The sequence below is a fragment of the Pseudomonas sp. 22085 genome (genome assembly GCF_052045815.1).
GTDB classification, from domain to species: Bacteria; Pseudomonadota; Gammaproteobacteria; order Pseudomonadales; family Pseudomonadaceae; genus Aquipseudomonas; species Aquipseudomonas glycinae.
Map to the genome: position 1 here is coordinate 114,281 of NZ_JBQEQA010000004.1, position 57,379 is coordinate 171,659.

The following is a 57,379-nucleotide window of genomic DNA, read 5'->3' on the forward strand; positions in this document are numbered from 1 at the left end:
AAGCAGCTGTTGAACCCTCGCACCTGCCGGCGGTAAATACCTTGCAGGAAGCGCTCACTTACTGTGCAACCGTGGACTACCTGAACGCCAGAGCCAACATTCAACAGCGATTGAACACTCATGGATTAGCTGTGCTCGACACGCCTCCAGAGCATTTGAGTACAAAACTCGCGTCTCGATATCTGGGCTGGAAAAAAGCAGGTTTACTGTAAGCGAGGAGCAATTCTCTTGGTCTTACGCTGTCTGCTTATAGAACATTCAAATCAACCGAGCCCACCTCGGTGTTGCTCTGGTTATACACATAAGCCCAAATCGTTACCGTTCCGGATGTTGTAGCAACCCAGTTCGTCTCCGCCTTCCCCAATGAATTCGTATAGCTCATATCGAACTCTTGATCGTCTACCCTCCAATGCACCTTTCTCCCCTCCAAAGGCTGTTGAGTAAGCACATTTCGTACAGTCGCCGTAATACTGGAAAACTCTCCAATGCGCAGAGTGAGTGGATAGGCAGTCACTCTGTAAACTCTTGCAGGTTGCAATGCCTGGACCACAATTGGCAGAGACTTTGAATCAGGGGAACCGCCCGCCGAGGTAACCACCAAATCGTACGTTCCAACATCCGTTGCTTTGAATGTGAATGACGCGACTCCATTTTCATCGGTAACAGCATCAGGCAAGGATTGTCCCGCATAAGAACACTTGAGTGAAACTCCTGCTACTGCTTGATTACTTGGAAAAGCAAGCACTAAGGTCTGGGCGGTCACATCATATCCGGTATAAGTGACCGGATCATCGCATGTCAATGCGGCGATGGTCAGGCTTTCGATACTCCCTGAAATTATCGGCGAATCAGGCATCCCGACGTAAAGAGGCATTGAGAAGTAAATATGGAACGGTCCAGGATGGGCATGCTCCGTTGAAATTGTCCATGTTACGCTGCTGAAATTGTCTGGATCCCCCACCAGTTCCACCAATTGTATCTCTGGAGGGGAAAACTCGATCCCACTTAAAGCGGTACCCGGTACACAATGCAAAGCAATGGATGATTCGGGATCATCCTCCATATGACTTTCATCATACTCCAAGGTCAACCTGTAACAACTCCCCGCTACCAGGTTCAATACCAGATCATGCCATCTGTATCGCACACCTTCAAAATGCGGCCTAAGGTTCGCCCCCCAGGATGAATACAGTGAATAACTTGACATTAAGCACCTCTTCCTTAACAAACTTCCTGAGATTTTTAAAGCAATACGCCTGCCTCGTCACACTCGTTCACACATAACTTCCGTCGTAATAATTTTTTATGGACAAAGAAACCCAACCACCCTCTCCATCCGTCTTGTGCGCTTCACCATACTTGTCGGTTTTTTCATAATCCACTCCATTGAGCCTCACTTGAACGCCAGCCGCCGGGGTTCCTAAAAAAACAGAAGTCGCACGAATGGAATACGTTTTCGAATCCCAATAATCCGTTTCCCAATGTTTAGCTTCTACCAAGTAATGGCCCAACTTAAAGCACAGCGAATTCGATTCAAAACCCAAATCCATAAACTCCAGTCGAACCTCAATCTCCCCATCTTCAGTACTTCGTAAACAATCAATTGTCCAATTTGCTCCCGCCGCCGACAGCGTTTGAGGCATTGACTCTGCGGGTGAAATTTCCACACCGGCCGGCACAGTCCTCAGCAGTCGAACTCGCTCATTTAGCAGACTTTCACCGACTGGCATTACTTTCAGCAAATGCCTTGCACCATGACAGCCATAAGCTTGCCCCCCGAAAGCAGTCGACATATTGTCGAATTTAACCTCCAACTCTGTTATCAGATTAACAACTCTCCCCGGAACTGGCGGAGAACTCGGCATGCCCTCATAAAAAGGCATCTCAAAATGCAGTTCAAACGGTGCACCGGATGTCTTGCGGGCACAAATATGCCAAGTCAGTTCGATAAGTCCTTCCTTCATTTCCACCAGTTGCCCAAAAGGCGGATCACACACCAGCCCCAACGACTCCGCGTCCGGCTCACAACACAACTTCAAAGGGGACTCCGGATCGCCAATCAAATAGCTGTATTCAAACTCCAGCGTCAGATCGATGCACTCTCCCGTCATCAGAGACAAATACAGGTCGGGCCATCTTACTTTTGTGCCATTCACGTAGGGTCTGAAATTCTGCAACCAGGTCTCAGAAGTAACGGAAACATTAGACATTTGGCACCCCTTTGAACTCGATTTGTTTGACACTCCAACCGGCAATACCACCTTTCACGGTTGCGCGAAGGACCGCTTTGTTGAAGCCTGGTAATCTGAACGACACCTTGGCTTCCCCATTTTCGTCGGTTTTCGTCGGCGGGATGGAAAGGTCGAGGAACGCCCATTCCACTTCGACGCCTTTCAAACTCCTGCCGCTGATGGCTGACACCAAAACGATGAGTGCTGTAACTTTCGTCCCCGGAGTTCCCTCCGTCACGTCGGCTGACAAGACCTCAATCTGGCAAGGTTCATTCATCTCGTAATGGAAATCGACAAACGCCGAGTCAGCGCCCCCCGCGACCGACGTACGCACTGCACCTGGACCAGGAAAACCGGGGACGAAGCTGATCCACGTCATGCCCCGATAATCAGTGGTCGTAAACGTCGCCTCATGTTCCGGCCGTTCCCACTTGACCCGCATGTTTGCCATTGACTTGCTGGTCAACGCACTCGTCAACCTAACTTCGCAAACAACAGATTTCCCCCAATTGACAGTCTGAAACACACCGGCACTCGCATTGATACGCGCAGCAATAGCCTGGGGACCCAAAGACATGGGTTGAGGAGGAGACAGTTCCAGCAAACGGCTGGCGGCCAATCGGACGGACACGCTGCCGTCCTTGATATCGCCGGCACTGAACGAGCAATTCAGCCCCTCGTTCGTCCAGTCTCGGAACTCACCCAATGCCTCAGTGAACTCCAGTCCAAGCTCGCTCGGGCCAGGATGACTCAGGCCGACAGCCAGCCGTTGACTGCGCAAGGGATTGTCGTCATCGGCCTGTAGGTCAAAGCTGAACAGTTCACCGCGCCTCGGGAACAGAGCACGTTGCCCCCAAAGATGATCGGATGAATCGGTGACCAACCGCAGACTTGCCCACGGATCGAACGGCAAGGTCTTGAGTTCAAAATGCTGCTCGGCCTTTGTTTGATCGTACAGATTGAGCACAGTCGCTCCTACCGCACTGATACCCGCGCTCTGCGACTGTGCTTCATGCACTGACCAGCCATCTGAATCTGTCGGTACGTTGACTGGGCCTGCACTCCCCACTCGCCATTCAATCAGTGAAGACTTAACCGGCCGATCAGCAAATGCCGAGTAGAACTGCGCTTGCACTCGCGCTCGCTGTCCCTTGCTCAATATCGGATCAATGGCCGGCCCGAGAGCGGCAACCGATTTGATCTTATTGTGACCCAACCTCAATTGGGTCTGCGCCGTCAGCGGCTCATCACCGACCATGACGGTCTCGGTCAATGTCATCACTGCATTGTCCGAACTATTGGAAAAATTCAGCTCCCTGCGTGCGCCCCCCGCCGTCATGACAAGATCGGTTGACAGCGGGGGATCGATCACCAGACCAGGTGGAATCGGTGAAATGGCGGATTTCACCGTCAGTCCGTGCAACGCACTGACCCCGTTTGGCATAAGTGCGAATTTGTGGATAGCCCAAAGGCAGGGATACAACGTGTCTTTACCCGGTTCAACTGAAACATGATCAAGCATCGCCCGGACCTCACTGGCGAGATCGGCGGCCAGCAGCCGCAAGGGAAACTCACACTTTTCCGGCAAATGGGAACTGCTGAACGCCAATGTCGAGAACCCGCTGAGATCGGTGCCCGAGGTGATGTCCCACTCAAGGCCGGAAATAGTCATGACCCGAGGAACATCGACTTGCGGGTCCAGCTGAAACCCCAGTAAAGGGGGCGTATTTGCATTCCAGTGCAGTGCAATCGACTTGCCGATAAAGCTGCTGTTCGCAACGGGATCAATCCGCAGCTTGTGAGCTCTGCCACGCCGACAGACCACACCCTGAATCAGTCGATCGATCGGTTTCCCGTCCAAAGAAAAGTTGACCTGCCCTTTCCATGCGCTGGTGGGCAAAGCTTTGACGGCGAATGAATGTTCATCCACTGGCGCGTCTTCGTGGCGCTGTACCCGCGCGACGATATTCTGGTCACCGGCATTGGCGGGCAAGTAATCCACGCTTGCCCAGCCATCCACGCCCGTGAGGGATGTGACTGTACCCTTCGGTGTTTCAAACTCGACTTTTACGTTACTGACAGGCTGTCTGTCGCCCTTTTGCACATTCACCATGCAGGTGACGATTTCGCTTTCGTCCACCATCGGCAACTTGTTCGGCCCCCAGGTCTTGCCGATCTCGACTCTGTTGTAAGCCAGCGACATGGCATTGCTACGGGATAAATGCTGCAACCTGGAACAACCGAGAACCCAATCAAACAGGCCGTCGCGCTTGTCCTCGAAGGTCGTTGTCCAGAGGACTGTACCGTCAACTACAGGCGCAGGAGCCCCGAAGTTCGGTTGAGCGGTTGCTCCGACGTCCTCTTGTGAATCACCATTTGCCCAGTTCAGGAAAAACCTGGCGGCGCTCAGAGGATGTTCCGCAGGAATATCCAGATTGACAGGGAATGGCTCACCGCGCTCCGGATAGCGAGTTTTCGCCCCCCAAAGGGCCGGGGGCCCGACATTGAACCGAGCCTGTAAGGTTTTGAACGGATCACTCGCAAACGCTCGAACCTCGAATGTATGCGTCGCTTCGCCATTGTCGGACAAAAGACTGGCCACCGAGGCGACAATCCTGCGTACCCCCTCCTCGGTTGGCGTGTAAACAAACGTCGACCGGCCTTGAGCATCGGTAGGGCCCCGGTGCAAAACCTTCCCCCCCTTGCCGTCTTCCCGCCAGATCACCTCACTCTCCACCGGTGCGTGGGTATAGAAGGATATGACCTGAACCTTCAGCTCCACCGACTGGTTGTACTCGATGACCGGATCCGTCTCGGCCTGTTTGAGCGCCAGCAATTCCAGGAGATGATGCCCCCAGGAAACCAACAGTGAATACGCTGGCGCCGAGTATTTGCTGTAGATCTTTGCTTTCAGTTCATAAGGTTCTTTGCCTGTCAGCTCCGGACAATCCAGCAGCCAGTCCAGATTGATGCTCTGAGATTTCCCCAACTCGGGCTCAGCGGTAATGGCCTCCAGCGGGTTATCGTCCAGCCACAGGCTGGCCTCCAGATTTTTCCAGACGCTCTGCGGCTCAACCACAAAAGAAACCCTGTGACGTTGATTACCGGTAGCACCCAGGCAGACCGGCAGAACACTGTCCTTGCCGAATCGCTTGCCATCATTGATGACTGCCTCCAACGTCAGCGCCGGAAGATTCAGTTTTATTTCTATTCCGGTCAGACGAATTTCCGCAGAGCTGGGGTCACCCGCAGCCCTCGCCGGGCTGCTCATATTGATCTCCAGTTCATCACCTGCTCGCAAACCCAACGCTTCCGGCAGATCCTTCTGAATTTCGGTCAGATCAACCGCCAAAGGGTCGGCATCCCGCAACTCTGCCTTCGCCGGCAATTGGATTTCCAGCTTTTCGTCACTGCCCTTTTTATTGAGCACCACTCGTGCGGCGGATGACAAATAGGTGTTCTCGTAGAGAACACGCAGGCTATAACGAACCTCAGCCTGCTGTCCGATCGGCACGATTATCCTCTGCCGAACCGCCGCGCGATTGGCGAGTGTCATGATCGATACGATTTCGTCTCCCCACTTGTCGGTTCGGATAGCGACATCGCCCGGATTGAGCACATCCTCCCAGGCGGCGTAGCCCTCGGTCATATAGCCGTTCTTCACTAAGTTGTGATCCGTATCGATGCTTCTCTCGCTCATGATTGCGTCCCCTTGGCCGCGACCTTGCGCTCAGCCTCGTTAACCAGCTCCTGCACTTTTTTGGAAAAAGCCAGATCCCCGACCTTGGCGGTGTAAAACACCTTGATCACGATATCGGTCAGCGACAGCAGCATCGGCTCTTGCTTCAGGTGCCAGGGAAATACCATCTGCCAGCGCGATACGGCACCGGTGTTTTCGAACGGCAGCGTCATGCCTTCGTCAGCTCTGAGAGAGACAATGCCCATGTCGTCCAGCCCAGAGGACAGGGAAACCTGCTGCCCGCTGCTCAGGTTGATCAGCACATCGACCGGCGCCACGCCCTCTCCGGAGTGCAGATACTCCAGCGATTCGCTCGACGGTTTTGTGGCGATATAGCTGCCGACCTGTATCAGGTTCGCCACCACATTTTCGAAAGGCCCGGTGAGCACCGGCAAAGTGACTTCAACGCGAAGAATCTGACGACAGTAATGGTCGTGGTAGTCGCGGTCGAACAGCAGCTGGGTAAGCTCGAAATCCAGTGTGCCCGTCGCCAGCAAGTGATCCAGCGCTTCCGTCCAGTTGTCAAAACCCTTCTGCCGGGTCGCAGGATCATCGAACAGCTGTTGCAGTGAAACGGTCTTGACGATCTCCTGGCGTCGCTCATTACGTTGCAGATATTCCGACCGCATTCGCAAAAGACTGGCCTGCAATGTCGCGCCAGCCGTCAAGCCGCGACGCTGGTCGCGCCAGACATCGATGTCCAGTTGATAAGCGTCGAACTCACAGGTTTCCGCTCGCAAGGCTGCCTGAGCGCTCAGGCACAGTGCAACAGCGGCGTCATACGCCTGAAAGTGCAAGGTCTGCACTTGCCCCATCAGCCACTGGTAAAGCTCCTGATTGGTCGCTCGGGTCTGCAGGAACTCGAACAGTTTGAACGCCTGGTCATTCGCGGCAAGGGTGTGTTCCAGATTGATCCTTGCTGCATTGATGGCCCGTTCCTGGCCAGCAATCTGGGCACTGATCGCATCTTTTTCAGTAATCGCCTGATTGCGCAGCAACCGCCATTCCTCTCGGCGACGACGATAGCTTTCGGAGGTGGCTGTCTTATCAGCTTTGGCGCGCTGGACGTCCGCGCCAATCTGGAAGGCAAACCCCACCGCACTTAACAGGTGACCTGGCTCTTGACCGCCATTGGCCGTACCCCAGATTTTGGGGAACGCATGGATAACCGCCGCCCCCATTTGAAAGCCGGTGGCCAGAGAAGCGAGGCCAGAAGCAGCCTCGACATATTCCATGACTTGGGACTCATCAGGTGAAATGTGTTTTTCGTACAGATCGGCGTAATGCAGCTCACGCTCTTCGGCCATGGTTCTGCTGTGCTGCAGCGCCGTAAGGCTCTCGACCTCACGTGCTATGGATTCTTCCTGTGCCCGAAGAGCGAATTCGCCAAGCTCAGTCAAATGGCGTTGCTGCAACGTCTCCTGCTGGACACGATCCTGATGTTCAAGCAGACGCTGCACTTCGTTCCCCAGCTCCTGCAGGTGCTGCACCATCTGCAACGCTGCATCGAACAGTACGTTCCAGCGACAGACCGCCACTCGTAACTGCCCGCCCATCGGTCGCACCGGTCCCGCGTTACCGGCTGCCAGCCGGCTCAGCAACTCCCTTGGATCCATGGCGGTGAATAGAGGGATGGGGGCAAGCTTGCCGTCGATTGTCCGACCATGGCGAATGTTGTCGATACGCTGACCAGGCTGATCATAGAGTCTCAGCAAACGCGAACTGACCGGGAGCTTGAAAGAAGACGTGCCGATTACATTCGGACACCGAGTGCGTGCAGCCCTGACCGGCAACTCCTCCGCCCGCAACCGCAAAGTCTTTTCAAACTCCGCGAGGGCCGGGCGGGTCAACATTTCCTTCACGAGGTCACCGAGCTCTTTGGGTTCCCAGCGATTGACGCTACGTGTATCCGGACTGGCGCCCATCAGCGACTTGGCCCGGACATACTGCAGCTTGGCGGCCGTCAGGCTGTCTCGCGTCATCTGGCGAAAGAGCCAGTCGCCCCAGGCGATGCAGTTGCTCACGTAGTCGAGGAAAACCACGATCTTGTAATGCCAGGGCGATGAATAGGCAATGGCATCCGGATCCCCCGGTGCGAAGGCTTCATGGGCGATGTCGGTTTTTTTCACGTCCAGGGGCCGGCAACCCCAGTATGGTGGTTTTGCCGGGACATCACCCTCCGCCGGTTTCGCAGGCTTCTCAGGATTGAATAGGCAATGCAGCCAGCTCTGGGCCGCTTCAAAACGGTTCTCGTCACGCAGCCGGGCGGCAATCAGGTGGGGCAAGTGAAAAAACAGCTCCCAGAAAAACAGACCATTGGCGCCATCGAACGGACCGTTCGGCTCGATCTGGTTTTCAGGCAGAGGCGGTTCGTTCGGAAACTGCGTCGCCCAGTCAAGCAATGCCCAGATCGATACACTGGAACGCTGCACCAGTTCTTGCCCGATCAACGTATTGAGCCGGACGTATTTCAATTGCAAAACGGTTGCCAGTTGGTTGAAGGCCAGAAACTGGGCGCCCTTCGTATCGGTGTCATCGATATACGGCAGAGGTCCATGCTCACCGAGCGTGGCGGGGACCGTCAGGAAGAGGGTTCGCTCACCGTAGTTTGCGGCACCTGTCAACGTCACGGTGATCGTGATGCTGCTGAACGCCGCCCGCTTGATTTCCAGCCATTTCGTTGCCCATCCGCCGGAGGACGGGTACTTTTCAGTCAATGGCTGAGGGTCGCTACCAGTGGAAAACTTGACGGCCAGCGTGAAATCTATCCCTGTGCCATCGCCATGTGAGACGTGAGCACAATACCCCTGAACCCAGAGCGAGTGTTCGGCAGGGCTGTTACGCACGATATAAGCCTTGATCCCCAGGAACTCCGCCAGCGTGCCGGAGTTGGTGATCCGGCTGTCACCGGCCGGAAACAACTGCGGCCGCATTTTTTGCTGAAGCGTACGGCGCTCGACAAACAAGCGATTGGCCAGGTAATCCATGACCGTCGTTTCGTCCTTCACTTTGCGAAACAGCGAGTCACGGGTTTCATAGATCGCGACAGACTGCACTGACGACGTACCAACTTTGGGCTGGACATTGGTCACATGCACCGCCAGCCGGCCCTTGGGATACTCGGTATCGATCTCATCACGGAGAATCACCGCGACCAACCGGCACCCCTTCGACACGTCCTTGTCAGTCTGCAGCAGATGCAAGCGAATGGGTGGCGACCAGCTGTCGTCCAGCGCGATGAACGCCACCATGACCTCCAGCTCGTGGGGGCGCTGCATCTCACCTGTTTTATCGAAAAGACCCTCACGCCATTGGACCCAGACCATGCATGGCCGGCCCTCCCAAAAGACCATCCGACAGTCCAGCACGGTGTCATCGGTGGGGATGTCGGCAGACTTCCACTCACCCCATGCCGTCGGATTGACCGATGGCGAATCGACAGCGAGGTCGATGTTCGCTTCACGCCAGAACCAGCCAAAAGGCGCAATGCGTTGTCTGCCCACCAGGTAATAACGCGCCTTCCACGGATCGGCACCGTCCAGATAACCGGTCGAGACGTTCATACCGCAGGTTTCTTCAAAGCTGCGCAGGTAACGCTGCACGCCCTTGAGCACCGAATCGTCAGTGATCGAGGTCTGATTCACGTAACTCTCAAGAGCCCTGAACAATCCGGTTTTTCGGATGCGCGCAAAAGGCGTGATGAATTCCTCAGGCATGAACACCAGCTGCGTGCTTGCCGACCACGACCCGTAACTGCGGGCGAGGCCCCACTCTTCCAGAAGGTCAGGATGGAACTCCTGCCCGTCGTACCCCGGTTCGAGTTTCTGGAACACCGCATGAATGTAAGCCTGCAAACAGCTCACGGCCTCCGCCACCCACGAGGTTTCAATCTCGTCGCTGTCCAGCGGGTCGGAACGCAGCCATTCCCAGAGGTCATCCGCCGATTGGGTATTCATCGGAAAGGGATGATTGGCCTTCTCATGCTTTGCGTGAAGACAGAAATCAATCAACGCATTGCGACGCAGGGCTGACAGCTCACCTGAAGTTTTATTGAGCATCACCGTCTCCTGTCACTGTTTGCGTTGTTTGCGGGGCGTCGGTACTCGTCGGCGCGCGGGAAGGGCTGCGACAAACGTCACATCGCGGAACCTAACGGCCGTCGAGTTTTCAGCCGTCGCTGTAACCTTCACGGTAAGCGGCTCGGCACTGGTGAATGTCACCTCGGTACCTCCTTGCCGGTCAGTAACAGTCTTGATCTCAGCCTGAGGCAGCGGATCGAGTGTCCAGGTCACCGATGCGCCTGCGATGGGGTTGTCGTAGTCGTCCAGGACGATGGCGCGGCAGGTCACCGGCGTTCCGATCAGCACGGTGCTGTCGGGGATGGGGGAAGGGTTTCGGGCTATCAAATGGAGTGTGGCCATATCCGGCCCGATCTCGATCCTCGGTGCGGGCGTTTCCTCACCCAGATCCAGCCAGAAAACGGGGGTAACGCTGCCCATCCGACTGCCCGGGAAAAACTTCACCTTCGCCGTGCCGTCGTCGCCGGTGGTGATCATTGAAGGTTCAAACCGGCCCAGCGTGGTGGCGCAATGAACATTGACGCTCAATCGCGCCAGGCCTTCGCGGTTCTCTACCGTTACGGTAAATTCGGCAAATTCGTCCGGTTTGTTGGCGATCAACCTGACGGGATCGGGCTCCGTCGCCCAGCGCACGATCACGTCCAGCTCCCCGGCCATGACGTCGTCAGCATAAGTCGGTTCGGTCGTGGTCGTCAGGCTGGCTCTGACAAGGTCCGCGGCGTGCTCATAGTCGGCATATTTGCTGTCCGGTGGCAGCTTCCCGAGCTCGAGGAGTGTCCTGGCACTCTGACCGGTCTTTTTGGCCAACAAACGAATACGGGTCAGCACATCAAGCTGTTGCAGGGTCACGACCAGACCTTTCGACGGGTTCACATGGGCGGCGCAGATGCGCACTTCATCCACGCTCCAGTTGAACAGCTCGGCGAGCCACTTCGCGGCACGCTCCTGAACCAGCTCAAGACCGTGGTTGCTCAGGTTGGCCGGCAACGCGTTAATGCGGCGCAGATAATCAACCAGTCTCGTTTCCGGCCGATCACTCATGCCCAGGGCACGTTTGTAGACTGTCAGGTAATACAGTGTTGAATGGTCGAATGCGTCGACCGAATTCAGACCGAACCATTCGCGATACCCGGTCGCGATGAAGTGATTCAGAAATTCACTGCTGAGTTCCAGCCTCGCGACCACGGCGCTACGCCTCGAGAACTCGGCCAACACCTGCAGAACAGGATCGCTCGGCGGGTCTTCCCGCCGCAGCACAGTACCGCTGTCCTTGAAAGTTTCCGGCAACGCGAGCACTTGAGCCAATACGAAATGCACATTGGCGCCGGACCAGCCAAGCACCTGCAGAACCATATCCGGCCTCAGGCCGCTATACGCAGCCAACCCTTCCTGCACCATACTGTTCTGACTGGCGCGGCAACGCAGCACGACCGCCAGAATCAGCTCCACCAGAGCTGTATTGAGGCTCCCCGTCTCAAACTCCACGGCCCGCCCCGCCATTTCCCGGGCATGGTCTTCGTAGGTCTGATCCGCTGATTCAACAAAATCACGAATCAGTCCCCGTTCGTCAACCAACGCCCTCAACGCCCGCAACCACTGGCGATTGTTCGACAAGGGCTCGATACCGGCCATTTTCAGTACATCTTCCGTCATCTGAGCCACCGGGGCCTGCCGACGCCACTGATCGAACAGTGTGAGCTGTCTTTCATCGGGCCGGTTCGGTGGCCAGACTGTCGCTTGTTGCACCACCCAATGCACCGGTAACTGCACGCTCTGAGCCCATTGCACGCCATCCATCAAGGCATGGATCACACTCAATACGTCCGGTGTATCAGCTGACTGCAGGTTGTTGATCTGCGGCACGCCGGCCAGCGTGTTCACCCAGACCTGACCTCCCGTCAGGTTCAACAACAGGATTGCCTCGATCGGAGTCATCCCCAGCAAACGGGGCAGCCTGACCATGCGATAAAAACTGGACACGATCGGCAAGTTGCATTTGAGCTCAGTCAGGCCATGAGCGGCGGCAATCAGGTTGGCGAGGTAAAAATAGGTTTCCAGATCAGTGCGCAGACCCGCGCACAATTGCTTGACCGTAAGCAGGTCGGCAGCGGTCACGGGAATCACCGGGAAGGATCGGTCATCAAGTACCAAAGCACGAGAGCTGGCGGCATCACTGTTGAAAATTCGATCGAATTGGGCACGCTCCGTACCGCGCCCGAAAATGGAAAGCAGCCCGATAAAAGCGGCGAAGTCTTCTGCGGTGCATCCGAAGTCCTCCCGCAATTCCTGGAACAAGCCAACAGCTCGCAGAGTATTGGCTGTGATCCAATAGCGAGAGGGGGTCGGCTGGGGCACTTCAGCGAGCATTGCCGCAACGATCAGTTGATCGGTCTCGTGACTGGCCAACCGCAACCAGTCAGTCAGTCGTACCATACGATTGGCACGGTCAACCCGGTCGGGCTCCATATCCTCGAAACGGTTGAGCAGGTCCACGCCGGTATTGAAGACGCTGATGGGGGGGTACTTTGCCTCATTAATGAACGCAGTCCCATGATCCCGGCCTGTTACAGGGTATGGGCCTGCGCTTATCGGCGGCGCATTTTCGGACAGGACGGGAGCAAAACCTTGAATCGAAAGCAATGCCTCAAGCGCCGGCGTATCCAGTTTCATGCGTTCATTGAAAACGGCGACGAGCCTCAGATTACCCACCGAAATATCCTTGAGACCGAGGTATTTCCGATAGAACTCGTCCGCTCCGTCTGGAAAATGCGGCGCCTCGGTCAGGATTGTCCGCTGTGATGGACTCAACCGTGTAGCTTGAACGAGGGCGTCATCCGACTTGTCGCTCCACGGTGCCGAACGAAGAAAGTACGGATACTGCAAATCGCACAGACGCACCACGCTACCCACCGATTCGCCATGCCCCTTCAGTACATGATCCAGCGTGACCCAGGGCCAGTGAAAGGGCAGCTCACGGGGAAAGGCCTTCTGGCTCAACGCCTCGTCAAGGTTTGGAATGGACCCCAGCGTGGCGGTGATGAAGCGCTCCATGATGCGGCTGATCACGTCCACCGACAACACTGCGCCATGAACCGCCTTGACATCGATCAACAGTTTTTCGAGGTCCGTACGCCGGTCAACCAGCGGAAGAGCCGTGCCATCGGTCGCGCCCAGCCGATGCAACGCCCAATGCAACAGGGCTGTCAGATACGCCGCAGGCGAATGAATGGCTTCGATTGCACCCGGCGGGCACAAGTCGTCGAAGTTCGGATTGAACAACAAGGCGTACGTCGGACCGTTATTGAGCCCCTTGCGCGCGACAGGCCTGGAGTCTTTCGCGGTCAACTGGTGCTCGATGAATTCCCGCAATACCGCGGTCGACAGCACATTGAGGCGCTGCTGGAACTCGCCGGCCTGTTGCCGGGTCAGGCCATAGTCGTGCATCAACCCGTCGACGCCTTTCTCCGCCAGCACGACGACAGATCCCCCCTCCTTGAAAAAACGTGTCATTGCCGTCGTGGACGAGCGTTTGGGTTTACCGACCGCTTGCGTGAACATCTTCTGAGCGATCTGAGCGGGAGAGCGGTTCATGTTGATGCTCCTGGGTCCGAAACGGTTTCCAGTGAAGGAACGGCGCATTTTGCATAGTGCCTGCAAAGGATTTGGCGCCATCGCACGGGCGGCGTCTACTGTCATAACTGACAGTAGACGCGACCATTGGTCGGATCATTAGGGGTTCGGATGACGCTGTGGCGGCTCGTCAGATGGCGCTATTTCGAATCGTTTGCTGTCAGCGGGCATGGAGCGTTTTCCACCCACGACCTGCACGGCACGGGCCCATTGCGGGCCGGCAGGCAGATGTCCCTCAGAGGCACCGGCCCAACGTCCGCCAATGGTCACAAGCCCTTTGGCATATATCTCGTCGGAGTTGTGCCAGGCGACCACTTCAACCCGCGATTCCGGCAGAGCAACGCCTGCGAATCCGGGCGTTGTTGGCTCCCAATTGCCCTCCGGCGGTTCGTCAAATGTGGGTGGGGCCGCAAGCCGCTGCACGGACCTGGGCTCAGACCAACCCGAGCGGTACTCACCGTTGCGCTGCTCGGTGACGAGTGAAAGGTCGGTGCCGCCCTCTGGGATTTCGATCCGGCAAAACCACGTCCCGTCCGCCTGAACCTCGGTCCGCCCCAGCTCCATACCATCAGGCAAGGCAACCACGACTTCATCTTTCGCGTATCCGAACCCGCAGATCAGCGCATGCTGTCCGACAGCCTCACCACTGGCCGGTGTTTCAATGAGTGGTTTGTCGGGAACGATCGTGATCTTTACATCCTGGGTAAATGGCGATACCTGATCCTTGAAGTACTGTTTGGCTTTAAGTACGCATGGCCCCAATGGCCGTGTGAAATATTGTTTGAAATATCCATCCCCAAAATGCGGATAAACACGATGGGGAACGTCGTTGAGGTACACATCAACCTCAGGCCGGTCGAATCCTTTCCCCGCTCTGGCATAACCTTCTACCGCGAATGTCCGAGGGACTGATGTTTCTGTTTCGGGAAAGTCGATCGTTGGCGCAAACAACACCACTTTAAAAGTGACCGAAGTGCTGGGTACCGATTGCAAGTCGTCCAGCACCTGTATGGCGAATACAGTGTGGGTCAGGTAGTCGAGTTCCTTGATCGGCACCGACCAAGCATCTCCTGTTGCAAGCGCCTCTCCCAACAGGTCGTGGGTCAAGAAATCGTAAACGCTGATCGTGAAGCCGTCGATCCCGCCAGTGCCGTGCAATACCGGCAAATGATCCGTTTCCCCTCCGGGTGGCGGAGTGATCACCAGTACGCTCACCACTATCTCGAAGGCCATGGACACCTCGTTGGAGGTTTGCCCACCGAAAGTCTGCGTGACCGTGACCGTGTGCCTGCCGGGGCGAAACGCCGTGGGGCGCTGGAAGTCCCATTGCCCGTCCTTGTCCGTATCTGTAACCCGATGGGGGGTGGAATTGTCGTCGAACTTGATCGTCAACTCCGCTCCCGGCCAGCATTGGCCAACGACCGTTGCAAACAAGCCGTTCAGAATCACTTCTTTAATTTCGGCAAGGGGCGCGGGGATGACCACGGAAACAGGCGGCTGAACCCATCCTGATTGCAGTGCTAAAAACTGCATTCTGGCCGTTACCTGATACGTACCAGGAGCCCAGCGTGCAGTTGCCGTGCTGGACCAAGTCGAATCTGCTTCTACTGCAACGATCGGCACGATTGCGGTATATGCGTTGTTCAACCGGACCTCTACTAAGGAGGCCGGAAGATCGGGCCACTTCTTGCCCATACCGAAGAACGTGGGAATGCCGTCCGGAGCGACTCTGCAACTCAATGTCGGGAGAGGAACAGGTATCACGACCCTGGTGCTCGCCGGCGCCCAATCCGAATAGATCGGCTGCCCTGCACTGTCGGGCATACTTTGTCGACCTCCGACCAGCACAGTACCCGGTACCCAATCGGAGAAGTGCACTGCCCAGGGAGAGGTTGTCACGATAAACGAGTGGAAAGGCGTCATTTGGCCCTCGAAGTGAAGATCGAACTTCGCGCCGATATATCCGCCACCTCCCAGGGTCAGGTTGCCTTGGTCATCGACCTGTTCCGTCAGTTTGTTCGGTTGTGGGGGTTTTATTTTGAATGTTCGTAAAGCTCCACGTCCGGAACTCTTGCCTCCGGCAAATTGTTCGACCGCCAATGAAACCAGTCCCGCTCTGCCCGCCACAGGTATGGTCCAGGTACCGTCCGCTCTTACAATGTTTTCACCGACAGCAGTGCCCGTCAGATCGTAATAAGCAACGATCCTGCTTTGAGCCAATCCATTATCGCCACTGAGGTCAAAGTTTGAGTTCTGAAGCGAATCAGCTGTGGGGAGAGTAATTCGCGGGTAACCCAGTACTTTGAAAGCAACCGACCGGGTGTAATCATAGGCGGCAGACACATCTGGATTGTCATAAAAACGAACTTTCACTTCTGCATTTCCGCTGGGCAAAACTCTGATCGATGCGCCTTGCCATACACCAGATGAATTAACCGGGTGTTGATCAGACCAGCTCTCATAAATATTCGTGGAGTTCAATGCGAACATTTTCGAATCTGGCGCACCGATGGCTTGGTAAACAAGGTCCTTCATCGGCACGATCGCCCCAGCTGTTGGGTAAGTCAGCTTTGCTCGATACATGTACTTAAAGGGGGTACGGGGCGAATTCCGACCATTGAATTGCTGATACGCCTGCATTCGCTGAGCGTTAACGTGGTCCGCAACAGTAACCGGCACTGACCATGTTTCGCCAATTGGCTGTAAGCGCGTTGCCAACGTTCCAGCTCCGTCATCAAGTACCATAACAGAGAAGGCTAAACCTCCCGTACCTGTCACATCAAAAGTTGAGGCGGTAAAGTGCTTATTCTGCGCGAATGCAGGCGTGGGCGGCTGGTAAGTTACGGAGATGGATTTCCTAAGCTTGGGATCCGAAGTATTGTTTCTGTCGTAGATATACGTAAAGCTAATCGTGGCATCTTTCGAGTTTCCCGCTACAGTTGCACCCCCGCTGATAGAGTGCCATTCACCGTCCTGTTTGGCAGAACCTGTCAGCTCTGAGATCCAATAGTCACTTGTCGACGAGTAGAACATAAGGATCACGTTACCTTCACGCCGACCATTATCTTTGGCCCTGTATTGCACTGCCGTACAGTTAAAAGAAGTACCGTGACCATTCCATGAATAACGAACCTGGAGTTCTGCCCAATAGCCATCATCCGACGCATGTAACGTCTCCGTGATCGAAAATTCGTTTTCCGATGTTCCCGGATCGATAGGGAAAGAGCTGTCCACAACATTCTCGGCGGCAATATTTTCTTCAACATTTTCAAGGATGCACTTCCCTCCAGACGAGTTGTCGAACGATTTTTTTTTGCCGTCATCGGATATATCCATGATTGACTCCGCAAAGTTTTGGAGAGCGAGACCGCTTGAAGGTTTGTCACGCCATTCAACGCCGGCCCTGTCCACCGATGCACCTGACAGTTCTGACAGTCCCGACAAACGGTAACTCTTCCCACAGCCCGGTCCGGCAGCGTCCTGCAAGTCGTAACAGCGGGCTACGACGCCTTGTGCCATTGCCTACAAATCCCTCAGAATCCGCCGGCTTGTGCGCTTTGGCGTTGGCCCGTAACTTGACTCCCGTCGCTGCCAATCAGCGGCCGGGTTTAGTCGCCCGGGGTCTTTAGTACGTTGCGCATAAGCGTCATCCAGTCGGGTATTCCCTATCCCCGCACTCGATGGTGGCTGTTCGCAGGGCGCCCTAGGGCGCACCGGTACGTACTCCCGGTCGACTAACCTGCTTACAGCCGCCACCCCTTTCTCGTTTAGTCGCGAGCCAGATGGTGGCCTCAATGACGAGTACGCATACATGAAAAAACCAACGCCAAATCCACCGCTGGACATCGATCCAACGGACCCGACCGATCAACCCGATCCGGTCTCTCCCTACGCTTCCGTCGATTCAAAAAAACTCCACGACGCCGCCCACCGGGCCCTCGATTTCTACCTCAACCCCAAAGCTGAAAAGTCACGCAATTCCGTCGATCGCGGCATGCAGATGTTCAAGGTCGACCCGGACATCAACCCCGAGGCGATCGCCATCCAGACCTACGAGACCTTTTCCTCGGTCAGCATCCTGCTGCTCGACCTGGCCGATAGCCTGGACGACAAGCCGCGGCATCTGGCGATGGCGATCTATCAGTTGAGCGAGATGGGGTTACTGCTGGCAGAGAGGACGCTGGATAACGAGCGGGCGATTGCTGTTGCCTAGCCTTTGGTTATGGGTTGTCTGAAATGACGCCATCGCGGGCAAGCCCGCTCCCNGGGTCAGCGCTGTCCTTGTGGGAGCGGGCTTGCCCGCGATGCTTTGGAAGGTTTTGAGTCAGGCCGAGGCCGGCAACGGCTGAAAACTGAAGTACTGCTTCAGCGCCTCGACCAGTTGCCCGTATTCGGGCGGCGTGCGGTACAGACTGAAGCCGGCGTCGTAATGTCGGGGGGTCGCGTCTTCGTGGCACCACAGGCAGCACGCCGTCAGGTCGATGACCTGCTGGCATCCTTCGCCCAGAGGGATCTTCAGGCGCAGGTTGAATTCGGCACCGATCATCATCGGCAACTGGCTGATGAGCATCAAACCGTCTTCGGACACGTTGCCCAGAAAGCCGATGGGTTTGTCGGTGACGCGGTTGAACACTCGCAGAAAATACGGCAGCTGGTGCCGTTCGATTCGACGGTCGGTAAACATACGCAGTTCGCCATGCCAGGCTCCATCACAGAGCCGCACTCGCTTCGGAACGGACCTGTGCGTCAGGTTCGCTCTCCCCGCTCCCGGTGTGGCGCTCGCCACGTCAATCTCATGCCAGTCGCAGGTGTTGCGCCGGTTCAGAAAGCAGGCTTCAAACCGGTGTCTCTGGACTATAGCTCACCTTGTACAGCCAGCCAGATTTTGTATGACAACCGCCATCAGAAGCGGGTTGGACGTACCACGGCGGCAGCGCTGCGCGTCGGGTAATGGCCCAGGCTCTGCAGGGTTTCCAGACGCGCGCGGGCGCGGTAGGCGTATTCGCTGTTGGGGTACGAGGCGATGATGAACTGATAGGTCTGCGCCGCATCGACGAACATTTTCTGCCGCTCGAGGCACTGGCCGCGCATCATCGACACTTCCGGCCACACGTAAGGGCGGGCACGGCTGGCGCGTTCGACCTTGGACAATTCGAGCATCACCTGCTCGCAGTTGCCCCGATCATAGGCGCTGTAGGCGTTGTTCAAATGATGGTTCATCGACCAACGGGTGCAGCCCGTGACGGCGAGGACGCTGAGGGCAAGGGCGGCAATGGGCACGAATCGCATGGGGGGTTCTCCTGTCTTGTGCTCTGTATCGACCCCTGGTCGGAAATCTTCAGGCGCGTTTGTCCCAAAGTTGCCGTGTTCAATAAAGAAACTATTAAGTAGTGCAAACGAACAATGACTACACCCCAAGAGCATAGTAGCCTTCGCTGGCGCTTGAACCTGAGGAGTCTTTGCATGTCCGTCCGTCGTACCAAAATCGTCGCTACCCTTGGCCCGGCCAGTAACTCGCCGGAAGTTCTCGAACAGCTGATTCTGGCTGGCCTGGACGTCGCCCGTCTGAACTTCTCCCACGGCACCCCCGACGAGCACAAGGCTCGCGCGAAGCTGGTGCGTGACCTCGCTGCCAAGCACGGCCGCTTCGTCGCCCTGCTGGGTGACCTGCAAGGCCCGAAAATCCGAATCGCCAAATTCGCCAACAAGCGCATCGAGCTGAAGATCGGTGACCAGTTCACCTTCTCCACCAGCCATCCGCTGACCGAAGGCAACCAGCAAGTGGTCGGCATCGACTACCCGGACCTGGTCAAGGACTGCGGCGTGGGCGACGAGCTGCTGCTCGACGACGGTCGCGTCGTGATGCGCGTTGAAACCGCCACCGCCACCGAACTGAACTGTGTCGTAACCATCGGCGGCCCGCTGTCGGACCACAAAGGCATCAACCGTCGCGGCGGCGGCCTGACCGCGCCGGCCCTGACTGAAAAAGACAAGGCCGACATCAAGCTCGCCGCTGAAATGGAAGTCGACTACCTTGCCGTGTCCTTCCCGCGTGACGCTGCCGACATGAACTACGCCCGTCAACTGCGCGACGAAGCCGGCGGCACCGCCTGGCTGGTGGCGAAGATCGAACGCGCCGAGGCTGTGGCCGACGACGAAACCCTCGACGGTCTGATCAAGGCTTCCGACGCGGTGATGGTTGCCCGTGGTGACCTGGGTGTGGAAATCGGCGACGCCGAACTGGTGGGCATCCAGAAGAAAATCATTCTGCACGCACGCCGCCACAACAAAGCGGTGATCGTGGCGACCCAGATGATGGAGTCGATGATCCAGAACCCGATGCCGACCCGCGCCGAAGTGTCCGACGTGGCCAACGCCGTGCTCGACTACACCGACGCCGTGATGCTGTCGGCCGAATCCGCTGCCGGCGCTTATCCGCTGGAAGCCGTGCAGGCGATGGCGCGCATCTGCGTCGGCGCTGAAAAGCACCCGACCAGCAAGACCTCCAGCCACCGCATCGGCAAGGAATTCGAGCGCTGCGACGAAAGCATCGCGCTGGCGACCATGTACACCGCCAACCACTTCCCGGGCGTGAAAGCGATCATCGCGCTGACCGAAAGCGGCTACACCCCACTGATCATGTCGCGTATCCGTTCGTCGGTGCCGATCTACTGCTTCACCCCGCACCGCGAAGCCCAGGCTCGCGCAGCGATGTTCCGTGGCGTGTACACCGTGCCGTTCGACCCGGCTTCGCTGGCCCCGAACGAAGTCAGCCAGAAAGCCATCGACGAGCTGGTCAAGCGCGGCGTGGTGGAGAAAGGTGACTGGGTCATCCTGACCAAGGGCGACAGCTACCACACCACCGGCGGCACCAATGGCATGAAAATCCTGCACGTGGGCGACCCGCAGGTCTGAGTGACCGGTTGCTGAAAACGAAAAGCCCTGCCGCTTATAACGGCAGGGCTTTTTTATTCCAAAAACTTCTTTATACCTGTCATTTCTGACAGTAGGCGCTCCCCATCAAGTGACATCCAATGGGTCTCGGAAAGCCCACGTACAAACGTCGCACTGATCAAACAGGAGAAGCGCCATGAACGCAATCGCCAGTACCGTATCTTTCGATCCGACTTTTGCCAATAAAGGCGTTCTACGCTTCAACATTCCCAACGCTACTCATGCAACTGCTACTGCGGTGGCCATCGCACCGAGTGGTGCCATCTATGTGGCAGGGGGTGTCTACGATCAAGACTTCGATAAATTCTGGATCACACGTCTCAACGCTGAGGGTACTATCGACCAACGTTTTGGCGAAAATGGCTTCGTTATTGATATTTTCGGCCCGAATGAGGTGTCATATCCCAACAGTCTTAGCATCTTGAGCAATGGCGATATAGTGCTCATTGGCACCACCGGCTTAAAGCACACCGCTTTGGCACGGTACCTGGAATACGGTAGTCCCAACCTGTCTTTCGGTAACAACGGCAAGGTCATCCTTGACACCAGGCCCGACCAGCCTGACACCCCGCGCCGTTTTGCCACAGTGCAGTCAAGGGCGGATCGCAACGCTCCTCATTGCGTGGAGATGGCGGATGGAAAGATTGTCATAACAAGCCTTTACATTTTCAGTTTCCCTTCACATTCAGCCAGCATGATCTACCGCCTCAATCCTAATGGCAGCCCGGATCCAACATTCGCTGGCACAGGCCATGTCGCCGTACAGCATCCCGACTATGAGCAGCAAACAACGAACATTGGTCTCGTGGTGCCCCAGAAGGATGGCAAACTGCTTGCCGCGGGTATTGTCACCGGCGGCCCGAATCCTCGTTGCACCATGTTCGTCCGTTATCTCAGCGATGGCTCCCGTGATATCTCGTTTGGTAACGATGGTTACAAACTGGTTCCTGCGCCGAATTACCTCTTCTATCGGCGACTTCAACGCTCGGATGACGGAGTTGTAGCTGTCGGAACCACCTTACAGGCGCCATTTACTGGATATCTGGAAGCTTGGCGTTCCGACGGTTCTCATGATCCCGAGTTCAATGACGGCAAACCCTTGCTCACTTCTCTGAACGATCAGATGACGCTGTTTACTGACGGTTTTATTGATGATGATGAAAAGTTGATGATTGCCGGTGTCGTGCTCGATTCAAATGAACGGCCAGACATAGTTTTAGCGCGGTTCAATCCAGATGGCACACTGGATAAAACGCTGGACAATAAGGGCTGGGCGCTATTGCCAATCGGAGGTGATTTCAATATGCCCAATGCCCTAATCCCACAAGCGGACGGTAAATTGCTGGTTGCCGGCGAAGAAGGATGGGGAGCATTTATTTCACGGTTAATGGTTGGTTAAGCGTCGACCTTACAAGTCAAATTTCCGGGGTTGAAGAATGCATAGAAGCCCCGCCCCTTTCCCTCCGGGCATCCGACGTTTCGGGAGAGCTGGGCGGTCGGCGCTCCGATGAGGGTAAGCTTTTCAATGCCGTTTGATGAACCCCGTCAACGCCGCCAACGCCTCCGGCGACCTCAGCCGCTGAGTGAACAGCGCGCCCTCCTCCTCGATCACCTTGCGAATCAACTCGCGATCCGGCGCGCGCATCAATTGTTTGCTGATCCGCACCGCCTCGGCCGGCAGCTCGTCAAACCGCAACGCCATCTCCCGCGCCTTGGCCAACGCGGCTTCGCCACTGCCCAGCGCCTCGGTTGCGATGCCCCATTGCGCCGCCTGCTCACCGGTAAACCCCTCACCCAGCAGCAACAACTCCGACGCTTTGGCCTGCCCGAGCAAGCGCGGCAGGATCAGGCTGGAGCCGAATTCCGGGCACAATCCGAGGTTGACGAACGGCATGCGCAGCCGCGCATCCCGCGCCACGTACACCAGATCGCAATGCAGCAACAGCGTCGTGCCGATCCCCACCGCCGCCCCGGCCACCGCGGCGATCACCGGTTTGCGGCACTCCAGCAAATTGAGCATGAAGTGAAACACCGGGCTGTCGAGGTCGCTCGGCGGTTGCTGGATGAAATCGGCGATGTCGTTGCCGGCGGTGAAGCACTCGGCGCTGCCGGTGATCAGTACCGCGTTGATTTCGGGGTCGCGGTCGGCCTGTTTCAGCGCGTCGGCCAATTGGCTGTACATGGCGCGGGTCAGGGCGTTTTTCTTGTCCGGGCGGTTGAGGCGCAGGGTCAGCAAACCGCGTTCGCGGTGCAGCAGGATGGCGTCGGGCATGGCGTGTCTCGCGTCTGAGAATTCAGCGCTCAACCACGGCTCAGGAAGACATCGGCCAGCAGTTGATTGCGCGGCAGTCCGGCCAGGAACAGACGCTTGGCAAACGCGTCGACGCTGGCCGTCGATCCGCAGACTAAGGCCAGGGTTTGTCGGGAGACAAGGCGCAGTTGCGCCAAAGCGCCCGGCAACTCGGCCGCGGTCCACCGTTCGACGCTGAGGTTTTGCCGCTGCGCGGCCAGCGCTTCAAGGGGTTTGGCCAGGTAATGCCCGTCGGCGTCATGAGCCAGGTGAATGACGCGAATGGCGCCCCGATGATCATGACGCAAGGCCTCGCGCAACACGCCGAACAACGGGCCGAGTCCGGTGCCGGCGGCCAGCAGCCACAGCGGCCGGTCGTGCCAGTCCGGGTCGTAATGCAGCGCGCCGCCGCGCAGTTCACCGAGACGGATCGGATCACCGATCTGCAAGCGGCGCGCGGCATCGCTGAATTCGCCGGGCTGGCGGCAATCGAGGTGAAATTCAAGAAAGCGGTCTTCTTCCGGCAGGCTGGCCAGCGAATACGGCCGCGCAATCTGGCCGGCCCACAGCACCAGATGCTGGCCGGCGCTGTAGCGCAGCGGCCGCTGGGGTATCAGGCGCAGGCGCAACACGCTGTCGCCGAGCCAGTCCAGCGCTTCGACCGTGGCCGGGCGCCCATCGGTGACGGGATCGAAGGTGTGCACCTGCAAGTCTTCGATCACCTGGCACTGGCAGGCCAGCCGCCAACCCTGATCACGTTGCTCGGCGCTCAAGGCATCCGGGCGACTGTCGGCAGGCAAGCCCTGCACGCATTGCACCAGACACGCGTGGCAACTGCCGGCGCGACAGCTGTAAGGCACCGCCACACCGTTCCGGTTGAGGGCATCGAGCAGGTTGCTGCCCGCCGCCACCGACCACTGTCGATCACCGACCCGCAGTTCAGGCATCGACGTTCTCCCATGCCGCCGCGCAACGATTGCGTCCGTCACGCTTGGCCCGATAGAGCGCCTGATCGGCACGTTGCAAGGCATCGTCCAGATCATCGCCCAGTTCCAGCAGGGTCATGCCGGCGGACAGGCTCAGGTTTTTCACATTCAGGCCCACCAGTTCAACGTCGGTGAAGGCGATGCGCAGCCGTTCGCAACAGGCGGTCAGGCGCTCGGCGTTGCAATCGGGCAGCAGCACCACGAATTCCTCACCACCATATCGCGCCAGCACATCGCCGTCGCGCAGACAGGCCCCGGCCACGCCGGCGAAAGCCTGCAACACCTGATCGCCAGCGGCGTGGCCGTGAATATCGTTGATGCGTTTGAAGTGGTCGAGGTCGATCAGCGCCAGACCATGCACCACGTCGGGCTCCATCGCATTCAGCTCGCGGGTGGCCAGGCGCAGGAAATGCCGACGGTTGAACAGCCCGGTCAGTTCGTCGGTGGCCACCAGGTCTTCGAGCTGGCGCATCATCCCGCGCAGGGTGTCCTGATGCGCCTGCAAGGCGAACCGGCGCTGACGCATGCGTTGGCGCGAGGTCTGGACGAAGCGCGCATAAATCACCAGCCACGCCAGCACGATCAACAGGATGCAAGCCTGCAACGCGGAAAGCGCCGGATCGTGCAGATGCAAGTGGTAACCGTCCCACAGCGTGATGGCGCAAAAACTGAAGAACACCAGCATCGCGCAGCGTACGAACGCCCGCTGTGACAGATGGAACAGGCCGAACAGCAGGATCAGCACATAGAAGACCAGGAACTCGCCCCGGGCTTCTTCCAGATGCGCGATCAGCCACGTCTGCCAGCCGAGGCCAAGCAGCACTTGTGCTTCGGTCAGGCTCGGGTCGGAAAAGCGCAGATTGCAGCCGGAGAAAAACACCGCGAACAGGATTGCCTGGCTGATGACCACCAGGGCGCTGCCGACGGCGACGCCAGCCAGCGAATCTTCGTAATGTCCGGTGAAATACGCCAGCCACAGCAGCAGCAAAGCCAATCCATAGGTGGCTGCAGCGAGGGCGAAGCGTTTGAGCAAAAGACGTTGAATGGCGTTATGGGTCAATCGTTGACTCACCGTGCGATAAGAGGCTGACCGAGTGTCCTACTCTACAGACCGGCTGCCACTTTAGTGGCGCAGGCGATAAATGACCATTGATTTTCGGGCCGGGTATTTGGCGTCAAAAACCTGCAGCCATGCGACCAACGAATGACTCCCGGCAGATGTGCCCGCCACCGAGGCGCGGTATACTGCCGCGCCTTTTTAGCGTCGCGCCAGCAGCCCCGGCGTGCCTTGAAAGGTGTCTGCGACCGACCGATGCACCCAAGCCGCAGGCACCTTATTGAATGTTCCCGTCTTTTAGAGGAGCGCGACTCATGACCGTGATCAAGCAAGACGACCTGATTCAGAGCGTTGCCGACGCCCTGCAGTTCATTTCCTACTACCACCCCGTGGACTTCATCCAGGCGATGCACGAAGCCTACCTGCGCGAAGAATCGCCAGCGGCCCGTGACTCGATGGCGCAGATCCTGATCAACTCGCGCATGTGCGCCACCGGCCACCGGCCGATCTGCCAGGACACCGGCATCGTGACCGTGTTCGTGCGTGTGGGCATGGACGTGCGTTGGGATGGCGCGACCATGAGCCTGGACGACATGATCAACGAAGGCGTGCGTCGCGCCTACAACCTGCCGGAAAACGTCCTGCGTGCTTCGATCCTGGCCGACCCGGCCGGTGCGCGCAAGAACACCAAGGACAACACCCCGGCGGTCATCCACTACTCCATCGTTCCGGGTAACACCGTGGAAGTGGACGTGGCGGCCAAGGGCGGCGGATCCGAGAACAAGTCGAAAATGGCCATGCTCAACCCGTCCGACTCGATCGTCGACTGGGTGCTCAAGACCGTTCCGACCATGGGCGCCGGCTGGTGCCCGCCGGGCATGCTGGGCATCGGCATCGGCGGCACCGCCGAGAAAGCCGCTGTGATGGCGAAAGAAGTGTTGATGGAATCCATCGACATTCACGAGCTCAAGGCCCGTGGCCCGCAGAACCGCATCGAAGAAATGCGTCTGGAGCTGTTCGAGAAGGTCAACCAGCTGGGCATCGGCGCCCAGGGCCTCGGTGGCCTGACCACCGTCCTCGACGTGAAGATCATGGACTACCCGACCCACGCCGCTTCCTTGCCGGTGTGCATGATCCCGAACTGCGCCGCCACCCGCCATGCGCACTTCGTGCTCGATGGTTCCGGCCCGGCTTCGCTGGAAGCGCCACCGCTGGACGCCTACCCGGAAATCGTCTGGGAAGCAGGCCCGTCGGCCCGTCGCGTCAACCTTGACACCCTGACCCCGGAAGACGTGCAGAGCTGGAAGCCGGGCGAAACCGTCCTGCTCAACGGCAAGATGCTCACCGGTCGCGATGCTGCGCACAAGCGCATGGTCGAGATGCTGAACAAGGGCGAAACACTGCCGGTGGATCTGAAAGGTCGCTTCATCTACTACGTCGGCCCGGTTGATCCGGTCGGTGACGAAGTGGTTGGCCCGGCTGGCCCGACCACCGCCACGCGGATGGACAAGTTCACTCGTCAGATCCTCGAGCAGACCGGCCTGTTGGGCATGATCGGCAAGTCCGAGCGCGGCCCGACCGCCATCGACGCGATCAAGGACAACAAAGCCGTGTACCTGATGGCTGTTGGCGGCGCCGCTTACCTGGTGGCGCAAGCGATCAAGAAGTCCAAGGTTCTGGCGTTTGCCGAGCTGGGCATGGAAGCGATCTACGAGTTCGAGGTCAAGGACATGCCGGTCACCGTAGCGGTGGACAGCAAAGGTGAATCGGTGCACATCACCGGTCCTGCGATCTGGCAACAGAAGATCAGCGAAAGCCTGGCGGTGGAAGTGCAGTAAGCGCTTCTGCTGTTTGAAAAAAACCGGGTGGTCAGCGATGACCGCCCGGTTTTTTTTCGCCTGCCGTCAGTCGGCACCTGTCAGATCTGACAGGTGCCGACCCCCGACGCCCTCTGTTAGCTTGGAATCTCGGCGTTCACAGGTTGCGTTGCCATGGCCCTTGATGCAGATGCGCTCGTCACTCCTCCCTCTATTGCCAAGACAGCGTCCATTGCTACGAACGGGCGCAGTTGGGGAGAGATCGGTGCGACCGGGCAGCGGTCTTACACCTTGCCACTGCCGATCCTGAACGCCCGTACGCTCAATCCTGAGTTGCAGCTGTTTTATGACGGCAATGCGGGCAACGGCAAATGCGGACTTGGCTGGGATCTGTCGGTGGCTTCCATTTCGCGCAAGACCAGCAAGGGCGTGCCGAAATATGCAGCCGACGATGTCATGCAGGCTGACGGAACCGACCTGCGGCCCGAACGGACAACGCGCGGCAGGATCAAGGCAAAAAAGCGTACGCGCGGTAAAGGCAGGAGCGCCAGAACCTATTCAGTGGTGCTCTACATTCCACGTCTGGAAACGACATTCACCCGCTACGAACTCTGGACTCCCACCGATGGCGGTCATCCGTTCTGGGTGGTCTCTGGAGCCGATGGCACTCGATATTGCTATGGCAACACCCTGGATTCCTGCATCCATGACCCGGCAGCCCCGGCGCATATCGCTGTGTGGTTGCTGACGGAAGTCAGGAACCCCATGGGCGAAAACATCTTTTACCAGTACAAGACCGACGACAAAACCACTGACGCCCGTTTTGACTACAGTGCTCAACGCTACCTGCGCCAGGTCTGCTACTGCAACAAGACCGCCAGTGCCGATCTGTACTGTCTTGATCACCCTCAACCCGAATTACTCGACTGGCTGTTCCGAATGATCATTGACTACGGCGAACGCGTCTCCGGGCATGACGATGTTCCACCGTACCCCGCCAATGAAGATGCCTGGACGGTGCGTTCCGATCCGTTTCGTATGCATCGCCATGGCTTTGAAGTCGGCACTCGGCGCCTGTGCCGACAGTTCCTGCTGTTCAATGCCATCGGCCCCGCTCCGGTGCTGGTCAATCGCCTGTTGCTGGAGCACGAATCCACATCGCATCGATACAATCATCTGAAAGCAGCGCACTACATGAGTTACGACGCTACAGGTCACGTCAAACACATGCCACCCCTCGAATATTTTTATGAGGCGCTGATACTCGACACCACCCCCAAACCCTTTCTGCAACTTGATCACATGCCCGGTCTCAACGACGGCCAGCCCTACCATTGCGTCGATCTTTACGGTGAAGCCCTGCCCGGTTTTCTCTGCCAGCGCGACGGGGCCTGGTATTTCCGCGAACCGTTGCGCGGCACGCCCGGCACAGACGAAATCGTCTACGGCCCTTGGACCCTGCTGCCGCTGATTCCGAACGCCGACAGCAGCAAACCGGTGGTGCAGATTCTTACCGACCTCACCGGTGACGGCTGTCTGGACTGGGTCGTCGCGCAGCCCGGTGGCAGCGGGTGTTACACGCTCAAGTCGGATGGCACCTGGTCGCCTTTCAAATCGTTCGATCAGTTTCCCGTGGAGTTTTTCCATCAACTTGCACAACTGGGCGATCTGCGCGGCGATGGCCTGGACTCCATGGCGTTGATCGGCCCGAAAAGCGTGCGGGTGTATGCCAACCTGCGGGAAAAAGGATTTGCTCCCGGCCAGGATGTGCCCCATACCCCGGACAGATTGCCGCTGTTCGGCAATGCCCGCAGCGAACTGGTGTCATTCAGTGGCATGGGCGCCAGCGGCATGGAGCTGTGCCGGATCCGTCACGATGAAATCCGCTGCTGGATCAGCCTGGGTCATGGCCGGTTTGGAGAGGGTTTCAAATTGAGCGACTTGCTGTTCGACTATGGCAAATTCGATGCCGACCGGGTACGCATCGCCGATCTCGACGGCTCCGGCGCCCCGGCCTTCATTTACCTGTCTTCGGATTACTTCGAGATCTGGTTCAACCAGGGTGGCAACGGCCTGGCCCCGACACCCGTGCGTGTCACGTGGCCTGCCGGCATTCGCTACGACAACCTCTGCCAGGTGACCTTCGCCGATCTGCAAGGCATTGGCTGCGCCAGCCTGCTGTTGACCAAACCCCACATGAAACCGCAGCACTGGGTGTATCACTTCGTCAGTAAACGGCCCTACCTGCTCACCGGCTGCAACAACAACATGGGCTACAGCGCCACGCTGCAACATCGCAGCAGTGCACAATTCTGGCTGGACGAAAAACGCCGGGAACTGATGGCTCGCAGGCATCCGGTCAGCCGGTTGCCGTTTCCTCAGATGGTGCTCCACTGGCTGGAACAACTCGATGAAATCACCGGCAACTGCCTGAAGCAGTCATTCGACTATCTGGACGGCTACTACGACGGGAAGGATCGCGAGTTCCGTGGCTTCGGCCGGGTCTGCCAGATCGACAGTGAACTGGAACCTGGCAAGGCCGAAGACGGCCATACGGCGCCGATGAAGGTGACGCACTGGTTTCATACCGGTCAATGCACTGACCCCGTTTTGAAAGGTATCTGCGAACTCGACCCTGAAATCACATCGCTGGGCCCCACGGTCTTTTCAGAGTTCGATGCCAAACGCCGTAAAGAGCGCATTCGCAAGCGGCGCAAAGCCGAGGATGATCGCGAAACCGCCTACGCCCTTGCCGGTCGCCTGCTTCGCACCGAAGTCTGCCAGGCAGACGACCCCGCCCCCGCGCGCCTGTTCTCTCTGAGCGAAACGCGCTATCTGGTGCGAGAGGTGAACATAAATCCCTCCAGTCTGCTGGTGCTGGAACTGGAAAACCGCAGCCATCAATACGAACGCTTCATGGACGATCCACGCGTTGAACATAGGGTCAATCTGGCGTGGGACGAATACGGTCATCTGACACAAGGTTTTACCGTCGCTTGTGCTCGTCGCCGCACCGAGAATGACGAACCGCCCTTCGATCAGGAAGATCAACGACGCGCCTGGCTGGACAGCCACGATGAGCAACAGCAATGCTTTTATCTGACGGAAGCTCTCGCCGAATTCACTCACTTGACCAGTGCCAGTCACTGGCTGCTCGGTTTACCCTGCCGCCAGCGCGGTAATGCGATGAAACTGCCCAAAGGCTCTCTGCCGGACGGTTTGCGCGCAGCGGACATCAGTTTCGAAAATTTCGATCGGCATAAAGACAGCGCCGCATGGAAAGCCGCGCGCGAACTGACCTCGCTTTCGCAGCAGACCTATCTGGAGGCCGCCGGCGAGATGCTTTACCCACCGTTGGCAGGCCCGACGAAACAGGCCGTGTTCGACAAGACAGCACTGGCTGCCTACGACGACGTCCCGATTGACATTCGGGGCGAGCTGATCAAGATCGGCTATGAGCCGATGAATCTGTTTCTCCCCGAAGATTCGGAAGAGGACGAACTGGAAAACCTGTGGTCAGCCCTGAGCGGTTTTTTCACCTACGCCGATGCCAGCCAATTTTTCCACGTCACCGATGTGCAGCAGACCGCCAGCCATGGCGTAACGCACATCGCCTGGGACCCGCTCCATCTGGTGACCAAGACCCTCACCCTGCCGGACGGCTGCGTCACAACCATGACATACGACTGGCACACCCTTCTGCCGTGCAGTGTCAAGGATGCCAACGAGAACATTCAGGAAGTGCTGTACGACGCAGACAGGCAACCCACCGCCCACAGTTTTCATGGCACCGAAAACGGCGCTCAGGCCGGTTTCGCTCCCCTGTCCGCTTACCCGCCACAGCCTGACCTGAGTGTCGAATACGCCCTCGCCAATCCGAAAACCGCCCTGGCATCCGCTGCCAGCGTGGTGCGCACCGACCTGCAAAGCTGGATGCCGGTACTCCCGCTCAAAACGCTGCCCATCAAAAGAAAGGAATGGATCGCCAAGGGGCTGATTCTGCCTGACGGCCACATCCGCGCCTCGGCCCTGCGCTGGCTGAACCAGCTGAAAAAACGCAGCACCAGCGAACAGGCCCTGCTCAAGTTCATCCGAACTACCCTCAAGCAGCCGGTACACAGCCTCAACCTGGCTGCCGACCGCTACCCCACCGACCCGCTGCAACAGATTCAAATGACGATCCGCTACTTCGACGGCTTCGGCCGCGCGCTGCAAAGCAAACAGCTCGCCCCGCAGGGCGATGCCTTTGTCGCCACCCCTGAGGATGACCTCGTGACCGGCGCCGATGGCAAACCGATCGAAATGCCGGCCACCCGGGGCTCGCGCTGGCGGGTGCAGAGTCGCGTGGAATACAACCACAAGGGCGAAACCATCCGGGTCTACCGCCCCTACTTCCTCAATACCCACCGCTGTATCAACGACAGCGCGATGCGCGAGCACGGCTATCACGACCGGATGTTCTACGACGCCTTGGGGCGGCCGATACAGACGATCAATGCGCTGGGCCATCTGGCGTTCGACATCCTGCATGCGTGGTTCACGCTCCGCTATGACTTCAATGACACCGACAACACACCCGCGCCCTCATCTGCGAAACAACCCGCCAGGCCGGCGAAAAAGGTCAAGGCATGAACACCAGCCTGCATTGGCGCACGCCGACAGCCGTTGTCACGGATCCGCGTGGCAACGCCATCAGACAGGTCGGCTACCTGCGCAGGGTGGCAGGGGAGGATGTGCAGGCGCTCATTACCCGACAGCAATATGACGTTGCCGGCCGACTGGTCGCGCTGCGCGATCCGCGTCTGCCCACGCCCAATACCACAACGGTGCACAGGCTGGACGGCGTGGCGATCAGGACGATCAACGTTGACGGTGGCGAAAACACAGTACTGCAGGGTGTCGGTGGCGAGCTTCTTCAGAATTGGGATGCTAACCGCAATCACCGGGAAATGACCTACGACCCGCAACTGCGTCTGCGGGCCGTCACGGAAAACGGTACAGCGAACTTCGAAACCTTCCGCTACCTCGACGCTTCGGCCGACCCGACGCACAATCTGCGCGGACAGATGACGGCGCTGAGCGATCCATCAGGCACGCTCGCCCTCGACAGCTTCGGCATGCACGGACAGACGCTGGAAGAAACCCGCACCTTCAAGGACGGCAAAACCTGCACCAGCCGTCGGGTCTACAGCGCCGTCGGCGCAGTGTTGCAAACCACTGACGCCGGCGGGCACCTGCAACAGTCGACCTACGACATCGCCGGGCAGCTCGTCCAGGTACAACTGCAACTCAACGGACAAGCCTTCCAGCCGGTTTTGAAAGGTGCGGATTACAACGCCGCCGGCCAGATCACCGAACAACGGCTCGGCAACGATGTGACCAACCGCTGGTGCTACCGGGACACCGACGGACGCCTGCTTCGACAGTACGCGCAAAAGGCTTCAGAGCCGGCGATTCTGGATTTCGGGTATGAATACGATTTGGAAGGTAACGTTACGCGCATTGTTGACCACACCTACACACCGACGTTTTTCCGCAACCAGCGGGTCGACGGTGAACGCACATTTGGCTATGACTCGGTGTACCGCCTGACCCGCGCTACCGGTTACAGCGACGCCCCGCCCGCGGATAACTCCGGTCGGCCGCAACCCACCGATCCCGATGACCGACGCAACTATGTCGAGTCTTTCGAATACGACGACGGCAACAACCTGAAAAAACTGACCCACGTACGCGACGGCAACACCTACACCCGCGAGGTGTTCATCGACACTGCCAGCAATCGCGGGGTGCGCTGGAAACAGGGGGATCCGGTGCCTGACTTCGGCGCCCGGTTCGACCCGACCGGCAATCTCAGGCACCTGCAGGCTGGCCAGCCGCTGCACTGGAACAGCCGCAACCAACTGCAATCGCTGACGCTCGTCGAACATGTCGGCGCGCCACCGGATCAGGAGTTGTACCAATACAGCCGGGGCACACGGGTCTACAAACGTCACGAAACCCACACCCGCAAAGTCAGCCATGTCGATGAAGTGCATTACGCGGGGTCCCTGGAAATCCGCAGCAAAAGCTCGGGCGAAGAACTGCATCGGATCACCGTCGCAATCGGCGTCGGCGAAGTGTCCTGCCTGCACTGGGTGGCCGGCAAACCGTCAGGCATCGACGCTGATCAATTGCAGTACTCGCTGAGTGACCACTTGGGCTCAATCACAAAAACACTCGATGCAAGGGCGCTATTGATCAGTGCCGAGGGCTATTTTGCCTTTGGCGGCACCGCCTGGATGGCCGCGCGTTCGCAGATCGAAGCGGACTACAAGTTCATCCGCTATTCGGGCAAGGAAATGGATCGCACCGGGCTTTATTACTATGGCGCCCGGTATTACGTCCCTTGGTTGAGTCGCTGGATCAATGCCGACCCGGCCGGAGATGCGGACGGGCCGAACCGGTATGCGTTTGTCGGCAACAACCCGCTGCGTTACGTCGACTCTGTCGGAGCATACAAAACGGAAAGCACTATCAGACATTATTCGGACTTCATTTCCGTCGTCTTCGGACACTCCGAACATTTGCTCCAGCAGCTTCACAACATCTTTCATAAGAAAAACATCAAAAGAAATTTGATGGCGAACGTCGCAGTCGAGGTGGGCAAAGGTGTTGCTGGCTACGAAGCAGGCGTTTTCGGCGCAGGGCTTGTTGAGTTGGTGCTTCCAAGCCCCCAGTCCTTTATCCCCTACCTGACAACTGGCGGGCTGATTGGTGGAAACATCGGCGGTGACATCGTCGGTGCGATGATTGACCCGTTCACAAACGAAGTCGCCTCCAGAACCGGGATCATGCTCGGCCCGCTGATCCCGCAAACGTCGAAAATGTCAGTCAGTGAAATCAATAAAGGATTAGGGATCACGGATCCCGCGAGGCAAAACAGAACGTGGCGAGAGGCCTCGGATGATCTGGTCCGTCAGATGCCTGCATTTATCATGAACCGAATGATGGCGTCGTGGCTATCGATTATCCCCGCCGCTATCGCCATCATTGCTCGAACAATGGAAGCCGAAGACATAAAAAACGGGCTCGACCCGACGAAGATTATAAAGATCCAGACAATGCTCTCTGACTGGCAAGCGGCCGTCGAAAGTTATTCCGCCGCTGCAGAAGGAGCGTTCGATGCATTAGGCATCGATGTTCTGGACCCAGACGGATTTGCTCCGATCAGCCGCTCAGACCTGCAGCAGCAAACCCACGAGGCGCTAGCCAACATCGGTCGAGCGAAAGCTTCTGTTGCCGCTTACAGGGAGTCGCGGTCCACCGATAACCAGTTTTTACAGCAGCAACTACGTCATACCCCGGAAAAACACTCCAGGCTTTACAACTGGTGGACCAAATCCAACGGCACACATGGTCCCTGACTGCTGATGTCAGTTGAGGTCTGCCAAACCGTCGCCGACGATTCCGTACAAGGACTCGTCGCGCCCTGGATGCCAGACTCAAAAGCGGTCGTGTGACCAATCGGCTTTTATGCAGCCATAGCACTGTAGCCGCACGATGGCGTGCTATCGTGCCCGCCCGACCTGCCATCCGTTTGACCCAGCATGCTGCCGACTTCCCGTACCTTGCGTCTGTCGTTGTACACCCTGCTGATCCTCGCTGGCGCCGCCCTCGCCGCGACGCTTGCGATCCGCCACGCCGAGCGCCAGGCGCTGGAAGAAGACGCTGCGCGGGCCAATCAACAGTTGGCGCTGTACGCCAACTCGCTACATACCCTGATCGACCGCTATCGCGCCTTGCCCGCCGTGCTCGCACTGGACCCGCAATTACGGGCGGCACTCGCCGGTCCCGTGAGCGCCGAACAGCAAACGGCGCTCAATCTGAAGCTGGAAAAAATCAACGGCGCCGCCCAATCCTCGACCCTTGAACTGCTCGACCGCACCGGCCTTGCGGTGGCGGCCAGCAACTGGCGTCTGCCCAGCAGTTACGTCGGCCACAACTATGGCTTTCGCCCCTATTTCAGTCAGACCCGCACCCAGGGCACCGGACGCTTTTACGCGGTCGGCGTGACCAGCGGCATTCCCGGTTACTTCCTGTCCAGCGCGGTGCTCGGCGACAACGGCGAGTTCCTCGGGGCGATGGTGGTCAAGCTCGAATTCCCCGAACTCGAACGCGAATGGAGCCAGGGCAGCGACACCCTGCTGGTCAGCGATGCGCGCGGGATCATCTTCATCGCCAACCAGCCCGGCTGGCGCTATCGTCTGCTGCACCCGCTGAGCCCGGCCGATTACCGCGAGATCAAGGCCACCCGCCAATACGACAAGCAATCACTGGTGCCGCTGACGCATCTGGCGCTGCGCAGCTTCGATGACAACAGTGATCTGCGCCGCGTCGAAGGCCCGCAAGGCACGGCGGATTACCTGTGGGAATCGCTGCCGCTGACTGCCGAAGGCTGGACCTTGCATCTGCTGCGCCGCCCGCAATTGTCCTTTGAAGACCAGCGCAATGCCGGGCTCGCCGCCGCCGGAGTGTGGCTGGCGCTGGTGTTCCTGTTGCTGTTCCTCAACCAGCGCTGGCGTCTGGCGAAGATGCGCCAGCGCAGCCGCGAAGAGCTTGAGCAACTGGTCGAAGAACGCACCCGGGATTTGCGCACGGCCCAGGACGGTCTGGTGCAATCAGCGAAACTGGCGGCACTGGGGCAGATGTCCGCCGCGCTGGCCCACGAAATCAATCAGCCGTTGACCGCACAGCGCATGCAACTGGCGACCCTGCGCCTGCTGCTCGATCATGGCCGGGTCGATGACGCCTGCAAGGCCCTCAAACCGGTGGATGACATGCTCACGCGCATGGCCGCCCTCACCGGCCACCTGAAAACCTTTGCCCGCAAGAGCCCCAGCGGCCTGCGCGAACGGCTGGATCTGGCGACGGTGGTCGATCAGGCCCTGCAATTGCTCGATGCGCGTCTGCGCGATGAACAGGTCAGTCTGGTGCTGCACCTGACCCGTCCGGCCTGGGTGCGTGGCGATGCGATCCGTCTGGAGCAGGTGCTGATCAACCTGCTGCGCAATGCCCTCGATGCCATGCAGGGCAAGTCCTGCAAGCGTCTGGAAATCCGCCTGGAAGCCGACGAGCAACTGTGGCGCCTGAGCGTCATCGACAACGGCGGCGGCATCGCCGAAGAACATCTGGGGCAGGTGTTCGATCCGTTCTTCACCACCAAACCGGTGGGTGACGGACTGGGCCTGGGACTGGCGGTATCCTTCGCCATCGTCCATGAATCCGGCGGGCGCCTGTGCGTCGAAAATGGTGACAATGGCGCAGTGTTCAGCCTGACCTTGCCGATCGATCTGGAGGCGCACATCTGATGCTCAACTCGGTGATGGTGGTCGATGACGAAAGCAGTATTCGCAATGCCGTCGAACAATGGCTGAGCCTGTCCGGGTTCGAGGTCCAGCTGTTCAGCCGCGCCGAGGAATGCCTGGCGGCGCTGCCGAAACACTTTGCCGGGGTGATTCTCAGCGATGTGCGCATGCCCGGGCTCAGCGGTCTTGAGCTGCTGGCCGAAGTGCAGCGCCGGGATGCCGACCTGCCGGTGATTCTGCTGACCGGCCACGGCGATGTGCCGATGGCGGTCGAAGCGATGCGCGACGGCGCCTACGATTTTCTGGAAAAACCGTTCAGTCCCGAGACCCTGCTCGGCAGCCTGCGCCGGGCGCTGGACAAGCGTCGGCTGGTGCTGGAAAACCGTGCCCTGCACGAGCAGGCCGACAACCGCGCCAGACTCGATGCGACGTTGCTCGGTGTGTCCCGTGGCTTGCAGACCTTGCGTCGGCAGGTGCTTGACCTGGCGACGCTGCCGGTCAACGTGCTGATCCGTGGAGAAACCGGCAGCGGCAAGGAGCTGGTCGCCCGCTGCCTGCACGACTTCGGCCCGCGCGCCGGCAAGCCGTTCGTGGCGCTGAACTGCGCGGCGATCCCCGAGCAGTTGTTCGAAGCCGAGTTATTCGGACATGAGAGCGGCGCGTTCACCGGCGCCTCGGGCAAGCGCATCGGCAAGCTGGAATACGCCGATGGCGGCACGCTGTTTCTCGACGAAATCGAAAGCATGCCGCTGGCCCAGCAGGTGAAACTGCTACGGGTGTTACAGGAGCAGAAGCTGGAGCGGCTGGGGTCGAACCAGAGCATTCGCGTGGACTTGCGGATCGTCGCAGCGACCAAACCCGATTTGCTGGATGAAGCGCGGGCCGGACGTTTTCGCGAAGACCTGGCGTATCGCCTGAACGTCGCAGAGCTGCGATTGCCACCGCTGCGTGATCGTCGCGAAGACATTCCGCTGTTGTTCGAATCCTTCGCCCAGAGCGCCGCCCAGCGTTTGGGCCGGACCTTTCCACCGCTCAGTGGCGCGCAGTTGAACCACCTGCTCAGTCACGACTGGCCGGGCAATGTGCGCGAGTTGGCGAACGTGGCCGAGCGGCAGGTACTGGGGCTGGATGAACCGGTGCAGGGTATCGATCCGGGGCAGTCGCTGGCGGCGCAGCAAGAGGCGTTTGAGGCGCAGTGTTTGCGGGCTGCTTTGACCCGGCACAAGGGCGATGTGAAAGCCGTGCTTGAGGAGCTGCAACTGCCGCGTCGCACGTTTAATGAAAAGATGCAGCGGCATGGTTTGACCCGAGAGATGTTCGTACCCGACTGATCGTTTGATGATTGATCGTTCCCACGCTCCGCGTGGGAATGCCTAAATGGACGCTCTGCGTCCGCTTTGGGACGCAGAGCGTCCCCGGCTGCATTCCCACGCAGAGCGTGGGAACGATCACGCTGAATGAGCGGAAATCCGCTCATTCATTCCGGATCATCGGCAAAATCCCGCTCAACCCATCTCACCAACCCCTCTAAACCGGCCCTCCCCCCGTTGGCACAGCTCCTGCTATAGCCCTCGCAGGCTGCGTTCCAACGCGCTCCACAAAAACAATTAAATGAAGGATCCTTCAATGGATAACTCCAACGCCCTGCCTCTTGGGTCGGCTGCCGTGCCGGCCAAAGCACGAACCACCGCCAGTCGCATCAAATCGATCTTCAGCGGTTCCGTCGGCAACATGGTCGAGTGGTACGACTGGTACGTCTACGCCGCCTTCTCGCTGTACTTCGCCAAGACCTTCTTCCCCGCCGGTTCCACTACCGCCCAGTTGATGAACACCGCCGCGATTTTCGCCGTGGGCTTTCTGATGCGTCCGATCGGTGGCTGGCTAATGGGCCTGTACGCCGACAAAGTCGGCCGTAAAAAGGCGCTGATGGCCTCGGTGTACCTGATGTGCTTCGGCTCGCTGCTGATTGCCCTGAGTCCGAACTACGAGACCATCGGCATCGGCGCGCCGATCCTGCTGGTCTTCGCCCGCTTGCTGCAAGGCCTGTCGGTCGGTGGCGAGTACGGTACCTCCGCCACTTACCTGTCGGAGATGGCGACCAAGGAACGTCGCGGCTTCTTCTCCAGCTTCCAGTACGTGACCCTGATCTCCGGCCAGCTCATCGCGTTGGGCGTGTTGATCGTGCTGCAGAACATGCTGACCACCGAACAGCTGTACGCGTGGGGCTGGCGTATTCCGTTCGCCATCGGCGCGCTGTGCGCAATCGTCGCGCTGTACCTGCGTCGTGGCATGGAAGAAACCGAGTCGTTCACCAAGAAGGAAAAGTCCAAGGAAAGCGCCATGCGCACCTTGCTTCGTCATCCGAAGGAACTGCTCACCGTGGTCGGCCTGACCATGGGCGGTACGCTGGCGTTCTACACCTACACCACCTACATGCAGAAATACCTGGTGAACACCGTCGGCATGAGCATCTCCGACTCCACCACCATTTCGGCGGCCACGCTGTTCCTGTTCATGTGCCTGCAACCGATCATCGGCGGCCTGTCCGATAAAATCGGTCGTCGCCCGATCCTGATCGCCTTCGGCGTGCTCGGGACGATCTTCACCGTGCCGATCCTGATGACCCTGCACACCATCCAGACCTGGTGGGGCGCGTTCTTCCTGATCATGGCGGCGCTGATCATCGTCAGCGGCTACACCTCGATCAACGCCGTGGTGAAAGCCGAGCTGTTCCCGACCGAAATCCGTGCGCTGGGTGTCGGCCTGCCGTACGCACTGACCGTGTCGATCTTCGGCGGCACCGCCGAATACATCGCGCTGTGGTTCAAGAGCATCGGCATGGAAACCGGTTACTACTGGTACGTGACCGCGTGCATCGCGGTGTCCCTGCTGGTGTACATCACCATGAAAGACACGCAGAAACATTCGCGCATCGTCACTGACTGACCGGGTTTATTCAGCCACTGCATTGGTGGATGTTCTGGCCCCATCGCGAGCAAGCTCGCTCCCACATTGGATCGGCGTACAACTGACCCTGTGGGAGCGAGCTTGCTCGCGATTGAAGTCACCTCGGTATCAGGACAACTCGGCAACGCCCTGTTTGCTGCCATAACGCTTCTGCGCATACGACGCCCCGACGATCATCACCAGCAGAATCCCCGCCAGCACCGCCGACGAACCGATGGTGCCGAAGTCCAGACCGCCCTTCTCATGGGACTTGGTCATCAAGTCACCCAGGGTTGCGCCAAACGGCCGGGTCAGCACAAACGCCACCCAGAACAGCGCCACCGGCGAAATCTTCGTGAAGTACTTGAGCAGCACGACCACGCCAATCGCCGAACCGATCAACAATGCGCCACCGGCAAAGCCCAGGCCCGAGTCGTCCGCCAGGTAATCGCCGAGCGCGGTGCCCAGGGTGTTGGAGAACAAAATCGCCATCCAGTAGAACATCTCGCCGCGAAAACTCTGCACCTTGGTGACGTTGAGCGAGTCGCCGCTCAGGCGCCATGCCGCGAAGATCGCCAGCAGGATCGCGATCAGGATCATGGAACCGGTGGCGTAACCCAGTTCCAGCGTGCGGTCCATGAAGTCCGACATGGTGGTGCCGGCGGTGCTGGTCGACAGGATCACGATCCAGTACAGCAGCGGCTTGTAGGTCTTGGACATCAGCTGCGCGATCAGGGTCAGGACAAACACGCTGATCAGGATCAGCGAGCTGATGGCGTAACCGACATTGAGGGTCATCGACAGCAAATCCCCCGCGGTTTCCCCCAGGGTCGTCGCGCAGATTTTCATGACCCAGAAGGCCAGGGTGATTTGAGGCAGTTTGTTCATCGCAGGCAACGCTCCAGTGTGTGACGGCCGGTTTTTGGCTTTATGGCCGTGGGCAGACTGGCGTTGCGCGGGTGAAAAACCGGTCGGGAATGTATGAAAAATCTGTCACACAAGCCAAAAACGGCGATTAATCACCGGTTAATGCCCCTGCCGCATCCTGCACCTACCTGATCGATGACCTGCGCGACGCTCGCTCCGACGACGAAAGCGAATTGAATGCGTCGCCCTTAATATCAATTTAATCGATTGTTTTTAGCATTATTTTGCACTTTTCAATCAACTTATTTGGCGTAGCATGAATCCCATGCGAAACACATCGCCAACGAATTTCGAATCTGGAGAACGACCATGAAAACCAAACTGATCCTCGCCCTGACCCTGTCCGTCCTGGCCGCCAACACCTTCGCCGCCGATGGTTCGGACAAAACCAAATCCGCCGACTTCATTTCCGGCGCCAGCGCTGCCATCGAAACCAGCCACACCGGCACCTACGCTGCCGACGGCTTCGACAAGACCAACGTCGGCAAAGCCGTTGCTGCTGATGGTTTCGACAAGACCGGCACTGCCAACGCTATCGCCGCCGACGGTTTCGATAAAACCGGCACCGCCAATGCCATCGCTGCCGACGGTTTCGATAAAACCGGCACTGCCGCAGCCATCAGCTGAATATCCGCACCGCCTTCACAGCCCGGCCTCGGCCGGGCTTAGTCATTTCTGGGGGATGACAATTACTTGAGTTCACACCAAACCCTGTGGGAGCTGGCTTGCCAGCGATGACATTTTTTCATTGAAAGTTATTGTCGACTGACAGGCCGCCATCGCTGGCAAGCCAGCTCCCACAAGGTTCTCACTGGGTGGAATATCGGTGTCTGGCTGGAAATATGCGTCGTGTGCTTGCACTATTGGCCACTTGATCCCGCCCTCTTCAGGACCACCCGCCATGCCCGATGACATTCATTTCTACGAACCGGCCAACGGCCACGGCCTGCCGCACGATCCGTTCAACGCCATCGTCGGCCCGCGTCCCATCGGCTGGATTTCGTCGCAGGATGCCGAGGGACGGCTGAACCTGGCGCCCTACAGTTTTTTCAACGCGTTCAACTACATTCCGCCGATCATCGGGTTCTCCAGCGTCGGTCGCAAAGACAGCCTGAACAACATCGAGCAGACCGGTGAATTCGTCTGGAACCTCGCCACCCGCCCGCTGGCCGAGCAGATGAACCAGAGCTGCGCGATGGTCGGACCGGAAGTCAACGAGTTCGAACTGGCGGGGCTGACGCCGGTGGCTTCGAACGTGATCGCCGTACCGCGCGTGGCCGAAAGCCCGGTGTCCTTCGAGTGCAAGGTCACCCAGATCATTCAGTTGCAGCGCGCCGACGGCGAGACCGTGCCGAGCTGGCTGGTGCTCGGCGAAGTGGTTGCCGTGCACATTGCCAAATGGCTGTTGAAGGACGGGATCTACGACACCGCCGCCGCCGAACCGATACTGCGGGGCGGCGGGCCGGCGGACTATTTCCAGCTGGGGCCGGAGGCGTTGTTCAAGATGTGGCGCCCGGGGGCGACGAAGTAAGCGCTTACCAGATCAGCTCGGCGTCGTCGGTGACGCCCTTGAGCTTGTCCAGTTCGTTGATCGCGGCTTCATCGGCGGCGATGGCGCCGGGAAAAACCTGATCGTTCAGCAGTTTGTGAAAGCGCGGTGCGCCGCCGTCGACCAGGGCCTTGACGGCAATCGCCGCGTGATAACCCTTGTTGCCGCCCAACTCGACGGGGACTACAGCGGAAACCGCTTCGAAGTGTTCGAACTCTTTACGTGCCATATCGCAGGTCCTGGCTCAGTCAGATAAGCCGGACATTAAACATTCAACCGGCGAGTTTGTGTATCGGCGCAGTGCATTGCCCTACGGCCTGTGCAGCCGAGACTTCCTTGAACGTGTGGAAATCCAGGCTGTTGACCACCAGGTCCTGCACCAGCTCGGCAAAGATTTCCATCGACGGGCTGCTGAAGTAAGCGGTCATCGATTGCTGGTTGCTCCAGAAACCGGAAACCAGCCACAAATCCGGATCACACTGCGAATGCTGCAAGGCGAAGCTCAGGCAACCGGGGGCGGCGCGGGACGGCTCGATCAGGGCGCTCAAGCGCATGCCGAGTTCCGCCGAGCGTCCGGTACGCGCTCGAACGAAGGCCATATGACTGACGGGAATCTGCTTGGACATGTTCAACCCTCCCAGGGAGTCGCGTGGCAGCCGGGAACGGGCTGCGACAGGATCCAAGGTTAAGGGCCGCGCACCGTTCGCCGTTAGTCGATTCCTGCCGTCGCGTTGCACAATCCTGCGAGACTGTCTTGCAGACCTGTAACAAGTCGTGAATTCCTGTCACCGTCCTGTCACACCGGTTTCGGGCAATTCTGCCGACCTGCGTCCTGCTATGGCTGGACGAGTCAACAAACCCATGCAGGATCAGGCAAGCATTTGACAGGATGTGTCTACCGCTCGCGCTTGCACAAACTTATGCTCTGCTCCCATTCCATCCCTTGCCGAGGAGGCTGTGCATGACGTCATTCGATCGTTTTCAGGCGCCGCCCGATGCCGACATGGAAAAGCAGCGCGCGGAGCTGGCGGCCATCATTCGCCGCAACACGTCCGAAGATGGCAGTTATGCCACCGCCGTCGGCTCGCTGGTCATGTCGCGCCACACCCAGTCCCATGATTTCGCCCCGGTGCTCGCGCAACCGGCGCTGTGCATCATGGCCCAGGGTCGCAAAGAGGTACGGCTGGCGGACGAGTTCTTCAATTACGACCCGTTGAACTACCTGGTGGTCTCGGTTTCGATGCCGTTGAGCGGTCGGGTGGTGAATGTCTCGCCCGAAGAGCCGATTCTCGCCGTACGCCTTGATATTGATCCTGCGGAAATCACCGCGCTGATCGCCGACGCCGGTCCGATGGGTGTACCGACCCGGCCGACCGGGCGTGGTCTGTATGTCGAGAAGATCGACAGCGCCATGCTCGATGCGGTGCTGCGTCTGGCGCGCCTGCTCGACGCACCGAAAGACATCGCCATGCTCGCGCCGCTGATCCGCCGGGAAATTCTCTATCGTCTGCTGCGCAGTCCTCAGGGCCATCGGCTGTACGAAATCGCCATCGCCAACAGCCAGAGCCACCGCATCAGCCAGGCGATCAAATGGCTCAACGGCAACTTCGAACAGCCGCTGCGCATTGATGATCTGGCGAAGGAAGTGAACCTCAGCGTCTCGACCTTGCATCACCGTTTCAAGGCGATGACGGCGATGAGTCCGTTGCAGTATCAGAAGCAGCTGCGCCTGCAAGAGGCGCGGCGTTTGATGTTGGCTGAGGGGTTGGAGGCGTCGGCGGCCGGGTATCGGGTGGGGTATGAAAGTCCGTCGCAGTTCAGTCGTGAGTACAGTCGGTTGTTTGGCGCGCCGCCGTTGCGGGATCTGGCGCGGTTGCGGCTGACCGTCTGATCTGGATTATTGCGTCGCGGCTACTGGCCTCTTCGTCGGATCGCCGCCCGGACCAAGCCCGCTCCCACAGTGACTGGTGTCTACTACAAAGCTTGTGTACGACTAATAACCTGTGGGAGCGGGCTTGCCCGCGAAGAGGTCGACAAAGCCAGCATCAATTCTGGATCAGGCGCCCAACACCCGACACGCCTCACTCGGCAACGTCACCGAAACCGGATGCCCGATCCCCAACCCAATCCCCTGACACGGCGTACTCAGCGCCGTAAACGTCACCCCGGAACATTCCACCGTAGTCTCGATGGTCGCACCGATATCCCGCACGAACGTCACCTTGCCCAGCAGGCGATTGCCCGCCGTGGCCTGCGGCGCCGACAGTTGCAGGTCTTCGGGGCGGATCAGCATTTTCACTTTCTGCCCGACCACGATGCTGCTGCAGATCGGTACTTGCAGGGCATCGCCGCCCGGCAGCACAACCTTGCCATCGCCAAGCGCGGTGGCCGGGAAGATGTTGCCGGAGCCGATAAAGTCCGCGACGAATTCGTTGGCCGGGTGCCGGTAGATTTCAATCGGCGTACCCACCTGCTGCACCCGATGCTCGCCCAACACCACCACGATATCGGCCATGGTCATGGCCTCGCGCTGATCGTGGGTCACCATGATGGTGGTGATGTTCAGGCGTTGTTGCAGCTGACGGATTTCCACCTGCATCGACTCACGCAATTTGGCGTCCAGCGCCGACAGCGGTTCGTCGAGCAAAAGGATTTTCGGATGCGAGGCAATCGCCCGGGCAATTGCCACCCGCTGACGCTGGCCGCCGGACAGCTTGGCCACCGGGCGATCGATCATCGGCTGCAGCTGGATCAGTTCCAGCAACTCCACCACCCGCGCCTGTTGATCGGCCTTGCTCACACCGCGCAGTTTCAGCGGATAGGCGATGTTCTCGCCCACGGTCATGTGCGGAAACAGCGCCAGCGACTGGAACACCATGCCGAAGTTGCGCAGGTGCGCCGGGGTGTGGCCGATGTCCTCGCCGTCCAGGCGGATCTCGCCGCCGGTGAGGGTTTCCAGCCCGGCGATCATGCGCAGTAACGTGGTCTTGCCGCAGCCCGACGGGCCGAGGAAGCACACCAGTTTGCCCTCGGGCAAATGCAGGTTGACGTCTTTTACCGCACAGGCCGAGCCGTAGTGTTTCTCGACGTTTTCCAGAATCAGTCCAGTCATATTGCACCTCACAATCAAAAGGAAACGCCGCCCTCACCGACCAGCTTCTCCAACGCCCAGATCAGGACGAAGTCGATCAGCACGATCAGCACGGCAAACGAGAACACGGTAGGGTCGAGCGATGACACGGTGCGGCTGTACATCCAGATCGGCACGGTCATGACATCGATGGTGTAGAGGAAATAGGTCACGGTGAATTCGTTGAACGAGACGATGAACGCCAGCAGCATCCCCGCCAGAATCCCCGACTTCATCAACGGCACCACCACGTCGACAATGGCCCGCAGCGGCGAAGCGCCGAGCATCTGCGCGGCCTCTTCGACTTCGCTGCCGATGGAAAGCATCGCAGCCGTGCAGTTCTTCACCACGAACGGCAGCGCCAGAATCACGTGGGCAATCACCAGCCGCGAGGTGGTCATGTGGAACGGCAGGCTGTCGAACACCAGCAGCAAGGCCAGCCCCAGCACCACCATCGGGAACACCAGCGGCAGCGACATCAATTGCAGCGCCACGCCCTTGCCACGGAACTCGCAGCGGGTCAGCGCGTAGGCCGCCGGCACCGCGATCAGCGTGGCGAAAATCATCGTCAGGCACGACACCAGCAAACTGGTGCCCATGGCCTGGCCGAGGCTCAGCACATCGCTGGCATCCGGCGAGACGAAGGTGTGCCACGCCGCCTTGTACCACTGCAGGCTGTAGCTGCTCGGCGGGAAGTCGAGGTTCGACGCGCCGCTGAACGACATCACGATCATGGTCAGGATCGGCAACACGGCCAGGAACAAAATGATCCCGGAGAGGATGCCGGCGAACTTGCCGGTGTCGCCCGGCAACAGCGACTGACGCTTCTTGATCAGGGCACTCATTGCGAAGCCTCCAGCAGACGGCGACGGCGGCCGGTGATGTATTCGGACAAGGTCATGATGGCGAGCGTGGTGACAATCAGCACCACCCCGGCGGCGGACGCGGCGGGCCAGTTCATCAGCGGTGCGATCTGGTCATGCACCATCACCGCGAGCATCGGCACGCGCCGACCGCCAAGCAACAGCGGCACCACGAAGCTGCTGGCGTTGTAGGCGAACACCAGGGTTGCGCCGGTGATGATGCCCGGCAGACTCATCGGTAGCACCACCTGACGGAATACCTGAAAACGACTGGCGCCGAGGGTCGCGGCAGCTTCTTCGTAGCTGCGGGCGACACCGCGCATGGCGCTGGCAATCGGCAGCACAGCGAGCGGAAACGCGGTCTGCACCAGCCCCATCAGCACACCGTTCTGGTTGTACAGCAGCATGATCGGACGCTTGATCAGGCCGAGGCCCATCAGGGTCTGGTTGAGCATGCCGCCGGGGCCGAGGATCACCAGCCAGCCGTAGCTTTGCAGCAGCAGGTTGACCAGCAGCGGCAACAGCACCGCCGCCAGAAAAATCCGCCGCACGAATGGCGAGGTCAGGCGCGACATGGTGTACGCCACCGGGATCGCCAGGACCACCGCGATCACCGCGCTGATCAGCGCCAGGCGCAAGGTCAGCAGCAACGATTTGAGGTAGTAGGGTTCGAGCAACTGCGCGTAACTGGCCAGGCTGAAACCCGACCACTCCGCGCCCTTGGTGCCGACGCTCATGCGCAGCACCAGCAGGCTGGCGGCAATCAGCACGCCGAGAAACAGCATCGACGGCGTGAGGAAAAACCACGCCCGCGCCGTCGGCGAAACACCGCGCGCCGGGCGCACGTCACCCGCGCCGACCGGCTGGGTCAGGGATTGATGTTCCATAGCAATGATCTCGTCAATGGAAAAACAACTGACAGACACTGCCTTCAAATTCACCGAGAAACCTGTGGGAGCGAGCTTGCTCGCGATAGCAATCTGTCAGTGACATCACTGTCGACAGGTAGGCCGTCATCGCTGGCAAGCCAGCTCCCACAGGGGTTTGCGGTGTTCTGAAGGTTTGTGTTTGCGTCAGGAAGAAAAGATTTCCGTGTAGCGACGAATCCACTGGTCATGCACGGTCGCCAGGAAGGCGTTGTCGTGCATGATCGCCTTCTCCGCGATCTGCTCCGGCGTGAGGATGAACGGGCTCTTGCGTGCTTCGGCGGAGATGATCGCCTTGGCGTTGACCGGGCCGTTGAAGATGTCTTCGGCCATCTTGCCCTGCACCAGCGGGTCGAGGGAGTGGTCGATGAAGGCGTAGGCCAGGTCGGTGTCGCCCGGACGGTTCTTCGGCATTACCGAAAGCATCAGGTCGGTGTAGAAACCTTCCTTCATGCCGAACGTGGCACCGAGGCCATAGTTCGGGTCGCGGATCTGCTTGGGGAAAAACGCCGGGGCGTAGAGGCCGCCCATGTCCAGGGAACCGGTGCGGAACAGCTCGGCGATCTGGTTGGGGTTTTCGCCCAGGGTCACCACGCGGTCTTTCAGCTCCGCGAGTTTCTTGAAGCCCGGTTCGATGTTGTGCTCGTCACCACCGGCCAGTTTGGCGGCGATGATGATCAGGTCCATCGCTTCGGTCCAGTTCGGCGGCGGCAGGAAAATGTTCGGTGCCAGATCGGCGTCCCACAGTGCCGCGTAACTGTCCGGCGCGGTGCTCTGGGTGCGAGTGCTGTAGACCAGACTGTTGCACCACAGCAGGTAGCCGATGCCGTGACCGTTGGCCCCGGTGCGGTATTTTTCCGGTACGTCCACCAGGTTGGGAATGCGGTTGAGATCGGGTTTTTCCAACAGTCCGGCAGCAGCCAGACCTTCGGCGCCGACGCCAGCCAGGGTGATGATGTCGTACTGCGGACGATCACCGCCGGCCTTGAGTTTGGCGACCATTTCCGAGGTGCTGCCAGTGCGGTCGGCAATCACTTTGGCGCCGGTCTTGGCTTCGAACGTTGCCGCGATGTTGCGCAGTGCAGCGAGGCCGGTGTCATCGGACCAGGTCAGCAGGCGCAGGGTCTTGCCGGCAAAGCGGGTGTCGCTGGCACTGGCCCGGATGAAGGGCATGCTCATGGCCGCCGCGGCCACCGAGACCACGCCGACGGTTTTGATGAATTGACGCCTGTTCAGATCGTGCTCGCCCATTTAGGACTCCCATTTTTTTTGTAAGTATGAGACTGATCGCAACCCTTGCATCTGCCTGACCGATATGGCTCAAGCGCCCGGTTTGAAAGGGCTTGAGCGTGGTCTGCGGGTTCATCCTGAGGTCGTGCAAAACACCTGACTATCGATAAAAACTCATTGAAGCCATGACGTCGGCGCATGCCTCGTTGCGAGGCATGCGCTGACCTTTTTCGGGCATTCAGAGCGCGCGGATCACGTGCTTGGTTTCCTGAAATGCCGCCAGACCCCACGGGCCCAATTCGCGGCCGATGCTGCTCTGTTTGTAGCCGCCCCACGCGGTCTGCGGGAAGATCACCTGCGGCGCGTTGAGCCACACCAGCCCCGCCTGCAAGGCGTTGGCGACCCGATCCGCGGTCTCGGCATTGCGCGTGACGACGCTGGCGACCAGGCCGAACTGACTGTCGTTGGCCAGCGCAATTGCCTCGGCTTCCGAAGCAAAACTGCGTACGCAGATCACCGGGCCGAAGATCTCTTCACACCACAGCGCACTGTCGAGGGGCACTTCGGTGAAGATCGTCGGCTGCAAGAAATATCCGCGCGGCAGATCGGCGGGACGATTGCCGCCACAGATCAGCTTGGCACCGGCACTCAGACCACGGTCGATGTGACCGAGCACACGCTGGTACTGCGCCTGATTGACCAGCGCGCCCATCTCGACCTCAGGATCGAACGGATCGGCGACACGGATTTTTTCCGCGCGGGCCTTCAGACGAATCAGGAATTCATCGGCGATTTCATCGGCCACCAGCACTCGGCTGGTGGCCGAACACATCTGCCCGGCGTTGAAGAAACCGCCACCGCAGGCCAGTTCCACCGCCAGATCAAGGTCGGCATCTTCCAGAATCAGCAGCGAGGATTTGCCGCCCAGTTCCAGGCTCACGCCCTTCACGGTTTCCGCGGCGCGCTGCATCACATGCACACCGACGGCGTTGCTGCCGGTGAAGGAAATCTTGGCGATGCGCGGATCCGCCGACAGCGGCGCGCCGACTGCCAGACCGGTGCCGCACACCAGGTTGAACACGCCTTTCGGCAGACCGGATTCGGCAATGATGGTCGCCAGTTCCAGCTCCGGCAGCGGTGTGACTTCCGACGGTTTGAGCACCACGCAGCAACCGGCGGCGAGAGCTGGCGCGAGTTTCCATGCGGTGGTGACCATCGGGAAATTCCACGGCACGATCAGCCCGACAACACCGCATGGCTCACGGCGCAGACGTGCGCTGAAGTCATCGCTGGGCAGCGGCACGTTGCTGTCCTGTTTCGCATCGAGGCCTTCGGCGAGTTCGGCGTAGTACTCGAACGTGGCGATCACGTCGTCGACATCGATGCCCGCCTCGAACTGCGGTTTGCCGTTGTTGCTCGACTGCAACTTCATCAGATGTTCGCGGCCGTTGCGCGCGCCGTTGGCGATGTTGCGCAGTATCGCGGCGCGCTCGGCACCGGTGGTTTTCGACCAGTCTTTGAAAGCTTCGGTCGCTGCCGTCACCGCCTGGTTGACGGCGCTTTCGTCACCGCCGTTGACCGTGGTCAGCAGCGCTTCGGTGGCCGGGTTGATCACCCGCAGGTGTTCGCGCCCGGCGAACCATTGGCCGTTGATGTACAGACCGTCGAGTGTGGTCGGGAAATTCATCATTGGGCCACCGCCTTCATCCATTGGGTCTGGTCGACTTCGATCAGGGTCGGGCCCTGACGATCGGTGGCGGCGCGCAATGCACCGCGCAGATGTTCAGCGGAGCTGATCGCTTCCGCCGCGCAACCCAGGGCCTTGGCCACGCCGATGAAGTCCGGGGTGTAAATGTCGACGCCCACTGGCTCGATGGCACGGTTGACCATGTATTTCTTGATCTCTTCGTAACCCTGGTTATTCCACAGCAGGATGATCACCGGGGTGCACGCTTCCACGGCGCTGGCCAGTTCCGGCAGGGTGAATTGCAGACCGCCGTCGCCGATCAGGCACACCACTGGCGGACGCGCGCCATGTTCCAGAGAGCCGCCGAGCCATGCGCCAATCGCCGCCGGCAAGGCGTAACCGAGGGTGCCGTAACCGGTGGACGAGTTGAACCAGCGGCGCGGACGCTCCGGATTGAACGTCAGGTTGCCGGTGTACACCGGTTGCGTGGAGTCGCCGACGAACACCGCGTTCGGCAATTCGTGCAGCACGGTTTCGAGGAACCGGGTCTGGGCCAGGGTCGGGGCATCCCAGGTCGCGGCCAGGTCTTCACGCAGACGGGCGGCGCGTACCTGGCCCCAATCGTTGCGGCGCTCGGCCAGCGGTTTGTGCGACAGCGCGCTGAGCAACGCTTGTGCGGCATTGCGCGAGTCGGCCACCAGCGCCACGTGAGGCGGGTAGTTGCGCACGGTCTGGTCGGGATCGATGTCCACACGCAGCAGCTTGCCGGGGATTTCGAAACCGCCGGCGAAGGTCACGTCGTAGTCGGTTTCCGCCAGCTCGGTGCCGATCGCCAGGATCACGTCGGCATCGGCCACCAGGGCGCGGGTCGCCACCAGGCTCTGGGTCGAACCGATCAACAGCGGATGGCTGGACGGCAGCATGCCTTTGGCGTTGATGGTCAGGGCCACCGGCGCGTCGAGCAGCTCGGCCAGTTCGGTGAGTTCGCCAGCCGCGTCAATGGCGCCGCCACCGGCGAGGATCAGCGGACGCCGGGCGCCGGCCAGCAGTTCAGTCATGCGGCTCACGGCGGCCGGCGCAGCTCCGGCGCGGTCGATGTTGACCGGCACGCTGGTCAGCAGTTCGTCGGCTTCTTCGACCAGCACGTCCAGCGGAATCTCGATGTGCACCGGACGCGGACGCCCGGCCTGGAACAGCGCAAACGCACGGGCCAGCACACCCGGCAATTCGGACGCCGACATCAGGGTGTGGGAGAACGCCGCCACGCCACCGACCAGTGCGCTCTGGTTCGGCAGTTCATGCAGCTTGCCGCGACCGCCGCCCAATTGGCTGCGCGACTGCACGCTGGAGATCACCAGCATCGGGATCGAATCGGCGTACGCCTGGCCCATGGCGGTGGTGATGTTGGTCATGCCCGGGCCGGTGATGATGAAGCACACACCTGGTTTGCCGCTGGTACGGGCGTAGCCGTCGGCCATGAAGCCGGCGCCCTGCTCGTGGCGCGGGGTGACGTGGTTGATGCTCGAACGGGCCAGCCCGCGATACAGCTCCACGGTATGCACACCGGGAATGCCGAACACCTGCTCGACCCCATAATCTTCGAGTAACTTGACCAGTACTTCGCCACACGTCGCCATGTCTTTGCCCTTCTTGTTCGTTGAGGCACCGGGCTGTAAAGGAACCGGTGATTGGCCTCATTGAAACGGGCGACCCGTAGCCGCAACAATCGATAAAAGCTCATACTAGCCATGTCCTCACGTCATACCTTGGATCCACATGAAACGACTGCCTCCCCTGCCCGCTCTGCATACGTTTCTGATCACCGCGCAGTGCTGCAACTTCACCCGGGCCGCCGAGCAGTTGCACATCACCCAGGGCGCGGTGAGCCGGCAGATCGCCGGGCTTGAGGAACATCTGGGTTATGAGCTGTTCATTCGCCTGGCCCGGGGTTTGGAGCTGACGGCCGAAGGTCGCGAATGGCTGCCACGGGTGCAGCAGGTGTTCAGCCTGATCGGCGACTCGGTGGAGCAGATCGGCGCCAAACGCGAAACCCTGCAACTCAAGGCGCCGAGCTGCGTAATGCGCTGGTTGCTGCCGCGCCTGCTGCAATGGCAGCGCGAGCGCCCGGACGTGCCGGTGAAACTCACGGCGTCGCTGCAACATGGGGTGGACTTTCATCGCGAGCAGTTCGACGCGGCGGTGATCTACGGCAGCGCGCCCCACGATTCGCCTGCGACCCTGCATCTGTTCGATGAGCAACTGACGCCGGTCTGTTCGCCGACACTGCTCAACGGAGGGCCGGCCCTGCATACACCGGCAGATCTGCAACAGCATCTGCTGCTGCACCCGACTCATACGGATGACGACTGGACGCTCTGGCTCAAAGCCGCCGAACTGCACTTGAGCAATATCGCCAGCGGTCAGCATTTCGAGACGCTGGATCAGGCGATGTCGATGGCGTCCCACGGGACGGGGGTGGCGATCGGCGACTGGTCACTGATCGGCGACGACTTGAACGCCGGGCGACTGGTGATGCCGTTCGATCTGAAGGTGAAGACGGGATTGGGCTATTACATCGTCGCGCCGGCGTCGGAGCCGTCGGCGAAGTTGCAGGAATTGATGGGGTGGTTGGTGGAGCAGGCTCATACGCGGTGAGCCCGGCCTCACCTGATGATCGTTCCCACGCTCCGCGTGGGAATGCAGCCCGGGACGCTCCGCGTCCCATGCCGAAGCGGACGCGGAGCGTCCAGTGAGGCATTCCCACGCAGAGCGTGGGAACGATCAATACGGTCAGTAACCGACGGTAAACCGCTGACGCGAATGCTTCGGCGTTTCCACTTCGTCGATCAACGCAATCGCATAGTCGGCAAAGCTGATCGAGCTCTGCCCTTCGGCACTCACCAGCAAGTCATCCTTGCCGACCCGGAACTTGCCGGTGCGCTCGCCTTCGAAGAACAGCGCCGACGGCGACAGGAACGTCCAGTCCAGTTCCTTCTCCTGACGCAAGGCCTCAAGAAACGCCGCGCCAGCGCTAGCCTCTGCCTTGTACTCGGCCGGGAAGCCAGCGCTGTCGATCACGCGGGTGCCGTCCGGCAGCAACAGCGAGCCGGCACCGCCGACCACCAGCAGACGTTTCACCCCGGCCTGTTTCACCGGACCGATCAGCGCGCTGGCAGGCACCGTGGCGAAATGCGCAGCGCTGATGACCACATCGTGACCGGCGACGGCGTCTTGCAGCGCGGCTGCATTCAGCACGTCGACATTCTTGTTGACCACACCGGCGCGGGCGCCGATCTTCGAGGTATCCCGGGCGATGGCGGTGACGCTGTGGCCGCGACGCAGGGCTTCTTCCAGCAATTGGCTGCCGGCACGGCCGGTGGCACCAATGATTGCGATCTTGCTCATGACATTCTCCAGTTGGCTTGAGAGTGCTGCGTTTTTCAGAATCGGGTTACCACTTCATCTCGCCCTTGGCGACTTTCGCGCTGAGCTCCAGCGAGCTTTCTTCGCCCAGTGTCGGGTAGCGTTTTTTCATCGCGACGATCAGCGCGGCAGAGTCCTTGGCCTTGGCCGTTTCGGCATCGAACACCTTGATGTAGTCGGCAGTGAATTTCACCGCTGCCAGCGAACGGGCGCTGTCACCCAGGTAGTGACCCGGCACCACGGTTTTCGGTTTCAGGGTTTCGATCGAGTGCAGGGTTTGCAGCCAGTCGGCGTGGGATTGCGCGGTCTGGGTGTCGGCCATCCACACGTGAATGTTCTCGGCGACAACCACACCACCGACCACGGCTTTCAGCGAAGGAATCCACACGAAGCTGCGATCCGGTTGCTTGCCGTCCAGGCCGACCACCTGCAGTTTCTGCCCTTCAAGCATCAGGCTGTCGCCCTTGAGCACGCCCGGCACGATGGTTTTGGCCGGCACGTCGGCGCCCATTTTCGGACCCCAGAAAGCGAGTTTGCCGTCGACGGTTTGCTTGATGTGATCAACGGTCGGTTGCGAGGCCAGTACCTTGGCATCCGGGAAGGCTTTGGTCAGGGTATCGAGACCGAAGTAGTAATCCGGGTCACCGTGGCTGATGTAGATGGTGGTCAGTTGCTTGCCGCTGGCGCGGATCTTTTCCACCACTTGCTCGGCCTGGGATTTGCCGAACTGGGCGTCCACCAGAATCGCGTCTTTCTCGCCGCTGACCAGCACCGAGGTCACCGGGAAGATCGCATTGGTGCCTGGGTTGTAGACATCGAGGGTCAGATTCGCGGCCGCTGCATGGGCAGCAAAGCCGAGGATGGCGGTGGCCAGTAAAACGCGCTTGAGGGTGGTGAAGCCGATCATGGGTTGCTCCGCTGTACGAATGCCGTGCTTGGCGATGGGGACAGAGCTTAGTTGCCAGACTCGTTACAAAAAATGCGATGCTTGGACATAGTTTGTTTCTGAAAGCGGGCAAATCATGGATCGTCTCCAAGCAATGCGGGTGTTTGTCACGGTGGTGGATCTGGGCAGCCAGTCGGCGGCGGCCGATCACCTGGACCTGTCACGGCCGGTGGTGTCGCGGTATCTGGCGGAGCTGGAGGACTGGGTCGGCGCACGCCTGATGCACCGCACCACCCGCAAGTTGAGCCTGACCGCCGCCGGCAACGAAATCCTGCCGCGCAGCCGGCAGATGCTGGAGCTGTCCGGCGACATGCAGGCCGCCGTCAGCGAACCCGCCGATGCCCCGCGAGGTTTGCTGCGGATCAGCGTCAGCACCTCGTTCGGCCAAGCGCAACTGGCCGATGCCATGGCGGCGTTCGTCAAAGCGTATCCGGGGGTGAACATCGATCTGCAAATGCTTGATCGCACCGTGAACCTGGTGGACGAGCGCATCGACCTGGCGATCCGCACCAGCAACGACCTCGACCCCAACCTGATCGCCCGGCGTCTGACGGTCTGCCGCTCGGTGGTCTGCGCCGCACCCGCCTATCTGCAGGAGCATCCACAGCCGCAGCGCGTAGAAGATCTGAGCCGGCACAACTGCCTGACCCATTCCTATTTCGGCAAGAGCCTGTGGCATTTCGAGGAGGATGGCGAACCGGTCTCGGTGCCGGTGCAGGGCAATATCAGCGCCAACGAAGCCAGCACCCTGCTGCGCGCGACCTTGGCCGGCGCCGGGGTGGCGATGCTGCCGACCTATCTGGCCGGGGCACATATTCACAGCGGCGAACTGGTGCGTCTGCTGCCCCACGCCGAGCCGCGGCAGATGAACATCTACGCGGTCTATGCCTCGCGCAAGCACATGCCGGCGGCGTTGCGCTGCATGCTGGATTTTCTGGTGCAGCGTTTTCCCGAAAACCCGCAATGGGATATCGGGCTGTAATCCCGCTCGCAGAGATGCTGGCAACTCCACGGCGCTGGCCTATGCTGAAAGTAGTACCCAAGGGTATTCGTTCAGAGGTCAACGCCATGAACACCAGAACAAGAAGATACCTCGCGATTTTCATCACCTGCGCGGCCACGCTGGCGCTGTACGGCACCGCGGCATGGCGCGTGGAGCAGTTGCGACAACTGCCCCGTGAGTACGCGAGCTGCAACTTCGAGCGCTGCATCCCTCACAACGCCACCCTCAACGCCCTGCGCTGATACCAGGTTCAGGCGTCGTCGTTCTGCTCGGCCTTCAAGCGGTCGCGGAACGCCTTTGGCGAGATCCCCACCCGGCGCCGGAACAGGCGCGTGAAGTTGGTCGGATCGGAAAACCCCAACACCTCGGACATCTCGTAAATGGTCATGCTGGTATAAGTCAGCAGGCGCTTGGCTTCCAGTAGCTGACGTTCATGCATGATCTGCAACGCAGGTTGCCCAGCCAGTTCGCGGCAGGTGCCGTTGAGGTGCGAGACGGAAATCCCCAGCCGATGGGCCAGGTCTTCGACCTTGACGTGCTGGCGGTAGGTTTCTTCCACCAGCTGAATGAACCCGTTGAGGTATTCGCGCTGACGCTGCGGGCGTTGCGTGGCGTTGTGACGGTGGATCGCCTGGCGGCTGACCCAGACCATGATCACGCTGACCAGCGAATGCATGAGCATTTCCCGCGCCGGTTGATGGCCGTTGTACTCGGCCTGCAACGCGGCAAACAGACTGTTGAGGTACTCCGCGTCCTTGCCGGCCGGATAACTTTCGGCCTGGGCCAGGGCCTGCACCGCGCTGCCCAGTTGCGCCTGCAAATGGTTGATCAACGGTGTGGCGAGGGTGACGACGAATCCTTCGACGTCCTCGGAAAAACGGAATCCATGCACCGATAACGGCGGCAGGATCTGGATCGCGGCTTCGTTCAGTTGCGTGCGTTGGCCTTCGATTTCAAGCTCTGCCTGACCTTTGAATACGAAGAGCAACTGGCACAAATCGGCGTGGCGGTGGGGTTTGATTTCCCATTGGTGTTCGCGGCTGCGTTTGGAAATGGTTTCACAGTGCAGCAAGTCAGGGGTCGGCCAGTCCAGGCTTTCACCGTAGAGCTTGAACACCGGAATCGAAGGCAGGTCAGGCTTGTTCATCACTTCAATCCAGGCCTCGAGGTTTGCGGGCGATAATCGCACCGATTGGCAGAATGTACAGGTATCGGCTCAGTTTTCACCTTCAATTGACAGACCCGCAAGGGAAAAATGCAAGCACTCGAATCCTGAAACTCATTCACCGGCCGTTGTCGCGTGAAGCTTGCGAGTCATAAAAACAATGAAAACGCTGAAAACCCAAGTCGCCATCATCGGCGCCGGTCCGTCCGGATTATTGCTCGGCCAACTGCTGCACAACGCCGGCATCGACACCCTGATTCTGGAGCGCCAGACACCTGACTACGTGCTCGGCCGAATCCGCGCCGGCGTGCTTGAACAAGGCATGGTAGAGCTGTTGCGCGAGGCTGGCGTGGGTCAGCGGATGGAGGCCGAAGGGCTGGTGCACGGTGGTTTCGAACTGGCCCTCGACGGGCGCCGGATCCACATCGACCTGCAAGCCCTGACCGGTGGAAAAACCGTGATGGTCTATGGCCAGACCGAGGTCACTCGCGACCTGATGGCCGCTCGTCGGGAGACCGGTGGGCAGACAATTTACGAAGCCAGCCATGTCGTTCCCTGTGACATGAAAAGCGACGAAGCTTATGTCACCTTCGAAAAGGACGGCGAAACCTGGCGCGTCGATTGTGACTACATCGCCGGTTGCGACGGTTTCCACGGCGTGGCCCGGCAGTCGATTCCCGAGGATTGCCTGAAAGTCTTCGAACGGGTTTATCCGTTTGGCTGGCTGGGGATTCTCGCCGACACGCCACCGATTCACGAGGAACTGGTCTACGCCCGCCACGAGCGCGGCTTCGCCCTGTGCAGCATGCGCTCGGCGACCCGCACCCGTTATTACCTGCAAGTGCCGGCCGAGGAAAACGTCGACGACTGGTCGGATCAGCGTTTCTGGGATGAACTGCGCAAGCGTCTGCCGGAGGATCTGGCGCAGAAGCTGGTGACCGGCCCGTCGATTGAAAAGAGCATCGCGCCGCTGCGCAGCTTTGTGGTCGAGCCGATGCAATACGGGAGGATGTTTCTCGTTGGGGACGCGGCGCACATCGTTCCGCCGACCGGCGCCAAGGGGCTGAATCTGGCGGCCAGCGATGTCAGCACGCTGTTCAGGATTTTGCTGAAGGTTTACCGCGAAGGTCGCACTGACTTGCTGGAGAAATACTCGGAGATCTGCCTGCGCCGGGTGTGGAAAGCCGAGCGGTTTTCCTGGTGGATGACTTCGATGCTGCACCGCTTCGACGAGCACGATGATTTCAGTCAGCGGATCTGTGCTTCGGAACTGGACTACTTTGTCAGCTCGGAGGCCGGTCAAAAAACCATTGCAGAAAATTACGTCGGGCTTCCTTATGAGGCTATCGAATAGCTTCCTACCAGAGGGTGTGTCATCCATTATTTCCCGCGCCGCGCCGGGTGTGCTGTTACGCAGGGCAAGGCGCGAGGAGCGTAGTTTGGTCATTCCAAAT

At 59.3% G+C, this 57,379-nt stretch carries 40 protein-coding genes (1 of these 40 only partly in view); 17 read left to right on the forward strand and 23 right to left on the reverse strand.

Annotated elements, in window-relative coordinates; translation table 11 throughout:
- Positions 1 to 212, forward strand: the 3' end of a protein-coding gene (locus ACTJK7_RS06010) for a DUF58 domain-containing protein (protein ID WP_108563099.1). Its footprint begins 1,120 nt before the window's first position; the window shows 212 of its 1,332 coding nt (coding positions 1,121-1,332); its start codon lies off the left edge, out of view; it ends in the stop codon at positions 210 to 212.
- Between the two features lie 35 nt (positions 213 to 247).
- On the opposite strand, the gene ACTJK7_RS06015 is transcribed toward ACTJK7_RS06010, so the two are convergent.
- The 6 genes from ACTJK7_RS06015 to ACTJK7_RS06040 form a co-directional block, all read right to left on the reverse strand.
- Entirely contained in the window at positions 248 to 1,084 is an 837-nt protein-coding gene (locus ACTJK7_RS06015) for a carboxypeptidase-like regulatory domain-containing protein (RefSeq protein ID WP_159085226.1), read from the reverse strand.
- Between the two features lie 190 nt (positions 1,085 to 1,274).
- Entirely contained in the window at positions 1,275 to 2,210 is a 936-nt protein-coding gene (locus tag ACTJK7_RS06020) for a hypothetical protein (protein WP_108563100.1), read from the reverse strand.
- Positions 2,203 to 5,931 (reverse strand): hypothetical protein, encoded by a 3,729-nt coding sequence (locus ACTJK7_RS06025; RefSeq protein ID WP_323151292.1) that lies wholly within the window; start codon positions 5,929 to 5,931, stop codon positions 2,203 to 2,205. Before ACTJK7_RS06025 ends, ACTJK7_RS06020 begins: the two co-directional genes overlap by 8 nt.
- On the reverse strand, positions 5,928 to 10,028 hold the full coding sequence (locus tag ACTJK7_RS06030) for a neuraminidase-like domain-containing protein (protein ID WP_108563102.1): 4,101 nt from the start codon (positions 10,026 to 10,028) through the stop codon (positions 5,928 to 5,930). Before ACTJK7_RS06030 ends, ACTJK7_RS06025 begins: the two co-directional genes overlap by 4 nt.
- A 12-nt stretch (positions 10,029 to 10,040) precedes the next feature.
- The gene (locus ACTJK7_RS06035) at positions 10,041 to 13,640 is read right to left on the reverse strand and encodes a Tc toxin subunit A (RefSeq protein ID WP_159085227.1); all 3,600 of its coding nucleotides are present in this window, start codon (positions 13,638 to 13,640) and stop codon (positions 10,041 to 10,043) included.
- 138 nt (positions 13,641 to 13,778) lie between these two features.
- Positions 13,779 to 17,015, reverse strand: a complete 3,237-nt coding sequence (locus ACTJK7_RS06040) for a hypothetical protein (protein ID WP_323151293.1) — start codon at positions 17,013 to 17,015, stop codon at positions 13,779 to 13,781.
- Between the two features lie 475 nt (positions 17,016 to 17,490).
- On the opposite strand from ACTJK7_RS06040, the gene ACTJK7_RS06045 reads away from it, so the two are divergent.
- Entirely contained in the window at positions 17,491 to 17,892 is a 402-nt protein-coding gene (locus ACTJK7_RS06045; RefSeq protein ID WP_108563105.1) for a DUF6124 family protein, read from the forward strand.
- A 111-nt stretch (positions 17,893 to 18,003) separates the two neighbouring features.
- Here ACTJK7_RS06045 and ACTJK7_RS06050 read toward each other — a convergent pair whose 3' ends face one another.
- Positions 18,004 to 18,363, reverse strand: a complete 360-nt coding sequence (locus ACTJK7_RS06050; protein ID WP_108563106.1) for a PilZ domain-containing protein — start codon at positions 18,361 to 18,363, stop codon at positions 18,004 to 18,006.
- 218 nt (positions 18,364 to 18,581) lie between these two features.
- Positions 18,582 to 18,968, reverse strand: a complete 387-nt coding sequence (locus ACTJK7_RS06055; RefSeq protein WP_007951249.1) for a tetratricopeptide repeat protein — start codon at positions 18,966 to 18,968, stop codon at positions 18,582 to 18,584.
- A gap of 174 nt (positions 18,969 to 19,142) precedes the next feature.
- On the opposite strand from ACTJK7_RS06055, the gene pyk reads away from it, so the two are divergent.
- Entirely contained in the window at positions 19,143 to 20,594 is a 1,452-nt protein-coding gene (pyk, locus tag ACTJK7_RS06060) for a pyruvate kinase (RefSeq protein WP_007951250.1), read from the forward strand.
- Positions 20,595 to 20,769: 175 nt separating this feature from the next.
- On the forward strand, positions 20,770 to 22,032 hold the full coding sequence (locus tag ACTJK7_RS06065; protein ID WP_108563107.1) for a hypothetical protein: 1,263 nt from the start codon (positions 20,770 to 20,772) through the stop codon (positions 22,030 to 22,032).
- A gap of 123 nt (positions 22,033 to 22,155) precedes the next feature.
- Here ACTJK7_RS06065 and ACTJK7_RS06070 read toward each other — a convergent pair whose 3' ends face one another.
- Genes ACTJK7_RS06070 through ACTJK7_RS06080 form a run of 3 tightly spaced genes read right to left on the reverse strand, consistent with a single transcriptional unit; the run spans position 22,156 to position 24,969 of the window.
- Positions 22,156 to 22,905 (reverse strand): enoyl-CoA hydratase-related protein, encoded by a 750-nt coding sequence (locus ACTJK7_RS06070; protein WP_108563108.1) that lies wholly within the window; start codon positions 22,903 to 22,905, stop codon positions 22,156 to 22,158.
- A 29-nt stretch (positions 22,906 to 22,934) separates the two neighbouring features.
- Entirely contained in the window at positions 22,935 to 23,870 is a 936-nt protein-coding gene (locus ACTJK7_RS06075; protein WP_440779850.1) for an iron-sulfur-binding ferredoxin reductase, read from the reverse strand.
- Entirely contained in the window at positions 23,863 to 24,969 is a 1,107-nt protein-coding gene (locus ACTJK7_RS06080) for a GGDEF domain-containing protein (RefSeq protein ID WP_201816295.1), read from the reverse strand. The genes ACTJK7_RS06075 and ACTJK7_RS06080 overlap by 8 nt, the downstream gene beginning before the upstream one ends.
- A gap of 311 nt (positions 24,970 to 25,280) precedes the next feature.
- Here ACTJK7_RS06080 and ACTJK7_RS06085 point away from each other — a divergent pair, with 311 nt between their 5' ends.
- The 6 genes from ACTJK7_RS06085 (at position 25,281) to ACTJK7_RS06110 (ending at position 39,076) form a co-directional block, all read left to right on the forward strand.
- Entirely contained in the window at positions 25,281 to 26,804 is a 1,524-nt protein-coding gene (locus tag ACTJK7_RS06085) for a fumarate hydratase (RefSeq protein WP_007960181.1), read from the forward strand.
- Between the two features lie 153 nt (positions 26,805 to 26,957).
- Positions 26,958 to 31,415 carry a SpvB/TcaC N-terminal domain-containing protein gene (locus ACTJK7_RS06090; protein ID WP_323151295.1) on the forward strand — a complete coding sequence of 1,486 codons (4,458 nt, stop codon included), beginning with the start codon at positions 26,958 to 26,960 and terminating at the stop codon, positions 31,413 to 31,415.
- Positions 31,412 to 34,189: an RHS repeat-associated core domain-containing protein gene (locus ACTJK7_RS06095; RefSeq protein WP_440779852.1), complete on the forward strand. Its 2,778-nt coding sequence runs from the start codon at positions 31,412 to 31,414 to the stop codon at positions 34,187 to 34,189. The genes ACTJK7_RS06090 and ACTJK7_RS06095 overlap by 4 nt, the downstream gene beginning before the upstream one ends.
- 183 nt (positions 34,190 to 34,372) lie before the next feature.
- On the forward strand, positions 34,373 to 36,133 hold the full coding sequence (locus tag ACTJK7_RS06100; RefSeq protein ID WP_108563111.1) for a sensor histidine kinase: 1,761 nt from the start codon (positions 34,373 to 34,375) through the stop codon (positions 36,131 to 36,133).
- Positions 36,133 to 37,461 carry a sigma-54-dependent transcriptional regulator gene (locus ACTJK7_RS06105; protein WP_440779853.1) on the forward strand — a complete coding sequence of 443 codons (1,329 nt, stop codon included), beginning with the start codon at positions 36,133 to 36,135 and terminating at the stop codon, positions 37,459 to 37,461. The genes ACTJK7_RS06100 and ACTJK7_RS06105 overlap by 1 nt, the downstream gene beginning before the upstream one ends.
- Before the next feature lie 295 nt (positions 37,462 to 37,756).
- Positions 37,757 to 39,076, forward strand: coding sequence for an MFS transporter (locus tag ACTJK7_RS06110; RefSeq protein ID WP_064383789.1), 1,320 nt, complete (start codon positions 37,757 to 37,759; stop codon positions 39,074 to 39,076).
- A gap of 129 nt (positions 39,077 to 39,205) precedes the next feature.
- On the opposite strand, the gene ACTJK7_RS06115 is transcribed toward ACTJK7_RS06110, so the two are convergent.
- Complete coding sequence (locus tag ACTJK7_RS06115; protein WP_064383790.1) at positions 39,206 to 39,964, reverse strand: COG4705 family protein; 759 nt, start codon at positions 39,962 to 39,964, stop codon at positions 39,206 to 39,208.
- A 348-nt stretch (positions 39,965 to 40,312) separates the two neighbouring features.
- Between ACTJK7_RS06115 and ACTJK7_RS06120 the strand changes: the two genes are divergently transcribed.
- Both ACTJK7_RS06120 and ACTJK7_RS06125 read left to right on the forward strand, forming a co-directional pair.
- On the forward strand, positions 40,313 to 40,630 hold the full coding sequence (locus ACTJK7_RS06120) for a hypothetical protein (protein ID WP_085610837.1): 318 nt from the start codon (positions 40,313 to 40,315) through the stop codon (positions 40,628 to 40,630).
- A gap of 274 nt (positions 40,631 to 40,904) precedes the next feature.
- On the forward strand, positions 40,905 to 41,534 hold the full coding sequence (locus tag ACTJK7_RS06125; RefSeq protein ID WP_064383793.1) for a flavin reductase family protein: 630 nt from the start codon (positions 40,905 to 40,907) through the stop codon (positions 41,532 to 41,534).
- 4 nt (positions 41,535 to 41,538) lie between these two features.
- On the opposite strand, the gene ACTJK7_RS06130 is transcribed toward ACTJK7_RS06125, so the two are convergent.
- Both ACTJK7_RS06130 and ACTJK7_RS06135 read right to left on the reverse strand, forming a co-directional pair.
- Positions 41,539 to 41,781 (reverse strand): hypothetical protein, encoded by a 243-nt coding sequence (locus ACTJK7_RS06130; RefSeq protein WP_007960172.1) that lies wholly within the window; start codon positions 41,779 to 41,781, stop codon positions 41,539 to 41,541.
- Between the two features lie 43 nt (positions 41,782 to 41,824).
- Entirely contained in the window at positions 41,825 to 42,178 is a 354-nt protein-coding gene (locus tag ACTJK7_RS06135) for a putative quinol monooxygenase (protein WP_108563113.1), read from the reverse strand.
- Positions 42,179 to 42,513: 335 nt separating this feature from the next.
- Between ACTJK7_RS06135 and ACTJK7_RS06140 the strand changes: the two genes are divergently transcribed.
- Positions 42,514 to 43,443 (forward strand): AraC family transcriptional regulator, encoded by a 930-nt coding sequence (locus ACTJK7_RS06140; protein ID WP_108563114.1) that lies wholly within the window; start codon positions 42,514 to 42,516, stop codon positions 43,441 to 43,443.
- A 165-nt stretch (positions 43,444 to 43,608) separates the two neighbouring features.
- On the opposite strand, the gene ACTJK7_RS06145 is transcribed toward ACTJK7_RS06140, so the two are convergent.
- From ACTJK7_RS06145 to ACTJK7_RS06170, 6 genes are all read right to left on the reverse strand, one after another.
- Positions 43,609 to 44,664, reverse strand: coding sequence for an ABC transporter ATP-binding protein (locus tag ACTJK7_RS06145; RefSeq protein ID WP_108563115.1), 1,056 nt, complete (start codon positions 44,662 to 44,664; stop codon positions 43,609 to 43,611).
- A 14-nt stretch (positions 44,665 to 44,678) separates the two neighbouring features.
- Positions 44,679 to 45,527: an ABC transporter permease gene (locus ACTJK7_RS06150; RefSeq protein WP_007960165.1), complete on the reverse strand. Its 849-nt coding sequence runs from the start codon at positions 45,525 to 45,527 to the stop codon at positions 44,679 to 44,681.
- The gene (locus ACTJK7_RS06155; protein WP_007960163.1) at positions 45,524 to 46,432 is read right to left on the reverse strand and encodes an ABC transporter permease; all 909 of its coding nucleotides are present in this window, start codon (positions 46,430 to 46,432) and stop codon (positions 45,524 to 45,526) included. The genes ACTJK7_RS06150 and ACTJK7_RS06155 overlap by 4 nt, the downstream gene beginning before the upstream one ends.
- Positions 46,433 to 46,618: 186 nt before the next feature.
- Positions 46,619 to 47,722, reverse strand: a complete 1,104-nt coding sequence (locus tag ACTJK7_RS06160) for an extracellular solute-binding protein (protein WP_440779855.1) — start codon at positions 47,720 to 47,722, stop codon at positions 46,619 to 46,621.
- 217 nt (positions 47,723 to 47,939) lie between these two features.
- On the reverse strand, positions 47,940 to 49,388 hold the full coding sequence (locus ACTJK7_RS06165) for an aldehyde dehydrogenase family protein (protein ID WP_199912985.1): 1,449 nt from the start codon (positions 49,386 to 49,388) through the stop codon (positions 47,940 to 47,942).
- Positions 49,388 to 51,025, reverse strand: a complete 1,638-nt coding sequence (locus tag ACTJK7_RS06170; protein WP_440779856.1) for a 5-guanidino-2-oxopentanoate decarboxylase — start codon at positions 51,023 to 51,025, stop codon at positions 49,388 to 49,390. Before ACTJK7_RS06170 ends, ACTJK7_RS06165 begins: the two co-directional genes overlap by 1 nt.
- Positions 51,026 to 51,164: 139 nt before the next feature.
- On the opposite strand from ACTJK7_RS06170, the gene ACTJK7_RS06175 reads away from it, so the two are divergent.
- Entirely contained in the window at positions 51,165 to 52,043 is an 879-nt protein-coding gene (locus ACTJK7_RS06175) for a LysR substrate-binding domain-containing protein (protein WP_011335697.1), read from the forward strand.
- A 135-nt stretch (positions 52,044 to 52,178) separates the two neighbouring features.
- Here ACTJK7_RS06175 and ACTJK7_RS06180 read toward each other — a convergent pair whose 3' ends face one another.
- Positions 52,179 to 52,793 carry an NAD(P)-dependent oxidoreductase gene (locus ACTJK7_RS06180; protein ID WP_108563119.1) on the reverse strand — a complete coding sequence of 205 codons (615 nt, stop codon included), beginning with the start codon at positions 52,791 to 52,793 and terminating at the stop codon, positions 52,179 to 52,181.
- A gap of 46 nt (positions 52,794 to 52,839) precedes the next feature.
- Complete coding sequence (locus ACTJK7_RS06185) at positions 52,840 to 53,718, reverse strand: MBL fold metallo-hydrolase (RefSeq protein WP_108563120.1); 879 nt, start codon at positions 53,716 to 53,718, stop codon at positions 52,840 to 52,842.
- Positions 53,719 to 53,833: 115 nt separating this feature from the next.
- Between ACTJK7_RS06185 and ACTJK7_RS06190 the strand changes: the two genes are divergently transcribed.
- Together ACTJK7_RS06190 and ACTJK7_RS06195 are read left to right on the forward strand one after the other, a co-directional pair.
- The gene (locus ACTJK7_RS06190; RefSeq protein ID WP_234420587.1) at positions 53,834 to 54,739 is read left to right on the forward strand and encodes a LysR family transcriptional regulator; all 906 of its coding nucleotides are present in this window, start codon (positions 53,834 to 53,836) and stop codon (positions 54,737 to 54,739) included.
- Between the two features lie 41 nt (positions 54,740 to 54,780).
- Positions 54,781 to 55,002 carry a hypothetical protein gene (locus tag ACTJK7_RS06195; protein ID WP_011335701.1) on the forward strand — a complete coding sequence of 74 codons (222 nt, stop codon included), beginning with the start codon at positions 54,781 to 54,783 and terminating at the stop codon, positions 55,000 to 55,002.
- Positions 55,003 to 55,010: 8 nt separating this feature from the next.
- Here ACTJK7_RS06195 and ACTJK7_RS06200 read toward each other — a convergent pair whose 3' ends face one another.
- Complete coding sequence (locus ACTJK7_RS06200; protein ID WP_007953272.1) at positions 55,011 to 55,907, reverse strand: helix-turn-helix domain-containing protein; 897 nt, start codon at positions 55,905 to 55,907, stop codon at positions 55,011 to 55,013.
- A gap of 187 nt (positions 55,908 to 56,094) precedes the next feature.
- Here ACTJK7_RS06200 and pobA point away from each other — a divergent pair, with 187 nt between their 5' ends.
- Positions 56,095 to 57,279 (forward strand): 4-hydroxybenzoate 3-monooxygenase, encoded by a 1,185-nt coding sequence (gene pobA / locus ACTJK7_RS06205; protein WP_440779919.1) that lies wholly within the window; start codon positions 56,095 to 56,097, stop codon positions 57,277 to 57,279.
- The last annotated feature ends 100 nt before the right edge of the window (positions 57,280 to 57,379 follow it).

Coding starts and splice junctions, on each gene's coding strand:
- ACTJK7_RS06020 (WP_108563100.1), bottom strand. CDS start 2,210: ATGTCTAATGTTTCCGTTACTTCTGAGACCTGGTTGCAGAATTTCAGA.
- ACTJK7_RS06025 (WP_323151292.1), bottom strand. CDS start 5,931: ATGAGCGAGAGAAGCATCGATACGGATCACAACTTAGTGAAGAACGGC.
- ACTJK7_RS06030 (WP_108563102.1), bottom strand. CDS start 10,028: ATGCTCAATAAAACTTCAGGTGAGCTGTCAGCCCTGCGTCGCAATGCG.
- ACTJK7_RS06035 (WP_159085227.1), bottom strand. CDS start 13,640: ATGAACCGCTCTCCCGCTCAGATCGCTCAGAAGATGTTCACGCAAGCG.
- ACTJK7_RS06040 (WP_323151293.1), bottom strand. CDS start 17,015: ATGGATATATCCGATGACGGCAAAAAAAAATCGTTCGACAACTCGTCT.
- ACTJK7_RS06045 (WP_108563105.1), top strand. CDS start 17,491: ATGAAAAAACCAACGCCAAATCCACCGCTGGACATCGATCCAACGGAC.
- ACTJK7_RS06050 (WP_108563106.1), bottom strand. CDS start 18,363: ATGTTTACCGACCGTCGAATCGAACGGCACCAGCTGCCGTATTTTCTG.
- ACTJK7_RS06055 (WP_007951249.1), bottom strand. CDS start 18,968: ATGCGATTCGTGCCCATTGCCGCCCTTGCCCTCAGCGTCCTCGCCGTC.
- pyk (WP_007951250.1), top strand. CDS start 19,143: ATGTCCGTCCGTCGTACCAAAATCGTCGCTACCCTTGGCCCGGCCAGT.
- ACTJK7_RS06065 (WP_108563107.1), top strand. CDS start 20,770: ATGAACGCAATCGCCAGTACCGTATCTTTCGATCCGACTTTTGCCAAT.
- ACTJK7_RS06070 (WP_108563108.1), bottom strand. CDS start 22,905: ATGCCCGACGCCATCCTGCTGCACCGCGAACGCGGTTTGCTGACCCTG.
- ACTJK7_RS06075 (WP_440779850.1), bottom strand. CDS start 23,870: ATGCCTGAACTGCGGGTCGGTGATCGACAGTGGTCGGTGGCGGCGGGC.
- ACTJK7_RS06085 (WP_007960181.1), top strand. CDS start 25,281: ATGACCGTGATCAAGCAAGACGACCTGATTCAGAGCGTTGCCGACGCC.
- ACTJK7_RS06090 (WP_323151295.1), top strand. CDS start 26,958: ATGGCCCTTGATGCAGATGCGCTCGTCACTCCTCCCTCTATTGCCAAG.
- ACTJK7_RS06095 (WP_440779852.1), top strand. CDS start 31,412: ATGAACACCAGCCTGCATTGGCGCACGCCGACAGCCGTTGTCACGGAT.
- ACTJK7_RS06100 (WP_108563111.1), top strand. CDS start 34,373: ATGCTGCCGACTTCCCGTACCTTGCGTCTGTCGTTGTACACCCTGCTG.
- ACTJK7_RS06105 (WP_440779853.1), top strand. CDS start 36,133: ATGCTCAACTCGGTGATGGTGGTCGATGACGAAAGCAGTATTCGCAAT.
- ACTJK7_RS06110 (WP_064383789.1), top strand. CDS start 37,757: ATGGATAACTCCAACGCCCTGCCTCTTGGGTCGGCTGCCGTGCCGGCC.
- ACTJK7_RS06115 (WP_064383790.1), bottom strand. CDS start 39,964: ATGAACAAACTGCCTCAAATCACCCTGGCCTTCTGGGTCATGAAAATC.
- ACTJK7_RS06120 (WP_085610837.1), top strand. CDS start 40,313: ATGAAAACCAAACTGATCCTCGCCCTGACCCTGTCCGTCCTGGCCGCC.
- ACTJK7_RS06125 (WP_064383793.1), top strand. CDS start 40,905: ATGCCCGATGACATTCATTTCTACGAACCGGCCAACGGCCACGGCCTG.
- ACTJK7_RS06130 (WP_007960172.1), bottom strand. CDS start 41,781: ATGGCACGTAAAGAGTTCGAACACTTCGAAGCGGTTTCCGCTGTAGTC.
- ACTJK7_RS06135 (WP_108563113.1), bottom strand. CDS start 42,178: ATGTCCAAGCAGATTCCCGTCAGTCATATGGCCTTCGTTCGAGCGCGT.
- ACTJK7_RS06140 (WP_108563114.1), top strand. CDS start 42,514: ATGACGTCATTCGATCGTTTTCAGGCGCCGCCCGATGCCGACATGGAA.
- ACTJK7_RS06145 (WP_108563115.1), bottom strand. CDS start 44,664: ATGACTGGACTGATTCTGGAAAACGTCGAGAAACACTACGGCTCGGCC.
- ACTJK7_RS06150 (WP_007960165.1), bottom strand. CDS start 45,527: ATGAGTGCCCTGATCAAGAAGCGTCAGTCGCTGTTGCCGGGCGACACC.
- ACTJK7_RS06155 (WP_007960163.1), bottom strand. CDS start 46,432: ATGGAACATCAATCCCTGACCCAGCCGGTCGGCGCGGGTGACGTGCGC.
- ACTJK7_RS06160 (WP_440779855.1), bottom strand. CDS start 47,722: ATGGGCGAGCACGATCTGAACAGGCGTCAATTCATCAAAACCGTCGGC.
- ACTJK7_RS06165 (WP_199912985.1), bottom strand. CDS start 49,388: ATGAATTTCCCGACCACACTCGACGGTCTGTACATCAACGGCCAATGG.
- ACTJK7_RS06170 (WP_440779856.1), bottom strand. CDS start 51,025: ATGGCGACGTGTGGCGAAGTACTGGTCAAGTTACTCGAAGATTATGGG.
- ACTJK7_RS06175 (WP_011335697.1), top strand. CDS start 51,165: ATGAAACGACTGCCTCCCCTGCCCGCTCTGCATACGTTTCTGATCACC.
- ACTJK7_RS06180 (WP_108563119.1), bottom strand. CDS start 52,793: ATGAGCAAGATCGCAATCATTGGTGCCACCGGCCGTGCCGGCAGCCAA.
- ACTJK7_RS06185 (WP_108563120.1), bottom strand. CDS start 53,718: ATGATCGGCTTCACCACCCTCAAGCGCGTTTTACTGGCCACCGCCATC.
- ACTJK7_RS06190 (WP_234420587.1), top strand. CDS start 53,834: ATGGATCGTCTCCAAGCAATGCGGGTGTTTGTCACGGTGGTGGATCTG.
- ACTJK7_RS06195 (WP_011335701.1), top strand. CDS start 54,781: ATGCTGAAAGTAGTACCCAAGGGTATTCGTTCAGAGGTCAACGCCATG.
- ACTJK7_RS06200 (WP_007953272.1), bottom strand. CDS start 55,907: ATGAACAAGCCTGACCTGCCTTCGATTCCGGTGTTCAAGCTCTACGGT.